This window comes from Anaerococcus sp. AH8042_DFU013_CI05, assembly GCF_047936775.1.
Classification (GTDB): domain Bacteria; phylum Bacillota; class Clostridia; order Tissierellales; family Peptoniphilaceae; genus Anaerococcus.
Genome location: NZ_CP175954.1, coordinates 1,223,358 through 1,281,028, shown reverse-complemented (window position 1 = coordinate 1,281,028; position 57,671 = coordinate 1,223,358). Strand labels below are relative to the sequence as shown.

Here is a 57,671-nt window from a genome sequence, read left to right as displayed (position 1 = left end):
ATTGACCATACAAATTTAAAAGCTGATGCGACAAAAGCTGATATTAAAAAACTAGTAGATGAAGCAATAGAACACGATTTTTTTAGTGTATGTGTCAACTCATCTTTTGTAAAATTTATCAAAGAATACAATGACCAAGTAAAAATTGCGACAGTAGTAGGTTTTCCGTTAGGAGCAATGTCTACACGTGCAAAGGCCTATGAAACAAAATGTGCTATCGAAGATGGGGCAAGTGAAATAGATATGGTTATTGAAATTGGTCGTTTAAAAGAAGGCAATTACGACTATGTCCTAGAAGATATAAAGGCTGTAAAAGAAGCTTGTGGGGATAATGTTTTAAAAGTTATTATTGAAACATGCTTATTAAATGAAGAAGAAATTGTAAAAGCTTGTGAACTATCAGTAGAAGCTGGTGCAGAATTTGTAAAAACATCAACTGGATTTTCAACAGCTGGTGCAAAAGCATCTGATATTGCCCTAATGAGAAAAACAGTTGGACCAGACATTGGAGTAAAAGCATCTGGTGGCATTCATACAAAAGAAGAAGCACTGGAAATGGTAGAAAATGGTGCAACAAGAATAGGTGCAAGCAAATCAATTGATATTTGTAAATAGGAATTACTATGGCAAATGAAGTTATGATGCAATCTTTCGAGTGGGATACTTGGGGAGATGGCAGTTTTTATAAAAATTTAAGTAAAAATGCTAAAAAATTAAAAGAAAATGGAATAGATGCCCTATGGCTACCACCAATGACAAAAGGTGGATCAGATATGGATGTAGGCTATGGAGCCTATGACCTTTGGGATTTGGGTGAGTTTGACCAAAAGGGAACCGTTCGTACAAAATACGGAACCAAAGAAGAACTTCACCAAGCAATTGATTCCCTTCATAAAGCAGGTATAAAATGCTATGCCGATGTAGTTTTAAATCATAAGGGTAATGGAGATGAAAAAGAAAAATTCCAAGCGGTGATGGTTGATCAAAATAATCGAACAAATGATGTTTCTGATCCATATGACATTGAAGCTTGGACACATTTTACATTTCCAGGACGAGCTGGCAAATATTCTGAAATGCAATGGCACTGGTATCACTTTACTGGAGTTGACTATGATGATTTATCAGGTACATCAGCTGTTTATAGGATAGTTGGAGATGGCAAATACTGGGATGACGATGTTTCAAATGAAAAAGGTAATTTTGACTATTTGATGAACAATGACATCGACCACGATCATCCAGAAGTGCGCGAAGAATTATTTAAATGGGCTGATTGGTTTATTGATGAAACAAAAGTAGATGGCTTCCGATACGATGCCCTAAAACATATCTCTGAAGAATTTATCCGTGATTTATCCTGCCACATTACAGATGAACGCGGAATTGATAACTTTTATTTATTTGGCGAGTTTTGGCAATACTCTAAAGAATCTATGGAAGAATATTTAGAATCCACATCCTATCAAGTAGATTTATTTGATGTGCCATTACATTTTCATATGGAAGAAGCCAGCAAGTCTATGGGCAATTACGATATGAGAAAAATATTTGATAATACTATCGTAAAAGATTTTCCAGAACAAGCTGTAACTTTTGTAGACAACCACGACAGTCAACCAGGCCAAGGCTTAGAATCTTGGGTAGAAGATTGGTTTAAAGAAATTGCCTACGCACTAATATTATTTAGAAAAGATGGATATCCTTGTATCTTTGCAGGTGATTACTATGGTCTATGTGGGCCGGTAAAAACCGATCCATTAGAAGAAATGATAAATAATATGCTAAGTGTTCGCAAAAACTACAATTACGGTGACCAAGATGATTATTTTGATGATCCTTCAGTAATTGGTTGGGTAAGACGTGGAGATGATGAACACAAACCACTTGCAGTCCTAATCTCTATCAAGGATATGGCAGAAAAACAAATGCATGTGGGAGAATCTGAGGCGGGGGCAACTTACGTAGATCTTTCTGGAAAAAATGAAGATGTAACAATCGATGAAGAGGGAAACGGAGTATTCACAGTTGGTCCAGGTCAAGTAACATATTGGGCAAACAAAGAAACATTATGAAATATTACGCAGTAAAAAAAGGCAGAAATCCTGGGATATACACATCCTGGGATTCTTGTTTAGAAGAAGTAAAAGGATATAGCGGCGCAATTTACAAATCATTTAAGACCCTAGAAGATGCAAATGAATTTATGACAGGGATTAAGGAAGAATTAGAAATTGGAGAAAATGCTGCAATAGCCTATGTTGATGGTTCCTACAACCAGAAATTAAAAGTATATGGGGCAGGAGTGGTGTATATCTCAGAAGGTGATGAGATAGAACTAATGAAATCATTTGATGATGACTATCACATCCACAGAAATGTAGCTGGAGAAGTAAAAGCAAGCGAGCTTGCTATATCAAAGGCTATAAAAGATAAAAAAAAGCAAATAGTAATCTACCATGACTACCAAGGCATAGCATCATGGGCCACAGGAGATTGGAAAACAAATAATGCTTTGACAAAGTCATATAAAAAATTTATAGATGATGCTAAAAAAATCATTGAAATTGACTTTGTAAAAGTAAAGGGTCACTCCAATGATAAATATAATGATAGGGCAGATGGGCTTGCTAAACAGGCATGCGGTATAGAATAAATGATGGAGGGACATTTGTCTCCTCCATCATTTATATTTTTACAGTAAATAATAAAAATAATATATTAGTTTATAACTTATAAATATGTACTTAATTTATTTCTTACTTACAAATTTGTTAAATTTTCAGATTGATTGTTTATCTTAACTTAAGACTTTTACTAAAATAATAGATACGATTATAAAAGTGTAAAAATCAAGTGTGCTGATATTCCTGCCACAATTCCTCCAATTGTGTGAGATAAAATTGCTGGACCTGTTAATTCTTTTGCACCAATAGCATCCATCATTGCAACGTGAGTTGATAGATATCCTGACCAGCACATACAAATAGAAGTAAAAACTGCTAAATCGTTTGCAGTTGCAAGATTGTCTGCTACTAAGTTTTTTACAAGCCCCATTGATGCTCCGGCAGATCCTAAAGCAGTTATTGGTACGGCAATAGATTCTGAATGAGAGAATCCAAATAAAGGATTTAGGATAAATGATAACTTATCACCAATCCATGGCAAAACAGGAACTCCTTCATTGGCAGCACCCGTATAAACGCCATTTGGACCAACTGAATTTGTCAGTAGCATTATTATAGTACAAATTCCTATTACACCAGGGATAATAGAAAGTCCCATATCTACTCCAGTTTTCCCACCATCTAATAAAGCTTCAATAAATCTACGTCCGAAAGATCCATCTCTTACTACTCTTGTATTTTTTGGGATATCTTTTAAACTTTCTACTTCTACCATTTCTTCTGTATTATATACTTTTTTAGTAAAGATTTGCATAATCCTAACACTAGCAATAGATCCAATAAAGGCTCCAAGGGTACCAATTAGGGCAGCTTTTCCAGCACCGTCAAGAGGCAGAGATCCTAAAGTTGTAGTAACTATAAGCCCCATACCAAATGATGTGCCCAGATTGGTTAAAGAAGGCAGCTGGTATTTTTTAAATAAGGCCTTAAAGTTATCTTCATGCGCTAGTGGAAGGATAGATGGGTTATCAGATAAATAACAATTTATAATTCCTAGAGATGCCGCTCCAGGTAGATTATAAATAGGTTTCATGATTTTAGATAAGATTAAATCGACCAAAGATATGAAACCAAATTCTGAAAATATTGCTGACAGAGCACCTGTCAAAACTGATATAGCCATTATGAACAGGCAAGTGTTAATTAACAAGTCATAGGCTCCGTTCATCATAGTAGATATCATATTAGAAACGCCCATTACCCTACCAATTGAAGCAAAGATACCAAAAAATATTAAGGCAAACAGCCAGTTTTCTGCTCCAATTTTCTTTACATATTTCTTATTCATGTTATTCTCCTTAAAATCTATAAGTTGAATAAACTACTATATTTTAATTATAGGAAAATAAAAAAATATTGTCAAATAATAATTGAAAAACTTTATAATGTTAGTATAATAGTAGACGTATTTTTATAAAAATTTAAGGGGGGGGTTATGTTAAACGATATTGCTATTATCTTTATATTGGGCATTTTTATGGCGCTGATTTTTGAAAAAATAGGGCTTGCTCCAATTATTGGCATGCTTATAGCAGGTATTATTATTAGTCCCAATCAAATGAATTTAGTAAGTGAGGATATTATAAATCTTTCTTCTGACCTTAGGCAAATTGCCCTTGTCACAATCTTAACTCGAGCGGGTCTTGCTTTAAGTTTTGAAAAACTAAAGAAAGTTGGCCGACCAGCTATTTTACTTAGTTTTTTGCCTGCTTCTATTGAAATGCTTGCTATTATTTTCTGTGCTCAGAGATTTTTTTCAATTGATGTAATTGATGCTGGAATTATGGCAGCAGTCCTAGCTGCAGTTAGCCCTGCCATTGTCGTACCTCGTATGATAAAATTAATCGATGAAGCTTATGGGGTAGATAAAAATATTCCTGAAATGATTTTAGCTGGGGCTAGTGTGGATGATGTTTTTGTGATTGTATTTTTCTCATCGTTTTTATCCTTAAAAACTGGTGGACACTTATCAGCTATGAGTTTTTTGAATGTACCAATTTCTATTATTACTGGTATAATTTTTGGAATTATATATGGGAGAATTCTTTCTGCTTTATTTAAACAAATAAATATAAATGAGATCTATAAGACAATGATTTTTATAGGTATTTCATTTTTGGCATTAGACCTTCAAAAACTAATCGAATCTTATATTGGATTTTCTGCTCTTATTGCTATAATGACTGCGGGAATGACGATCAATAAGCAAAATCCAAAATTAGCTGAAGAATTATTATTTTCTTACAATCGTTTATGGAAAGTATTTGAATTATTTTTATTTGTCCTAGTAGGTATATCTGTAGACTTAGCCTATGTAAAAGAAGCTGGATTTTTAGCGGTTATTTTAATTTTTATTGGACTCATTTTTAGAATGCTAGGGGTAAATTTAGCACTTATTAGAACAAAGTTAAATAAAAAAGAAAGACTTTTTACATCTTTAGCATATCTGCCAAAGGCGACTGTCCAAGCAGCTATAGGTCCAGTTGCCCTACAAATGGGACTTGCATCTGGAAATTTAATCCTATCCGTATCTGTAATTGCAATTTTAATTACAGCTCCCTTAGGAGCTATTTTGACCGATAAATCATATAAAAAGTTATTAAAAAAGAGTTAGCTATTGCTAACTCTTAATTATTTTCGATTTCTACTCTTTTTATTTCTTCAGCTAATTTTTCGTAATAATCTTTTGCTACTTCTAGCTCAAATAGGCTTGAGTCATCAAAATATGCTTGCATTTCATCGATTAGTTTAGTTAGTTTTTCGTCTTCACCGTATTGGTCTTTTAAGATTGATGCTCTTTCTACTAGGGCATTTATTCTGTGAATTAAGCCCATCATTTTGCCTTCGCGATCATTTTCTGTTAATAGTTCTCTTAAAGTCCACTTTATATTATTTTCAGTTTCTCCAGCCTTATGTTGTATAGCTAGACCGGCTTGTCTCATTTCGTCTAAGAAACTAAATAATTGATCGCGTTCAAAATTTTCAAATAGGATAAAAGGAAAATCAAGGCTTGGATCCTCCTCAAGCTTTTCATCTCTTTTTTCGTAGCCTTCATGTCCTACTAGATATCCTACGTATTGGTCAATATCTTCTTTTTCTGCACGGACAATTTGAATCTTGTTTTTTATTGCAAGTATTTCAAATTTTTCTAGGTCATAATCTTCTTTAATATTATATAATAAAACTTTTGCCATAATTCCTCACTTTTTAAATCACTATACTAAATATTTACTTGATAAACAAACTTATAATTTGGGTATAAATGTTAAAAATAGATAGCGAAATATTCGTATACGGAGGGACTATGGCAATTAAGACAACAAATCTTTATCAAAGAGAAGATTATAAATTAAAATTAAAACAAGTTGAAGCATTACTAAGACAAGCTAAGGATGTTGAGAGTTTATTATCTAGAGCAGAAAGCAAAATAAATGGCAAATATGACTTTTCATCACACCAAGTTTTAAGAGGAAACTTTTTAGGTAATTTGCTAAGAGGCAATAAAGTTAGTGCGGTAAATAACAATATAGATCGTGCCCAACAAGCCCTATTAGATTTTCATGCAAATTTATTGTTATTTGATGAAAAATTAGCAAATAAAATTTCTTTACCTAGCAAAATGAGTGAATTTTCTTCTGCTAATGGCAAGGCAAGTGATATTGCAATTAGAACAAATATGCGTTTAAAAGAATTTGATATTACAAAAGCAAAACGTAGTATGCAAGCTATTGTTAGAAGACTTGAAAGCGAAAGAAAAAAGGCTTTTTACGAAATATCCAAAGAAAAAGAATTATTTGAATACGCAAAAGATAAAAATAAAGGCGCATTATAGAAAAAAACTGCAAGATTTCTTGCAGTTTTTATTTATATATTTCTAGATTATTGGCCAAAAGTTTTTCTATGGCATAGCCCACACCAGATTGTAAATTGTTTTTGGTTATATAATCAGCATGGATTTTAAGTTCAGGGACCGCATTTGCCATAGCAACAGCAAAACCTGCTTGCTCCAACATTGGAATATCATTTTTTTCATTTCCAATGCTCATTATTTCATCTTGATTGATGTCAAGGTCCTGGGCCATTACAGAAATTGCATAACCCTTATTAGTATTTTTGTTCATAACCTCAATTAAAAAAGGAGCGGTTTTTACTGCATAATAGTTATCCACTAATTCCTGGGGCATATTTTTATATAGTCTATCCATTTCGGATTTTTTGCCCATGATTAAAATTCTGCCAAAAGTTTTATCATCGGCAAAGTCATCATATTGGATAACTTGTAGAGGAAGTTTTGAAATCTTTGCATCTATTTTGGTATAGATATTTGGTTTAGTATGGCGAGTATAGAAGCTCTCGTGATCCATGGCCGATATCTGTACATTAAAATCTTTTAAAAGATCATCAATTATTTTTAAATCGATAGGATTTTGAAAGGTACCAGATAGAGGTTTATGGGTATAATTATCAAAAATATAAGACCCATTTTGGCAAACGGAAAAATTACCCTGCTGATTTAAATTTAATCTTTCAACTAAAGGCTTCATTCCAGAATAAGGCCTACCTGATGCCAAAGCTATATGTACACCGGCTTTTTTGGCTTTTTCAATGGCTAAAATATTTGCTTTTGTTAGTCTTTTTAGTGGAGTGACCAAAGTCCCGTCCACATCTATGGTAATAAGTTTTATCATAAAATTATTATATTATATTATTTAATTTAGTAAATGTTAAAAGTTAGATTTAAATAAAAAATAGTAATTTATAATTGTAAACTAAAATTTACATATGAATACTATTTCCTAAAAATTATATATACTTAAAAATAGCTAAATATTCGCATATTATAAGTTATTTTTATTTTTTTGCAATAAATGTTTGACAACGATTTGCAAAGGATTTATAATGTACATAGAGATACAAAAGAAAAAGAAAATTGCGATTTGTATCTAAACTTTTTGCAAATATAATAGGAGGAAATTATTATGATTATTGGAGTACCTACAGAGATTAAAAATAACGAAAACCGTGTTTCTGCAACACCAGGTGCAGTATCTGAGTTCGTTAAAAATAATCACGAAGTTTATGTACAAAAAGGCGCAGGACTAGGTTCTGGTATTACTGATGAAGAATACATAGAAGCTGGTGCGACAATCCTAGAAACAGCTGAAGAAGTTTGGGATAAAGCTGAAATGATCTACAAAGTTAAAGAACCAATCGAAAGCGAATACAAATATTTCAAAGAAGGTCAAATCATCTACACATACCTTCACTTATCAGCTGACCCAGAATTAACAAAACACTTAGTAGATAAAAAAGTAACAGGTGTTGCATTTGAAACAGTTCAACAAGGACGTTTACTTCCATTATTAAGACCAATGAGTGAAGTAGCTGGTAGAATGGCTGTTCAAGAAGGTGCAAAATTCCTATTAAAAACAAATGGTGGTAAAGGTAAATTATTAAACGGTGTTCCTGGAGTAGCTCCAGCATACGTAGTAATTATCGGTGCAGGTAACGTAGGATCTGCTGCTACACAAATTGCAGTTGGTATGGGAGCAAGAGTTAAAGTTCTTGATGTAAATATCGATGCACTTGCAAGACTTGAAGATGTATACGGATCAAAAATTGAAACAGAATACTCAAACCCATTAAACATCGAAAAAGCAGTTAAAGATGCTGACTTAGTAGTATCTACAGTACTAATCCCAGGACGTAAAGCTCCACAATTAGTAAAAGAATACATGGTTGAAGAAATGGAACCAGGTTCAGTAATCGTTGACGTTGCTATCGACCAAGGTGGTTCAACAGACCTTACAAAAGGTAGACCAACAACACACGATGACCCAGTATTTGTTGAACACGATGTAATCCACTACTCAGTAGCAAACATGCCAGGAGCAGCAGCACTTACATCAACATATGCTTTATCAAATGCTACAACAAAATATGGTGTACAAATCGCAAACTTAGGTACTCTTGAAGCAGCTAAAAAATTCCCAGAACTAATCCCAGGAATCAATACACACGATGGATACGTAACACTTGAAGGTGTAGCAGAGGACCTTGGTTACGAATACAAAGATCTTGGACTTAAATAAGAAATAAATTTAACTAGAAAAAATTAGCATTTAAAAAGACACGCATTAGTCGTGTCTTTTGTGCTAATTAGATATAAATAAAATATTCACAAAATATTATTGGAGGAAATATGAAAACGTTTATCGACATGGTCGGTTCACTAAGTGACTTTTTATGGGGTGTCCCTATGATTATAGTTATGTTACTTGGTGGATCATACTTAATTTATAGAACTCGAGCCTGGGTTTTTAGAAACTTTGGATATATATTTGAAAACACATTTGGTAAATTATTTAAAAAATCAGAAGCAACTGAAGCCGGTGAGAAATCGATTTCACCAGTTCAAGCTGTATCTACCGCACTTGCTGGTACAATTGGAGCTGGAAATATTGTAGGTGTGGCAACAGCCATCAAACTTGGTGGGCCAGGAGCTATTTTCTGGTTATGGATAGCTGCTTTAGTAAACATGACTACAAAATTTGCCGAAATCACACTTGCAGTTGCAACACGTGAGAAAAATGAAAAAGGTGAATTTTCAGGTGGGCCTATGTACTATCTAGAAAATGGTCTTAATAAAAGATGGCTAGCAATTATGTTCTCAATTTTTGGGGCGATAGCTATACTTGGAACGGGTTCTCTTGTTCAGTCAAACGCAATGGCAAACTCAATTCATACGATGACAGGTATAGATCTTAGGTTTATAGGTGTAGGAATTATGATTCTTATGGTAATAATTATTATCGGAGGTATCAAAAGAATTGGAGCCTTTGCAGAAAAAATTGTACCATTAATGAGTATCTTATATCTTGGTGCAACAATAGTTATATTAGTAATATATAGAAACGAATTACTTCCAACCCTTGGATACATAGTAAAAGATGCCTTTCAACCAACCGCAGCTGTGGGTGGATTTGCAGGTGCAACTGTACTACTAACTATCCGTCATGGACTTGCAAGAGGTATTTTTTCAAATGAAGCAGGACTAGGTTCTGCACCAATGGCACACGCCGCTGCACATACTGATCATCCTGTTCGTCAAGGAATGTGGGGGGCTATTGAAGTATTTGTATCATCAGTATTAATTTGTACCATGACTGCTCTTGTAATTATTTGCTCAGGCTTGTGGACAGATGGCAATATTGATGCAAACAAACTTACAGCAGCAGCCTTTGAAAAAGCCCTACCAGTCGGTGGAGAAATAATCGTAAGCCTTGGCCTTATGTTATTTGCTTTTACTACACTAGTTTCTTGGTATTATTATGGAGATAAATGTATTTCCTATATCAGTGAATCAAAAGTAGTACGTGGTATCTATAGGGCTGTATATATTATTTTCTCAGTAGTAGGCTCTTTAGGCGGACTTAAATTTGTTTGGTCAATTTCAGATGTGGCTAATGCTCTGATGGTAATACCAAACTTTATCGGTTTGATATTACTTTCAAAGCAATTAGTATGGCTTGTACGCGACTTTAATAAAAACTATAAAGACTCAGGTAAACTTGGTAATTACAATTGGACCTTTGACAATCACTGGGGAGCAGTTTTTGAAAAGCGTAAGAAAAGAGATACCCAAGTATTTGAACTATACGATTATGATAACTAGGGTATAATCTCCCTATGGAGCTTAATAAAAAGAGATATAGGGATTTAGATACTTACTATAAAATCATATACAATAAAAAAATTATTAAACTCCCACTCGATGGCGGATTTACCTGTCCCAATCGTGATGGGAGTTTGTCATTTAAAGGCTGCATCTATTGCTCAGATGATGGTGCAGGCGAATGGACTTACAATTCAGCCGGAGATATTAAAAATCAAATAGCATTTCAAAAAAAGAAACTATCAAAGCCCGGCCGAGAAGAAGCCTACATAGCATATTTTCAAAATTTTACCAATACCTATGGTAATGTAGAAAAGATGCGTCAGATGTTTTTTGCAGCAATAAATGAACCAGACATAGTGGGACTATCCATTGCAACCAGAGCAGATTGTCTACCTAATGAAGTTTTAAATTTGCTAGATGAATTAAATCAAATTACAGACCTTACAGTAGAACTTGGAATGCAAAGTGTAAATGAAAAAACTTTAGAATTTATAAATCGTGGATATGACCACAAAACATTTGATCAGGGGGTAGATAAATTAAACAAATTAGGCATAAAATACATTGCTCATATCATAGTAGGACTTCCAAATGAATACGAAAATGACTATATAAATAATATTTTATATATAAACAAAAAAAACTTTTGGGGAGTCAAAATTCACAATTTGTATATAGAAAATGACAGCTACTTAAAATACTATTATGAAAAAAACAAAATAAAATATACAATGAGTAAGGATGATTATGCAAATACAGTCGTAAAAATGCTTAGGTATCTAAATCCTAACACAGTAATAAATAGGCTAACGGGAGATGGAATTAATGATAATATTGCCTATCCAGGCTGGTCAAAAAACAAAGCAGCAGTGCTATCGACTATAGATAAGATCATGAAAAACAATATATATAGGCAGGGGGACTTATTTAGTTAAAACTAGATAAGTTTCTTTTTTTTTATTTAATAATTAGGTACACCTAAAATAATACTTTACAAATTGAAAATAAAGTATTATAATACACATAAAATAATTTAAGGAGGACATAATGTTCAAAAAAATATTATTATTTATGATTGCATTGCTAAGCTTTACAGCATGTAGTGCTAACAAAGAAGTAAGTGAAACTGAAAATGTCAGTAAAAATGAAGTAGAAAGTAAGGATGATAATAAGAAAAATATCACAGCTACAACTACTTTTATTGCTGATATGGTAAATGAACTAATAGCTGATAAGGCAAATGTAGATACGATAATCCCAGCGGGAGAAGACCCACATGTTTATGTGGCTAAGCCAGAAGATTATAACAAAATTACAGATGCTGATCTAGTTTTATATCATGGTTTACATTTTGAAGGAAAAATGGTGGATGCTCTTGAAAGTGCAGGATATGCAGTAGCGTCAACTTTTGATAAAAATAAATTAGGTGAAATGGAAGAAGATGAGGGGACAGTAACAGATCCACATTTTTGGTTTGATATTGATCTATACAAAGAAGCATTTACAAATACTGCAAATAAATTAAAAGAACTTTATGAATCGGATGATAAAATGCTTAAATTAATCGATGAGAATTATGACAGATATATCAAAGAACTTGATAGCTTAGATAAGTATATTGCAGAAAGACTCAATGAATTACCAGATGGAGATAAATATTTAGTCACTCCTCATGATGCTTTCAATTACTTTTCAAGAAGATATAATATATCAGTTATTGCCCCTCAAGGAGTAACAACTGAATCAGAAGTTTCAAACAAGGACTTGGAAGATACTGCACAATTTATAGCTGATAAAAAAATAAAAGCAATTTTTGCTGAATCTACTACCAATCCAGAAAGAATGGAAAAACTAGCAGATATTGTCAAATCAAAAGGATTTGAAACAAAGATTGTACAAGGAGACGGTAAAGAATTATTCTCTGACTCATTAGCTGAAAAAGGACAAAATGGAGATAATTTTATTGATATGTATAAGCACAATGTAGATTTGATTGTTGATAATCTAAAGTAGGAAATGATGAGAAATGCGATAGAAGTTAAGGATTTAAGTGTATCTTACGGAAAAAACAAAGTATTAGATAATGTGTTCTTAGATATTCCCCTACAATCTAGGACTGCAATAATCGGAGCTAATGGTGCTGGGAAATCCACTTTTATAAAAGCAATATTAGGCTTAATAAAAAAAGAAAAAGGTGATGTCAAGATTTTAGGCAATCACATAAAAAGCACAAAGCAAAATGTAGCCTATGTTCCACAAAAAGATTCAGTAAATTGGGACTTTCCAATAAGTGTTTATGATGTAGTTATGATGGGGAGATATCCCCACATGAAATCATTCGCAAAAGCTGATAAAAAAGATCATGATTGTGTAAGTGATGCTTTGAATGAAATGGGAATCTTAGACTTAAAAAATAGACAAATTTCAAATCTATCAGGTGGTCAAAAACAAAGGGTGTTTTTGGCCAGAGCCTTAGCTCAAGATGCTGCTATCTATATCCTTGATGAACCCCTAACGGGAGTAGATGTAAAAACTGAAGATATTATAGCTGATGAATTTAAAAAAATGCAAGAGATGGGAAAGACTGTCCTTGCAGTCCACCATAATATATATACACTAGAAAAGTACTTTGATAATTTGGTGGTTTTAAACAAAGATATAAAATATTCTGGCAGCCTTTACATTGATAATATAAAAGATGAAATTGATAAGGGATTTAGGAGTTAGATATGATTGATCTATTTAAGCTATACTCCTTTCAAATAGTTGTCGTAGGAATCACACTTCTAGCTTTAGCATCATCTCTTATTGGAACTATTAATATTTACAAGAATCAATCACTAATAGGGGATGCCCTAGGTCATTCTACTTTACCAGGTATCATAATAGCCTTTATGCTAACTTACAAAAAAGATCCTATTACTCTCCTTTTTGGATCTGTAATAAGTGCAGCAATAAGTTATTTTTTGATAGATTACTCAAATAAAAATTCGAAAGTAGGTGCGGATGCTAATATGGCGATTTACTTATCTGGTTTCTTTGGATTGGGTTTGCTTTTAAAATCCTATATCCAAGCTAACCCTACCTTTGCCAATGCAAGTAAGGCGGGACTGGATAAATATATTTTTGGTCAGGCTGCATATCTAAGGGAGGCTGATATTTTTTTGATATTGTTAGCCTTTCTATTATGCTTAGGAATAATGATAATTTTCTATAGGGACATAAAGTGTTATTTGTTTGATAGACAATTTGCAAATCAAATCGGGATTAATACGAAATTCCTAGATTATCTACTATTGTTTTTGACTATCTTAGTAATTGGAGTTGGAATTAAAGCTGTAGGAGTAATTCTAATTAGTTCACTATTAATTATTCCTATAGTTACAGCAAAAAAAATCAGCAATAGCTTCTTAAAAGTTATCGGATTGTCAGCATTATTTTCAATAATAACATCCGTTTTGGGTAGCATGGTATCCACCACATACAAGGGTTTTTCTACAGGTCCATCAATAATAATTTTTCAAGGGCTAATTTTTGTTATAGTAACAATAGGGAAAACTTTATTAAAAGGAGCTGATACAAAATGATAATATCTCTATTACTATTAATATTAACATCCATATCTTGCTCTTTATTAGGCGTTTTCCTAGTGCTTAGAAGAGTATCAATGCTCACAGATGCGATTAGCCATACAGTATTACTAGGTATAGTTTTGGCTTTTTTTATAATACCAGACTTGTCATCTCCAATCCTGATATTAGGTGCATCGGCTATGGGATTTCTCACAGTATTTCTAGTTGAAATTCTAGGTTCAAAAGGCTTGAGTAAATATGATGAAGCAATTGGCGTAGTATTTCCAATACTATTTTCTGCTGCGATTATTTTGATAAGCATATTCTTTAGAAATGTTCATTTGGATTCAGATATGGTTTTAGATGGAGAAGTATTATTTGCATCCTTAGTAAAGATAGATATATTAGGATTTAAGTTAACACAGGCGATTTTTTATCAAGTAATTTTACTTGTAGTTATATTAATTTTTATAATATCCCAATTTAAAAAATTACAAATTTCAACTTTTGATTCAGAATTTGCATATTTGATTGGCGTGCCTACTACACTTATATTTTATATGTTGATGGCATTTACATCATTATCTGCAGTGACATCCTTTACTAGTGTTGGGGCTATACTTGTCATCTCCTTTTTTATAGGACCAAGCTCAACTGCTCTTTTATTTAGTAAAACATTAAAGCAAACTCTAATATTCAGCAGCCTTATTGGAAGCATAAACGCAGCAATAGGATTTTATTTAGCATTAAGTTTAAATGTATCTATAGCAGGTACTGTAGCTGCTGTGAATATGTTAGTCTATCTAGTCCTACTAAGCATAAAGAAGTATACTATTGTTAACAAACTTAACAAGAAAGTTAATGCTAGTAAGGACATGGTAGTAAATGAGAACTTTAAATCCACAAAAAGACGAATATCTAATAACAATATTTAAATTAATGGGAGAATCTGAGAAGGTTACTAATAAATCAATTAGCACACATTTAGACCTGGCTCCTTCTTCTGTAACTGAAATGCTAAAAAAATTGAAAAAAGAAGGCCTGGTAAGCGATGACAAAGATAATATGCTTACAAAAAAGGGTCTAAAATACACAAAAAAATTACTCTCCAAGCATCGACTATGGGAATATTTTTTGGAAAAAGAACTGAAATTTTCACGGAAAGAGGTTCACCCAATAGCTAGTAGTTTGCAATCAGTAACAAATGAAAATCTTCTAAATAAATTAAATACGTATTTAGGATATCCTGATTATTGTCCTCACGGATCAATAATTTATATAAATAATGAAGAAACTTCAAAAGATTTTATAAAAATGAGCCAAGCAACTCCTGGCAAGGTATATATAATTAGAAGAATTAGAGATGATAATGAATTATTAACCTATTGCGAAGCTATGAAAATGGATATAGGTGATAAAATAAAATTTATAGGTTTTGATAGCTTTGATGATACAGCTATTATAAGCTTTGACAAAGAAGAAAAAAGAATTTCTCCAAAAGCTTGTAAAGATATATATTTAAAAGAAATAGAATAACTGCTGTTTATTTTAAAGTATAATTTTATTATATAAATACAAGGGGGACTTATGGAAAGAAAATTAGACGATAAATATTTTGTAAACACTTTTGATCAAGAAAGCGGAATCTATAGCAAAAAAGAAAACACACTTTTGCTAGTAATAGATGAACAACCAAGATTAATGAAGGCTCTAGAAAATGGAGAAGAGGTAATATTAAATACCCTTACCTTAATAGAAGCCTTTAAAAAATATGAAATGCCAATCATTGCAACCGAACAATATCCAAAAGGTCTTGGCAATACAGATGAAAGAATACTAGAAAAAATAGACCAAGATAATATTTTTGAAAAAACTATATTTGATGCAGCAATAGCAGAAGTTTTAAAATTTATAAAGCAAAATGATATTAAAAAAGTAGTAATAACAGGAGCAGAAGCCCACATTTGTGTATACCAAACCACAAGAAGCCTTTTAAATTTAGGCATAAACGTGTTCTTACCAAAAGACGCCCTAGCAAGCTTTAAAGAAAGCCAAAAAGAAGAAGCATTAAAAACACTAAGAGAAATGGGAGCAGTAAGAACAGAAACAGAAACAATCCTATTTGACCTAGCCCGTGATTCTAAAGATCCTAATTTTAAATTTATTTCAGGACTTGTTAAGGAGATGAGGGTAAGGAGTTAAAAAAGAGACACAGCTCTCTTTTTTTTATTGTTTAAGGAAACGTTTTCTGAAATGTACTTAAAATCATTTATAGGTTCAAAATTCGCTCCAAAATCCAACGTTATTTATGATACTATATTTATGAAAACATTTTAAGGAGGAGGTAAATGCAAGAAGGTATTCAAAATATTGAAAGTTTACAAATCATAAATCTTTTATGTAATATTTTAAATACTGAAGAATATGATCAATCAGATTATCAAATAGCAAAGTTTTTGATCAATCATTTATATGATCTTGAAAATTATAGTATTTATGAAATTGCAGAAGAAATTTCCGTATCAAGGTCAACTATCAGAAGATTTTGCATAAGAATGGGATATGAAAATTTTGCTGATTTAAAACAAACTTTAATGGAAGATTATAATCTTGGAATTTTAAGAAATCTTGATTACAAAGAATTAAATGAAGATGATTATAATAATCTTGCAAACGATTTATCGATATTAGCTAAATCTTTTTCTTATAAAAAATTTAAGTCTCACTTAGAAACTGCAGCATATTTGATTAAAAATTCTAAGAAATGTACGATTTTATCAACAGGCATGCAATTAGCATTTTTACAAGGATATCAAGTCTCCATGGCAACGATAGGAAAAGTTATTTGCTTAATGGACATCAATGAACGAAATGAGGAGTATCTTTCAAGGCACAATGAAGATGACTTAATATTTGTAATATCATGGACTGGTAAATTCCTAAATCTGATGCAAAATCAAATAAATTTTTCTAACAGCAAATATTGCTTGGTAACTTTCGAAGACACAAATGTAAACGAAAAAGAATTTTATAAGATATTTAGAATACCCAAAATAGAGGGTCTAAGTGGCAAGGATATATTTAGACTTAGAATAAGTTATGAAGCTGATATATCAATTAGGTATGTCATGCCTTTTATTTGTAACTTAGTAAGCGATATCTATTTTGAAATTAGCAGAAAGGAATTATTAAATGAAATTGATAGTTAATGCAGATGATTTTGGCTATAGTCCAGGTGTAAATGCTGGAATTGTAGATGCGTATAAAAATGGAATAGTATCATCAACTACCATGATGGCAAATATGTATGGATTTGAGGATGCTCTTAAACTTCATAAAGAATATCCTGGGCTTGGAGTTGGAGCACATTTAGTTTTGACAAGTGGAAAACCTTTAACTAATCTTCCGAAAGAATTTTTGGATGATAATAGTGAATTTTTAAGAAGACCTATTTATTTAGACGATCAAAATGAATCTATAGAGAGAGCTTGGCTGGAGGGTGAACTTATATATAAAGAATGGAAAGCGCAGCTAGATAAAATACTTGATGCTGGTTTTAATGTAGATCACATAGATAGCCACCATCACATGCACACCCATGAACAAACAAGAGCTGCTGCTAAAAAAATTAGTGAAGAATATAAATTGCCGGTTAGGAGTAGTTATTTAGACGAAAAATATTTTAATTCACCTGATTTTGTAAAACTTGATGGTGATGGACTACTATCAAACAAAAATACAGATAAACAAAAATTTGTAGAACTTTTTGATCATATTACAAGTTTCGAAACTGTAGAGCTTATGGTTCATCCCGCTTATGTAGATTTTTATTTGATGGATAACTCGTCTTTTAATACAGCGAGGGTTTATGAACATATGTGGTTGACAAGTGATTATATTAAAGGGCTTGTAAAAGAAAGAAACATTGAACTTGTAACATATAAACAATTCAAATGAGGAGATAAATATGAATAGATTTTTTCAGAGATTAGGTAAGGCAATGCTTCTAGCAGTTATAGTAATGCCGATTGCTGGTATATTACTTAGAATTGCATCAGAAGATTTATTAAACATTCCTATATTAGGCGCAGCAGGTAATGCTGTTTTTGGTAACTTGGATATTTTATTTGCAATTGGTGTTGCAATGGGATTTGTAAGTGCAAAAGATCGTGGTAAACCTGCCATGCTTGCAGTAGTTGCTATATTAACACTAAAAGAGGGATTAAAAGTAATGAATCCTGATATTAATATGGGTATATTTGGGGGAATTATTTCTGGTTTAGTATCAGCATATTGTTTTGATAAATTTAAAGAAGTAAAACTGCCATCAGCTTTATTCTTCTTTGCTGGCGAAAACTTCCCATTTTTGGTAGTCTTACTTGTACAAACTTTACTAGCCTTGATATTTGGTTTTATATGGCCAGTTTTCCAAAATGGGATAGATAGTTTTGCTCAAATGTTAGGTAGTATGGGAGCTATAGGAGTTGGCTTATTCGTATTCTTTAATAGATTGCTTCTTCCAACAGGGCTTCATCATGTTCTTAACACATATATTTATTTTGAAATGGGATCATTTACCAATGCAGCGGGAGAACAGGTTAAAGGTGAAATCGGTAGATATATTGCACAAGACCCAACTGCTGGATATTTCTTGGCACCATTTTTTGTAATTATGATGTTTGCTATACCTGCAATTTCTCTTGCAATTTACAAAGCAAGTTTCAAAGACCAAAGAGAAAATGCAAAGGGCCTTATCTCCAGTAGTGCTTTTACCTCATTTTTAACAGGTATTACAGAACCTGTTGAGTTTATGTTTATGTTTGCTTCACCAACTCTATATTTAATCCATGCAATTTTAGCGGGGATAGTTGGTGTAATATCTTATTTAATGAATATAAGAATAGGATTTGCAGCAGGCTCTGGATTTATAGATTATATATTGAACTTAGGCATATCAACAAATGGTTTAAAAGTACTTTTGCTTGGTATCATTACTTTTGTAGTTTATTATTTTGTATTCTATACTTTTATAACCAAAAAAGATGTTAAGCTTATTGGAAGAAATGAAAATAAGGTTGATTACTCAGAGCAAAATGTAGAAAAAGAATCAAAAGCTAGCTTAAAAACAAGCAATTATGGATATCTAGCAAAAACTTTATTAAAATCAGTTGGTGGCAAAGAAAATATTAAAGATTGTTATAATTGTATTACTAGATTAAGACTTGAAGTAAATGACTCATCACTTATTAATGAAGAGCAAATAAAAGCAACAAGTGTTGCAGGAGTTTACAGGCCATCACCAAATAATATTCAAATTATTATCGGACCAGAGGTAGAAAAAGTTTATAACGAGTTTGAAAAATTATTATAGGAGGAAATAATGGATAAAGTAAAAGTAACAATCGCTGGATCAGGAAGTGGATATACACCTGGAATAATCCTTTCATTATTAAATCATAAAGAATTAGATGTATCAGAAATTAGACTTTATGATATCGATAAAGAAAAAAATAGTGATATGGAAACCATAATAAAATTCCTAATAAAAAAAGGCGATTATGGTGTTAAATTAGTAAGAACTGAAAATCCAAAAGAAGGATTTAAAGGGGTAGATTTTATATTTTCTCAAATAAGAGTTGGTGGAATTAAAATGAGAGAATTAGATGAGAAAATCCCATTAAAACATGGTCTGGTTGGTCAGGAAACTTGTGGACTAGGTGGATTTGCTTATGCAATGAGATCTATGAAAGGTTTCTCCGAGATGGTAGATCTTATTCAAAAATTTAATAAAGAAGCCTGGATCTTAAACTATACTAATCCAGAAACAATAATTTCGGAAGTAGTTAGAAGAAAATACCCAGATGCAAAAATAATAAATGCATGTGATATGACAATTGCTATTGAAGAAATAATTGCACAAAGTTTTGGTTATAATAGACAAGATTGGATACCAACTTATTATGGGCTAAATCACTTTGGTTGGTATGAATCTATTTATGATAAAGCTCTAAAAAGAGATGTTATGCCAGAAATAATTGATAAAATTATAAACGAAGGTCTAAATACAGAGGGTGAAGATCCAAGCTGGGCAAGCACATGGAAGTCATATCAAAGCCTTATAAAAACTTTTCCAGATAGGCTTGCGAATAATTATTTACTTTATTATCTTTTCTCGGAACAAATGGTAGAAAAAGAAGACCCTAATTATACAAGAGCAAACCAAATTATGGATGGCCGCATTACAAAAATAAAAGATATTGTAAGAGAAATTAATGAAAATCCAAATTTAGAATCAATTGATTATGAGGGCAACCATCATGGTCAATATATTGTTGATATTGCAGCATCAATTTTACATGATAAAAATGACAGATTTATGCTTATAAAACCAAATAAAGGAGCAATTCCAAATCTAAGAAATGATGCATCAGTAGAAGTTCCATGCTATGTTGGAGCAAATGGTGCTGAGCCAATTTCGCTTAGAAATGATATACCAGATTTTCATAAAGGTTTGATGGAAGCGCAGGTGGCATCAGAAAAATTATTGGTAGATGCTTTTTTTGAAAATTCTTATTATAAGGCTTTACAAGCATTTACATTGAATCAAACTGTACCAAATGCAGTAGTAGCAAAAAAAGTTTTAGATGAACTTATTGAAGGTAATGGTGATTATTGGCCAGAATTACACTAAAAAAAGAGCCTTAGGGCTCTTTTTTATTATGATAAAACTTCTGGCCGTGATTTATTTAAAACATTCTTAGTTGAGCCAAAAGCCATCTTTGCAGCTTTATAAATGCCCATACTTAACAAATCATCTGAATTTACTTCTACACTTATAATTTGTGGATTTACGTTTGATTTTTTAATCATATCTACGAACCCTGAAGTATTATTTTGTCCGTGATTTGGAAGTAGTTTGTCATGCATAGATTCAGTTCTAAGGTAATCTTCTGCATAATATCTTTTATAGGAATCATTAAGTTGAATAGAAATTATTTTTTCTGATATTTCTTTTGGTAGTATTCCATCATAATTATGGTCAGATTTTACCCAATGCTAATTATCTAAAATTAAATAAGCATTATCCATTCCTGATTTTTTTATTATTTCATATCCATCTAAATAATCGTATATGCCACTATAGGGCATGGGCTCTAAAGCGATTTTTAAATCTCCTGCTCTTAAGCAGAGGCTTTTTAGTTTCTCTGATATATAATCTAGAGGGTATTCTTCTAGTAAAAATATATTAATATGATCTACATCAAAAAGTCTGCACATATGATAGCAAATTTGTTCTTTGTACTTCATCTCATAGGGCATATCATCATCAGCCCATTGGGTTATGCTTTCTACTTCTGTTACTTTTATTTGATATTTATCTAAAATTTCTAATAAATCCGCATCCCTTAATCTTGAATGGATGGCATCTATATAATTTTCAGCCCTTAATCCAATTCCATCAAATCCTGCTTGGCTTGCAGCTTTTACCCTTTGCTCAAATGTACATTCGTCTCCCAAGGTCCATGAGCTTAAAGTTAATGGTATATGTTTTGACATTTGTTTTTTTCCTTTATTTATAAAAAATAAATTTTACTATTGCTCCGCTCTTACTATCTTTTTGATAATTACCCAAATTTAGTCTTCCCTTATTAGATTTTAAAATCTCATCAACCATTACCAAACCCATGCCGTGCTTTATTTTATCGGTTTTGGTGGTTAGATTTTTTTGTGGGATCTTATCGAGGATTTCTTTTTTAAAACCTGGGCCTTGATCTTTTACTGTTATTTGGTAATAATTTTTTTGGTTTTCAAATGTTAGATAAATGTTACTATTTTTGGGACTGTGTTCTGTGGAATTTACTATTATATTTTGTATAGCTACTGCTATTTGTTCTCTATCTAGCTTTATCGTTGAAGGTTCTGATTTTGTTACTATTAGATTTATATTTGCGTTTTTACATATTGATTTTGCAATGTTTATCCAATAATTAATTGCGTTTTCATCTACTTTTTGTGGATTATTTGCTATGTTTCTTGAAAAATTATTTAGTTTTTCGATATAAATATTTAAGCGATCTATACCGGTTTCTATATCATTTATATATTCTAATTGATCAGGATTGCCTTCTTCTTTTAAAAGTTCCGTGTTTCCTTTTATTAGGGTAATAGGTGTGCGGATATCGTGGGTTATTGATTCTATTAGATTTTTTTGTTTTTGTTCTATCTGCCATTGGTCATGTAAGGATTTTTTTAAATCTAAGGCCATAGCATCTAAGGAATCTAATACTCCAGCAATCTCTGTATATTTGGAATCTTCTGATTTAAAATCTAGATTCATGTTTTTAATTTGCAGATTGGTTTTGGAAATTTTTTCTATTTCATTTTTTATTATTTTTATGGATTTTCTAACTAAAATGATGAATCCTAGAAGCCAGATTATAAATGCTAGAGAAATATAAAGAAGTTCTATATTATTTATTTTATGATATGCCTTTTCTGATGCTAAGATAGGGGATATTTGGTAGGATAAAATCAATGTTTCACTATCTTTGGTCAGTTTTTTAAAATATTTGTTATTAAAAGGCAAGTTTGAATTTGCTAATCCCGTTTTTTCTGCTTGGTCTACATAGTCTTTATATTTATTGTCAATAGTATTTGCTACTATTTCTCCATTTTTTAGATATTTATAATCAAAATAAAAGGGGATGCTTTTAGGACTAAAATCATTCTTTTCAAAACTTTCTTCAACTTTTGAGATGTTCATTTCTGCGTAATTTGCAGGATAAATATATCCTCTTCTTATTAATAAAGTAATGCTAATTAGAAAAAAGAGAAATACAAAAAAAGTATAAATTATCTCGAAAATTGCATATTTTGTTATAAGCCTACCTAAAGATTTTCTATTTCCCATTTATATCCTACTCCCCAAATAGTTTTTATAGGGTTTACCTTGTATTTTCCAAATTTATTTCTAATTAGTTTTATGCGTTCGGTTATTGAAGTTTGACTATCACCATCAGCATCATAGCCATAGACAGAGGTATAAATATTTTCTTTCGTAAAAACTTGGCCTTTATTTTTTATAAGTAACTGACATATATCATACTCACTTTTTGTTAGATGTATTTCATCTTCGTAGCAGTAAAATTTTTTTGCTAGTAAATCACAAGAAACAGGAAAATCTAGCAGGCGATTATGTTTTTCTCTTTTTTCTCGTCTTATATGCGCTCCTACCCTTGCTCGCAATTCTTTTATTGAAAATGGCTTTGTAATATAGTCATCTGCACCAAGGGCAAATCCTTCTAGTTTATCATTTTCAAAGTCCTTGGCTGTTAACAAGATGATTGGAACATCAATCATACCCCTATATTTTTCTAAAAACTCAAAACCATCCATATTTGGCATCATTATATCTAGGATAAGTAAGTTAAAATTTGTAAAAATATTTGGATTAATGGTCGATGCATCGTTACAAACTTCAATTTCATAGTCTTTTTTTAAGGTGTTCTTTATCAGATTTGTAAGATCTTTATCATCATCGATAAGTAAGATTTTCATTTAATCCTCCATTTTTGCGTACACATCCCATTTATTAAACCAGTTTGTGACAATGATTAGAAAAATAATGCTAATAATTATCCCAAGGCCAATAAATTTTAGGAAAACTTTTAAGGATACAGCACCTTGGGCCAACAAATATATTAATTTTATAGGCCACACAAAGGGCGAAAATTTCCAAATTAAAGCTCCTAGACCGGTTGTACCAAGTAAAATTGCTGCAAGGGTAAAAAAAATCCCGATCATAATAGATCCGCTTTGTCCATATTTTAGATTTAAATATTGGTAGATTGGAATAAGGGGGATGATTGTAAAAAATACTAGGGCCATTAATATCAAAAATTCACCTAAATTTATAGATTTGTTTTTAAATGCAATCCAAAACCCTAGAAAAATAACACTTGCTATTAAAATAATTAAAGCATACAATAACGCAATTAGCAAAAATTTTGCTACAAATGATTTTTTACGACTTATACCGAATTTTACATCATTGGTATAAAAACTTGCATTTTTATCTGCTTCATAAAGCATGGGTACAAAAAAACTTAAGGAAAAAGTGGCTAAGATAGCAAAAATTTCAAAAAAGGCATATATTTCTACACCTTTAAAGCTATTTGGGCCCATTGTATAAAGGGAAAATCCTAGGGCATATAATATTGGTGCAAGCAATAAAACCCACCTTATGGGCTGCCTTTTTGTTCTTAGCCAGTTAGATTTAATTATATTAAGCATTTTCCTTTTCCTTTCTATTTATAGATAAAACCATAAACAAAACATAAACACCAAGGCTTAGTACAATTCCTAGAGTGATTACACTTTTATCCCATAGGAGTGAATTGGTGTCTAAAAATGTTCCGTTTGGGTGAACTCCGATGATTGGTGCTAGCATCCTCAAACTATAAGACCAAGGATAAAATTTCCACAAATCTTTAACAGCTGGGTTTGGGGAGATGATTGATAAAATAAAGTTTAGAATTAGCAATACAAAAGCTTTGCTAGATAAACTCATTATAAAAAATGAAAATCCTACTAGAGGCATGACCCCTATAAATAAAACCACTCCTGCCTTTATAAGCATAGCAAGGCTTATATTTTCTTTTAAAATAAAATTAGCAACTAAATAAATTATAAGGATTGATACCATTACTATTGCAAAAACTTCTGTAAGTACTAGCAGAGATTTTGCTACTTTTATCTTTTTCCTATCCAAGCCCAAACTTTTTTGTAAATTTAATTGACTTTGTTTTTCTTTTGCCAATATATTTATAACAAGCAGGCTAATTACTATTGGTAATATAAGTAAGGGAAACCAATTAAAGGCAGTTGCTAGTAAAAAGCTTTTGCCCTCAGGACTTTTTCCCATAAGAACATTCATTAATAAATTAAATACTATAAAAATTATGGGTGTTAGTAAAAGTATTTTTGCATTTGCAGACCTTTTTTCTTTTAATATTTCAGCTTTTAAAATATTTGCCATATTAAAAACCTTCTTTCTTGATAATATCCATAAATAAATTCTCTAAGTAATCGCTTCCCTTATTATTTTCACCTTCATAGGCTAATTTTCCGTTTACAAGGATACCAACTTTATCGGCAACTTGGTCAATTTCACTTAAAATGTGGCTAGAAATAAGAACTGTTATGCCCTCATTTGTAAAAGATTTTATAAGTTCTCTAAGCTCTGCTATGCCCACTGGATCAAGGCCATTAGTTGGCTCATCTAAAATTAATAATTTTGGATTATTTATAAGAGCCATAGCTATTCCCAGTCTTTGTTTCATGCCTAGAGAAAATTCGCGGGCCAATTTATTTCCTGTGTTTGTAAGACCAGCTATTTTTAAGACTTTATTTATCCTTTCTTCTTCTATATTTAAAAGGGTAGTAAGTACTTTTAAATTTTCATAGGCTGTTAGATTTGGATAAATAGCTGGAGTTTCAATAATTGAGCCTATTTGAGATAAATCATTTTGACTTATTTCATGACCTCTAAAAATAATTTCGCCGTAGCTTGGCTTTATTATTTGGGTTATAAGTTTCAAAAAAGTTGATTTGCCGGCTCCATTTGGCCCCAAAAGACCATAAACTTTTCCTTCTTCAATATTTATTGAGACTTTGTCTAAGGCCTTAAAATCTTTATATTCTTTGGTTAAGTTTCTTGTTTCAATTATGTTTTTCATAATATGCCTCCCTTTATATTTGCTATTATAAAAGCAAAAAATAACTAAATTATAACCAAATCTATCCCGACTTTTTTACTTGTATTTAATTTCAAATATGGGGTAAAATATAAGTGTTAATCAAATAAGAAATAGAGTTAATTTATAGATTAATTTTTAATATAGATTAGAATAAGAAAGGCGTATTATGAATTTACATATGGGACTTGATGTAGGGTCTACTACTGTAAAAATTGTCATCACAGATGAGAATTTTAATACCATTCACCAAGTATATAGAAGACACAAATCTGATGTCAAAGAAACTGTAAAGAATGTTTTAACTGAGGCTTATGACCAGTTTAAGGATGATTATATAACTATAAATGTAACTGGATCTGGTGGGATGTTCCTAGAAAAATATATGGGCATCAATTTTGTCCAAGAGGTTATTGCAGAAACCGCTGCAATTAGGAAATTTATTCCAGAAACGGATGTGGTTATTGAGCTAGGCGGGGAAGATTCTAAGATTACATACTTATCAGGGTCGGTTGAACAAAGAATGAATTCTATTTGTGCAGGCGGTACTGGTGCGTTTATTGACCAAATGGCAGCACTTTTGGATACTGATGCCTCTGGTTTAAATGATTTAAGCCAAAATTATAAGAAAATCTACCCAATTGCCAGCCGTTGTGGTGTTTTTGCAAAAACTGACATCCAAGCCTTGATGAACCAAGGAGCAAGTCGTGAAGATATTGCAATTTCAGTTTTTCAATCAGTTGTTAACCAAACTATTTCAAATCTTGCCTGCGGGAGACCTATCCGAGGCAATGTTACATTTTTAGGTGGACCACTGCACTTCTTGCCAGCACTTCGCAATAGATTTGTCGAAACCTTAGGCCAAGATGGCAATACTTTCACAACCCCTGAAGATGCCCAACTTTACGTAGCAAAGGGTGCAGCTATCCTTTCAGCTGAGAATGACGATTATGTACTTTACAGTACTTTGATAAAAGAATTAGAAAAAGACGCTCCTGAAGACATGGAAATGACAAAAAAACTCGAACCTCTATTTACAAGCGAAGAAGAGTACGAGAACTTTGTCAAAGACCATAAAACAGATGAAGTAATTTACCAAGATATATCTACATATGAGGGACCTATATATGTCGGCATCGATGCTGGATCTACCACAAGCAAAATGGTGTGGATTACAGAAGATGCACACATTATCCATGAAGATTACAGGATGAACCTAGGTCGTCCTCTTGAAGTTGTTATAAATATGTTAAAAGATGCATATGCTAAGAAAAATCCTAAGGCCTACATAGCCTCATCTGGTATTTGCGGTTATGGGGAAGATTTTATAAAAAATGCCCTTCATGTTGACAATGGAGAAGTAGAAACCATTGCCCACTACCGTGCAGCTAAGTTTTTCAATCCAGATGTTGACTTTATTCTAGACATTGGTGGCCAAGATATGAAAGCCATGCATATCAGAGATGGCATTATTGACTCTATTCAGCTAAATGAAGCTTGCTCTTCAGGATGCGGGTCATTTTTATCAACCTTTGCAGCAAGTGTAGGTATGTCTGCAGCAGAATTCCAAGAAAAAGCACTATTTTCAAAAGAACCAGCAGATCTTGGTAGCCGCTGTACAGTTTTTATGAATTCAAAGGTAAAACAAGCCCAAAAAGAAGGATCTGAAGTAGCTGACATTGCAGCAGGTCTTTGCTATTCTGTAATTAAAAATGCTATCCAAAAGGTAATCAAAGTCCGTGATCCAAAATCTCTTGGAGACAATATAGTTGTCCAAGGAGGAACCTTCTACGGTGATGCAATTTTAAGAGCCTTTGAAAATATCACAGGCAGAAAAACAACCAGACCAGAAATTGCAGGACTTATGGGTGCTATGGGTATGGCCCTAATTTCTCGCGATAATTCTACTGGTCAATCAAGCTTATCTGATATTTCAGAACTAGAAAACTTTACTTATGAGCAAAAAAATGCAAGATGTGGTTTGTGCACCAACAACTGTGCTTTAATCATCAATGTTTTCCCAGATGGTACTCGTTATGTAACAGGCAATAGGTGTGAACGCGGTGCCGGAGTTAAAAAAGAAGAAACAATGGCAGATTTAAATATGTACAAGTTTAAAAATGACCTGCTATTTAATAGAAAAACTTTGGGAGATGCCGCTCGTATGGGCAAGGTTGGCTTGCCACGTGTATTAAATATGTACGAAGACTATCCATTCTGGCATAAATTCTTTACATCATTAGGATTTGACGTTGTTTTATCAGGCAAATCAGACAGAGAAATGTATGAAAAAGGAATTTCTTCTATTTCATCAGAAACTGCCTGTTATCCAGCAAAACTTGCCCACGGCCATATCGAAGACTTGGCAGCAAGAGATGATTTGGATTTGATTTTCTATCCAGCAATTTTTTACGAATACAAGCAATTTGACAAGGCCCAAAACCACATGAATTGCCCAGTTGTATCAGGATATCCCGATGTAATTAAAAATAATGTGGAGTCCTTAGCTGGCAAAAAATATATGAATCCATATCTTTCGCTAGAAAGTGAAAAAATAATTACAGATAGACTCATTGAAGAATTTGAAGGCTATGAGCACAATGGCAAGAAACTAAGTAAAAAAGAAATTAAAAACGCAACAGCTGCCGCTTGGAAGGAACTTCAAAATTACCACGATCAAATAAGAATCAGAGGCAAGGAAATTATTGATTATGTAAATAAAAATAATCTAAATGCAATTGTCCTTGCAGGTAGACCATATCATATTGACTCAGAAGTTAACCACGGAATTCCAGAACTTATCGAGTCTATGCATATACCAGTTATTTCTGAAGATGCAGTTGCCTACAATATCGAAGATGTAGACACAAAAGTCCGCGTCCTTGACCAATGGTCATACCACGCAAGACTTTACCGAGCAGCAGAATATGTAGCAGAAAATCCAAACCTACAATTAATCCAACTAAACTCCTTTGGATGTGGACTTGATGCGGTAACAACAGACCAAGTCCAAGATTTACTTGAAGCTTACGGCAAAATTTACACACTTCTTAAAATAGATGAAGTTTCAAATCTTGGTGCAATAAAAATTAGAATCAGATCTTTACTCCAAGCCCTAAATCAAAAGAAAATGGAGGGTATCGAGTTTAAAAAAGATTTGGATCGCCTAGATTATGAAACCCCAGAATTTACTAAGCAAATGGTAGAAGAAGGATACACAATTCTTGCTCCACAAATGGCAAGAGAACATTTTAGAATCTTAAGTCCAGTTTTCCATCACTTTGGCATGAATATTGAGTTTTTAGATACTGTAAATGACAAAGTCCTTGACCAAGGATTAAAATACGTAAATAATGACTCATGCTACCCATCAATTACAGTTGTGGGACAATTTATGGAAGCTGTTAATTCTGGTAGATATGATACAGATAAACTTGCAATTGTAATGACACAAACAGGTGGCGCCTGTCGTGCAAGTAACTATGTTGGATACATTAGAAAAGGTCTTCGTGATGCTGGATATCCAAATATTCCAGTAATTGCAATTTCTGCCCAAGGTATCGAAACAAACTCAGGCCTTGATTTAAGAAAACCATCCACAATTCCGTTTTTAAAAAGAGGAATCAAGGCAATAATTTTTGGTGACCTTATAAATCGAGTTGCAAATGCTACAAGACCTTATGAAGTGGAAAAGGGTGCAACTGATAAATTAAAAGAGGAATGGATTAACCGCCTAGAATCTAGCGCTCCAACCATGAATGATAGAGAATACAAAAAAGCTGTTAAAGAAATCGTAGAAGATTTTGATAATTTACTAGTAAAAGACATCAAAATTCCAAAAGCGGGGATTGTTGGAGAAATCCTAGTGAAATTCTTGCCAGAGGCAAATAATAACTTACAAAAAGTCCTTGAAGCAGAGGGAGCGGAAGTAATACTTCCAGACCTAACAGACTTTTTTATGTATTGCATGAAAAACTCAGAATTAAAAGCTGATCTGTACGGAAAAAGCAAAATGAGTGCCACAGTTGGTAAAATTGGTATAAGCATTGTCGAACAATATAGAAAACCAGTAAGAAAAGCTCTCCGTGAGTCAAAAAGATTTAATGAACCAGAATATATCGACCAAATTGCAGAATATGCAAAAGATGTGACAAGTCTTGGAAACCAAGCTGGTGAAGGTTGGCTACTAGCTGGAGAAATGGTAGAACTAATCCACGCTGATGCACCAAATATTGTCTGCATCCAGCCATTTGGTTGTCTTCCAAATCACATAACAGGAAAAGGTGTTATGAAAAAAATTAGAGAAGAATATCCACAAGCTAATATAGTAGCAATTGATTATGACCCAGGAGCAAGCGAGGTAAACCAAATTAACCGTGTAAAACTAATGATGAGCCAGGCTCGCGATGCCCTAAAACAAAAAGAATTACAAAAAATAGAAAATTAGGAGGAATATGTTAAACGAAAAATTTTATGAAGTTATAAGCCATGAGGGCAGCGTATCCATCACTTCTTGGACAAGTAAAGGAGCCCATGTAACTTGTACATGGAATACTTATCTACAAGTTATTGAAGATAATAAAATACTAATCCCAGCAGCAGGAATGACTTCAACAGAAAATGATGTTAAAGAAAATAATGAAGTTATCCTAACAATGGCAGCAAGAGAAGTAGAAGGATTTAACGGATATCAAGGAACAGGCTTTAGAATTACTGGAAGTGCAGAGTTTTTAGATGAAGGTGAATACTTTGATAAAGTACATGATAAATATCCTTTTGCCAACAGAGTCTTAGTAGTAGATGTAAAAGAAGCTAAACAACTATTATAAATTGAATAAATATATAAACTTTAGGGTGCAAGGTAAATTTCTTGCACCCTTTTTATGATAATGTAGAAATAAAATTTATAAAAATACATATCGATTTAAATTTTACATTTATAAACTTACAATTAATATATTTAGTCCCTAAAGTTTAAAATTTAAAACTTATCTTTTGATGGTATAATATTTTTTAATAAGAGAAGAGGTTTTATGAAAGCAAAAAGATTTTTTTTAAGCTTATTGGTTATACTTGTGGGCTTTTTTGGGACAAAATTTATCCTAGATAAGTTAGTAGAAAACCAAAAGGATTTAGCTTACAAAGACATACCAAATTACAATGATGACGCAGTGAAGACAGCCGACGGAGAATATTTAATACTCTTAGTTGGTGTAGACAAAAATGGAGATGATGACAAAAATACAGATTTTACCCGTACAGATACCATTATGCTTTTAAAGGCAGATACAAAAACGGGGAAAATGGATCTAATGAGTATTCCTCGTGATAGCAGGATAAAAATCCGTGACAAATTTGATAAGGTCAACCATGCCCATGCCTTTGGCGGTATAGAGCTAACCATGCAAACGTTAAGAAGTTTCTTGGGACTAGACATTGATTATTACGTGCAAATAAATTATCAAGCGCTGATAAATATAGTGGATGCTTTAGGTGGAGTAGATTATGAAGTTCCTGAAGGTATTAGTATCGATAAAGGAAAAGTTCAAATAAAACCAGGTTTAAACCATTTAGATGGCAACGAAGTGATGTGGTATTTAAGAACTAGAAATATCTACAACAATGGTGACATCGGTAGGGTAAATACCCAACAAGGATTTGTAAAAGCTATGGTAGATGAAATTGTCAAAAAATCAAAAAATATGAATATAATGACATTTATTTCAAACTATCTACAATATGTAAAAACAAATCTGCCAATGACGGCTATTATGGATTTAGCGGGAAATATAAATAATTTCTCATCCGATAAGATGGACACTCACATAGTACCAGGTATGGAGCAAACCATCGATGGTACCAGCTACTACATTCCTGATTTTGAAAAAACTTGGAAAATAGTTGATGAGGTTTTCCCAAACTTTAAGCTAAAAAATTGGGAAAAAGAAGATTCTGGCTATCAGGAATACGAACACTATGACGAAATCAAAGATGAGTCCACTGATAGGGGACTTCATGATGAGAATAAGCAAGAAGAAACAAAAACAGAAGAAGCACCACTACCAAAAACAAAAACAATTGAAGAAAAATCAGTAAACAATGGACAAAATCAAGGACAAACACAAACTCAAAGTCAAAATAATGAGCAAGATAGTTACACTGAAACCATAACTACTACAACGACCACTACAAACCAAGATATGTTAGATGAATCGCTAAATGCAGAACCAAGAGAGGAAAATGCGGATGAATAGTCAAAGACGTGAAAGAAAAGATGCTCATATCGAAAATTATTTAAAAAGTAAATCACGAGAATCCACTCTTTTAGAAAATGTCTATATAGAACACAACGCAGTTTCAGATGTTTCCCTTAATGAAATTGATACTAGCATTGAATTTATGGGCAGAAAAATTGCTATGCCCCTAATGGTAGATGCAATGACTGGTGGGGGATCTGCATCAGTAAATATAAATGAGGACCTATCATCCATTTGCGAATCGCTAAGTATACCAATGGCTGTAGGTAGCGAATCAATTGCCATAGCTGATGAAGAATCCCGTGATTCCTTTGAACTTGTAAAGTACAAGGAAAATTTATTTAGGATTGGAAATCTTGGATTTGAACGTGAGTACGAAGATTTTGTATTTGCAAGAGATCTAATCGATGCTAACGCCATGCAAGTCCACCTAAATCTTGCCCAAGAGCTTGTTATGAAAGAGGGAGATAATTCATACCACTCATCCCTTGATTTGATTGAAAAACTAATTAAAGAATTCTCATATCCAATAATTGTAAAAGAAACTGGATCTGGTATTTCAAAATCAGTTGCCCAAAAATTAGTAAATGTAGGTGTAAAATACATCGACGTTGCCGGCAAGGGCGGTACAAATTTTATAGAAATTGAGGATTTAAGAGACTTTGAAGTTGATTACTCCGATCTTTATGACTGGGGGATACCAACAGCAAAATCTATTATAGATGTAAGAAGTGTAGCAGATGATAGCTTTATAATCGCATCAGGTGGGATAAAAACTGCTATGGATATTGTAAAGTCAATAATAATTGGAGCTGATATGGCAGCAATGAGTGGAGAAGTGTTAAGCTACCTATTGCATGGTGGTTATGAGGCTTGCGAAAGCTTCCTAAAAGAAATAAATCTAAAAATAAAAATAATTATGGCCCTTCTTGGAGTAAGAAACATTGATGAGCTTAAAAAAGTTGATTACAAGCTAACAGGAGAGCTAAAAGAACTTATAGAAGGCTAGTTGTTACTAGCCTTTTTTGGTTTAAAATATTGATTTTTTAGCAATTTTATTAGATAATTGTCATAAGAAAAAAGAAAGGCGGAAAGTATGCTTGCAAATGATCTTATAATTGCCCTAAGTTTTGTACTGGCAGTTATTTTTGTGATTTCAATACTTTTCACAGAAAAAAAGGTTTTTTTTGGCATATTAGCATTGCTACTTTTTGGGTTTTTCTATTACCAAAACACCATATATAATGTAGCAGATAATATGACGATTTTAACCTTTATAATGGGAATCACTCTGCTTGCCCTAGAAATATTTATACCAAGTTTCGGGGTGATTGGCATAGTGGGTATCATTTTGACCATTTATTCTGTGATGGATAGTTTTGCCGATAGTCAAACAGGTATATTAATACTTGTTGTAAGCGCCCTTGCAATAGTTCTTACCGTAACTATTTATGTAAAATTAGGATTTGATAGAAATCTATTTGATAGATTTATCCTAACAAATACTAATTCATCCCTAAGGGGATATAATAGCAAAAATGATTACAGAAGTTTGATTGGCAAAATTGGAGTTACAAAAACTATTCTAAGGCCAACAGGTAGAATAGAGATAGAAGGGACTGCTTATGATGCAAAATCTAACAGTGATTTCATAGGTAAAGACAAAGATGTAGAAGTAGTTGCCATAAAAGATGGCCACATAATTGTAAAGGAGAAAGTATGGAATTCTTAGCACCAGCAATAATTATAATTGTACTTATAGTATTTTTCACAATGGTTCCAATAGGACTATGGATAACAGCAAGATTTTCTGGAGTAAATATTTCAATGGCATCCCTAGTTGCCATGCGTTTTAGAAGACTTAATCCACATGTAATTGTAAATGCCCTTATCAAATCTCACCAAGCAGGCATTCCAATTAGAACAGAAGACTTAGAAAGCCATTATCTTGCAGGAGGTAATATCAACCAAGTTGTTGATGCCCTAATCGCAGCAGAAAGAGCAAATATTGACTTGCCTTTTGAGCAAGCAGCAGCAATCGATCTTGCTGGACGTAATGTATTTGAAGCTGTACAAGTTTCTGTAACACCAAAAGTAATCAACACACCAGTTATTGCAGCAGTTGCAAAAAATGGTATTGAAGTAAAAGTAATTGCAAAAGTAACAGTAAGAGCAAATATAGATAGACTTGTAGGTGGAGCTGGCGAAGAAACAATTATCGCAAGAGTTGGGGAAGGTATTGTAACTACAGTAGGGTCTGCAAATTCCCACGCCCAAGTTTTAGAAAATCCAGATAATATTTCCCAAACAGTTTTAATGAAGGGACTTGATTCAGGAACAGCTTATGAGATTTTATCAATAGATATAGCTGATGTGGATGTAGGACGTAACGTTGGGGCAGAATTACAACGTGACCAAGCAGAAGCTGACAAAAATATTGCTCAAGCTAAAGCTGAAGAACGCCGTGCTCAAGCTATCGCTCTAGAACAAGAAAATAAAGCAAAAGTAGTAGAAGCAGAAGCGAGAATACCAGAAGCCATTGCTGATGCATTTGAAAGTGGAAACTTAGGAATCATGGACTATTATAATATGAAAAATATCAACGCAGATACAAAAATGCGCGAAAGCTTATCAGATGTAGATGCGGGTGATTTTGATGTCTAATAATAAGAAGAAAAAAACATCTTATGAATCCTTTGATTCTTGGATAAAGTCGGCAAAAAATTCTATAAATGAACTTATAGAAGAAGCTGAAAGAGAAGTCGAGGAAGAAGAGAGAAAGAAAAAACAAAGCTATCAATCTGGCAAAAAACCAACAGTGTTTAGAAAATTTTCTGACAATAAAGATGTAAAAGAGCTTTTTCCTAAAAAAGAATCAAATAATAAAAAAAGTGGGATGAATAAAAGATCTTATGAGGGAAATGTAAACTCAAAAGGTAGCATAAGTGGAAAATCCATGATGGGTTCTGAAGGAGATCCAGTAAATCCAGATTTAAGAAAAAGATTAGAAAAAAAAAGAGCTAAAGAACTTAGAGAAAAAAAACAGCAAAAATTATATAAAAAAGACATCCACTATAAGAGAAAAAGTGTAAAAGACGCAGAAAAACACGAAAAAATAGATTCTTACAAAAAAACTCTTAAAAACAAAGAGAATTTCAGAAAAGCAATCATTATGTCAGAAATACTGGCCCCTCCTTTGGCTAAGAGAAAAAAATTCTAAAAAAGGTATAATAAATACACACAAAAACAATCGGAGGGATTGATATTAATAGAACTATAGCAATTGAAAATCCAAATAATGTAAGAATTTTATTTGGTAATTTTGATAAAAATAGAAAATATATAGAAGAACGTTTCAATACCAAAATAAAACTTAAAGAAGATGGCCTAGAAGTAAGTGGTGAGGGTATAAACACAGAATTTGCCAAAGAACTTATTATAGAGCTATTAAATGAAGTTGATAAAAATGGTAGCCTGGAATTTCAAAAAATAAAATATTATGCAGATATGCTAGAGCGTGAAAACAAGGATGTAATCAAACAAGCCCTTGATGATTCAATTATCACAACTGCGACAGGAAAACCAATCAAACCAAAAACACTAGGCCAACAAGCCTATATTGAAAAAATAAAAAATAATGATGTGGTTTTTGGTATAGGTCCTGCTGGTACTGGTAAAACATATCTGGCTGTTGCTATGGCAGTAAGAAGCTTTAAGCAAGGCGAAGTAAATAGGATTATCCTTACTCGTCCAGCAGTAGAAGCTGGAGAAAGTCTAGGATTTTTACCAGGTGACTTACAAGATAAAGTGGATCCATATTTGCGCCCACTATATGACGGACTTTTTGAAATACTAGGATTTGAAACTTACCAAGGTTTGGTAGAAAAAGGAATGATTGAAGTTGCCCCTCTTGCTTACATGAGAGGACGTACTCTAGATAATGCTTTTGTAATCCTTGATGAGGCACAAAATACAACAAGTGAGCAGATGAAAATGTTTTTAACCCGTTTAGGTTACGGTTCAAAGGCAATCATCACTGGAGATAAAACCCAAGTTGATTTGCCTCGTGGCAAAAACAGTGGGCTTAGAACTGCTGAACGTATCCTAAAAGATGTCAAAGGCATTGGTTTTCAAAACTTCTCATCAGTAGATGTAGTTAGACATCCTCTTGTTCAAAGAATTATCGATGCTTACGATAAGGAAGATGCCAAAAATCAAGCACAAAGAGAAGAAAAACAAGCAAAAACAGACAAAGAAAAAGAACTTTAAGGATAGTGTATGAATCTCATAATTGCAAATGAAACTAATGAAAAAATTGACATGGATGAAAAGCTAAAAAGTGTTGTAAAAACAGTCCTAGAAACAGAGGGACTGCCATTAGAATACGAAGTTTCCATTACTTTTGTAGATATAGATGAGATTCACAAATTAAATAAAGAATTTAGGAATGTAGATAGGCCAACTGATGTCCTATCTTTTCCTATGGATGAGGACTTTTCTATTGAGGGTGTAGATACTATGCTTGGAGATATTGTAATTTCTATGGATGTGGCAAAGGAACAAGCAAAAGATTTTGGCCATTCACTAGATCGTGAAATTATGTATCTTACAGCCCACTCAATGCTACATTTATTAGGCTATGACCACATGGAAGATGAGGAAAAATCTGAAATGCGTGCTCGTGAAAAGGAAGTTATGAAAAAACTGGGAGTCTTTAAAAATGACTGAAAAAAATGAAAGAGAGACTCTTAAAGAAGAAATCAAAAAAGAAGTCCTCGAAGACTGGAGAAAAGAACAAGAACGCAAGGAAGCAGCCCGCCAAAAGTTAAATGATCGCAACTTTGAAAAAGAAGAACTCTCTCACGGACAAAAATTTTTAAAAGGATTTGATTACGCCTATGAGGGTTTGGTTTGGGCTATAAATCACGAAAAAAATATGAAATTTCACTTGCTTGCCCTGGCGATTTTATTAGTTGCATCTTTATTTTTTAATCTTTCTAGAATAGAGATGATAACTTTAGTGTTTGCGGTTAGCTTTGTATTAGGATTTGAATTATTAAATACAGCCTTAGAGCAAGCAGTAAATTTAGCCAGTGGTGGCAAATATTCTCCCTTTGCAAAGGCCAGCAAAGACATAGCTGCAGCTGCAGTTTTTATTTCAGCACTTAATGCGCTTTTTGTGGCCTATCTAATATTTTTTGATAAATTTATAGATTTTTATAATTCAGTAATTGTTAGGATTACTAGACAACCGTCACATTTAGCGGTTATTACACTTTCTTTAGCAATTGTAGTTACAATTTTCTTAAAAGGTGTATTCTATGAAGGTCACGGGACGGCTTTTAAGGGCGGATTTGTAAGTGGTCATACATCGCTAGGATTTTGCATTGCAACTATTGGTATTATGCAAAGTACAAATCCTCTTGTAAAACTTTTATTTTTAGGACTTGCAATTATTATTGCAGAAAGTAGGTATGAGGCAAATATTCACTCCATACCGGAAATTGTTAGAGGAGCCATCCTTGGAGCATCCATGGCCATGGCTATATTTGGGATATTTTCATGAAGGAAATACAAAATTTAATTGATATTGCAATAGCAAATAAGAAAAATTCATACTCGCCTTATTCAAACTTTAGGGTATCCTCAGTTGTAAAAACAAAGTCAGGAGCCATTTATAAGGGAGTAAATATAGAAAATGCTGCCTATTCTCCATGCCTTTGTGCAGAAAGATCAGCAATGAGCACTGCCATTAGCGAGGGAGAAATGGACTTTGCATATATAGTGATAACCGGCGATAGTCAAGATACATTCCCTTGTGGAGTGTGCAGGCAGTTTATAAAAGAATTTGCTGATGATGAAACTAAAATAGTGATAGCAAATAGTGTGGATGATTACAAGATATTCACCATAGATGATCTTTTGCCACACAGTTTTTCAAGTAAGGATTTAGAAAATAAATGAAATCAGGATTTATATCGGTAGTTGGCAGGGCAAATGTTGGAAAATCAACTCTTATGGAAAAGATTTTAAGAGAAAAGATATCTATTATTTCAAACAAACCCCAAACAACCAGAGATAAAATACAAATAATATATAATGATGAGGATAGCCAGATAATTTTTATCGATACACCAGGCATCCAAACTCCACAAAATAAGCTTCAAGAAAAACTTTTTGAATTTAGTGAGGAGTCATTAAAAGAGTCTGATATTGTCACCTTTATAGTGGACAATTCCCTAGAAATAGGCAGACTTGATAGAGAAATAATTGAAATGCTAAAACGCATCCATGTTCCTAAAATTTTACTTATTAACAAAACAGATTTGCTAAGCGAAGATGAATTTGAACAAATAAAAAATAAATTTGAGGATACGGAAATGTTTGAGCATATTATTGGTATTTCTGCCCTGGAAAATAAAAATATTGATCAATATATAGAAACCATAAAAGAAATGCTAGATGAGGGCCCAGCCTACTATGACAGGGATATGATCACTGATAAGTCAGAAAGATTTATCGTTTCAGAAATTATCCGTGAAAAGGCTCTAAATAATCTAAACGAAGAAGTCCCACACGGCATTGCTGTAAGAATTGATAATTTTAAACAAAGAGAAAATAAAAATCTTATCGATATCGATGCAACTATCATTGTTGAAAAAAATTCTCATAAGGAAATTGTTATCGGCAAGGGTGGATCTATGGTTAAGCAAATTGGCATAGAGGCCCGCAAAGAAATCGAAGTTTTCTTAGACAGCAAGGTCAATTTAAAACTTTGGGTCAAGGTCGAAAAAGACTGGCGCAAAAAAGAAAAATTGGTGGATAGGTTTGGCTACAAATGATCTTTCTGATGTGACAGGCTTTGTCCTAAGAGAATTCCCCTACAAGGAAACTAGCAAAATCTTAGAAGTTTTTAGCAAAGATTTTGGAAGAGTATCAATAATTGCAAAGGGTACTATGAACAAAAAATCTAAAACCCTGGCAGTTACTCAAAGATTTGTAAAAGCTTCCTACAACCTATATAAATCTGGCAAAGAATTTTATGGGATAAAGGAAGCAAGTCTTATAAAATCTTATTCAAAGTCAAATAAAAATTTTGATGTAATTTTATATAAATCAGCTATTTGTGATTTGCTTTTAAGAACTTATGATCAAATCCAGATCGATATTGTCTATAAACTTATTGAAAATACTTTTGAAGCCTTTGAAAATGCAGGAAGTAATCAAATAAACATTTTTTTGGCATTTTTATTAAAATATATTTCATTTTCAGGTTTTAAACCAAATTTGAGTACTTGCGGTGTTTGCGGTAAAAAAGTTATTAGTAGTGAAGTTTTTTTCTCAGAAAGCCAATCGTCATTGATTTGTGAAGATGATAAGTATATTATCCGTGATAAGATTTTTCTAGATAAAGAGGAATTTGCCTATCTTAAAGGACTTTTGTACACGAAATCAGAAGATTTAGAAAAACTAAATCCACCCGAAAATCATAATAAAATTACAAGATTAATTATTAACTACACCCTTGATAAGCTAGAAATTAGCAAATTTTCTTCCATAGATTGGGTGCTAAAAAACGCTAATGAAAGGAATTAGTATGTATTTTGAAGATTTAATACTAACTTTAGAAGAATACTGGAAAGAGCAGGGATGCTCTGTAATGTTTTCTTATGATACAGAAAAAGGTGCTGGAACTATGAACCCTCGCACTTTTTTAAGAGCTCTTGGACCAGAACCTTGGTCAGTAGTTTATGTGGAGCCATCAAGAAGACCAGCAGATGGTCGTTATGGAGAAAATCCAAACAGGCTATACCAACACCACCAATTACAAGTTTTACTAAAACCAAGCCCAGATAATATCCAAGATATTTATCTAAAATGCCTTGAAAGAATTGGTATCAATCCAAAAGAACATGATATTCGTTTTGTAGAAGACAACTGGGAATCACCAACCCTTGGTGCTTGGGGACTTGGTTGGGAAGTTTGGCTTGATGGGATGGAAATCACACAATTTACTTATTTCCAACAAGTAGGTGGTATCAACTGTGAGATTGAAAGTGGAGAGATCACAATCGGTCTTGAAAGAATTTGTATGTACCTTCAAGATGTAGACAATGTTTATGATATCAAATGGTCAGAAAATTTAACCTACGGTGATGTATTTAAACTTGCAGAGTACGAAAACTCCAAATACTCTTTCGAAGATGCAGATAATGAAGTTTTGATGAACTTATTTGATATTTACGAAAAAGAAGCAAACAGACTAATTGATCTTGATTTAGTTTATCCAGCCTATGACAATGTACTAAAAACAAGCCATACCTTTAACACTCTTGATGCCAAAGGGGCCATTTCTGTTTCAGAACGTAGCCACTACATAAAAAGAGTGCGTGATGTAAGCTCAAAAGTAGCTGAAAAATATATTGCAAAAAGAGAAGAGCAAGGATTTCCTCTTCTAAGAAAGGATAATGATGAGTAGATACTTATTAGAAATCGGTGTAGAAGAGATACCTTCAGATTATATAGAATCGACCAAAAAACAACTTAAAGAAAAATTTCAAAAATTAATTGATGATAACAAATTAACAGTAGATGAAATCAGAGTGGAATCAACACCAAGAAGATTTGCAATCTTTTTAGAAAATATAAATTCAAATCAATCAGATGTAACAATTTGTGTCAAAGGACCAAGTGCTGCTATTGCCTATGATGAAGATGGCAATCCAAACAAGCCACTTTTAGGATTTTTAAGAGGACAAGGTGCAGAACTTTCTGATGTAGTTATCAAAGATTATAATGGATCTGACTATGTTTATATAGAAAAAAAAGAAGAAAGCAAATCACTTGTACAAGTTTTAAAAGAAAATGTATATGATTTAGTAAAATCTATCAATTTCAAACGCTCCATGCGTTGGGGTGGTAAATCTATCCGCTGGGCAAGACCTATTAGATACTTTGTTTCTATCTTAGATGACAAAATCTTAGATTTTGATGCAGAAGGCATTACAGTTTCAAATGTGACCCGTGGTCATAGGACCCTAGGCAATGATAAAGTTGTTATAAATTCCATAGATGAATACGAAAATCTTTTAAAAGAAAATTTTGTAATCCTGCCATACAAAGACCGTCGCGATATCATTATCCGTGGATTAAATAAAATAAATATGGAAAAGGGTGGGGAGTATATGCACGATGAGGATTTACTTGATGAAGTAATAAATATCGTTGAGTATCCAACAGTGCTTGCTGGAGATATTGATACAAAATATTTGGAATTACCAAAAGAAGTTATCATTACTCCAATGAAAGACCACCAAAGATATTTCCCAGTTTTGGATGATAACGGCAACTTATTGCCATACTTTCTTTTAGTTAGAAATGGTGATGATAATCACGGTGAGAATGTAGTTTTAGGTAACAAAAAAGTATTAGTAGCAAGACTTGAAGATGCAAAATTCTTCTATGAAATAGATAGTGCAAAAGACCTAGAAGAGTATGTAGAAGATTTAAAATCACTTACATTCTTTGAAGGTCTTGGATCTATGTATCAAAAAACACAAAGACTTGTGGACTTAAGTGAGAGATATCAACAAGAATTAAAACTTGGTGAAGATATCAAGGAAGACTTAAAGCGTGCAGCATATCTTTCAAAAGCAGACCTTGTAACAAAAATGGTTATAGAATTTACCGAGCTTCAAGGTACCATGGGTAAAATCTATGCCCTAAATTCTGGCGAAAACGAAAGAGTAGCAAATGCTATAGAAGAACAGTACTTGCCAAGATCAGCTGGTGGAGCTCTACCAAAAACTATTACAGGTATAGTTTTATCAATTGCTGATAAAATCGATACAATTGTTGGACTTTATGCTATTGAAAAATATGTAACAGGAAGCCAAGACCCATTTGGATTACGTCGTTCTGCCCTAGGACTTATCAATATAATCTTGCAAAATAACATTGATGTTGATCTTAAGGATTTGATAAATGATGCTCTAATAGTTTATACAGAAGAAAATGGATTGCCATTTGATTATGACATTACAATGGAAAAAACTATTGAATTTATCAAAGATAGACTAAGAAATATGCTAATCGACGATGGATTTAGATATGATATTGTAAACTCAGTAATAAATGGAGATGATACAAATGTACTAAGAATCTATCATAGAGCTCAAGCTGTAAGCGAATTTTTAGCAGATGATGAAGAAGCTTTATCCTACTTTAATAGGATTAATAACCTAGCAAAAGAAGATATATCAGTTGACATTAACAAAGATTTATTTGAAAATGATCTTGAAAAAAGCTTTTATGATGAGATTAGAAATCTAGCAAATAGGGTCTTCCAATCAAGTGAAGACTACAAAAGTGAGCTAAAAAGTGTGGCTCTAACTGCAAATGTGGGTAATGAATACTTGGACAATACTATGATAAATGTTGAAGACGAGGTGGTAAAAAATAATAGACTTACCATGCTAAATGCCCTATCAAAAAGAATCAACAAAGTATTTGATGTCAGTCAAATAGTTAAATAGAGGAAAATTATGGATGATGCATTAACTATATTTATAATCAGCGACTCAACTGGAGAAACTGCCGAGACCTATTTAAAGTCAGTTACTACCCAGTTTCCTGATCTAAGCACTAGAGTCATAAGAAGACCAGATGTTAAAACAAAAGAAGAAATAGATGAAATTTTTAAGCAAATTCCTAAGTATTCGATAATTGTGCCAACAATGGCTGATAAAAACTTGGCAAATTACATTTGTGATTTGGCCAGAGAAAAGAATATAGAAGTGCTGGCAATCCTAGAAGAAGGCATTAGAGCCTTTGAAAAAGTCACAGGTCAAAAGGCAGTTAGGCAAGTAGGGCTTACAAGAGCCCTTTCTAAAGACTATTTTTCTATGATAGAGGCCATAGAATTTGCCATCCAATATGATGATGGCAAAGATCCTAGAGGATTTTTAAAATCTGATATAGTCTTGCTTGGAGTAAGTAGAACTAGCAAAACTCCAACAACTATGATTCTTGCAACCAAAAATTATAAGGTAAGCAATTTGCCTTTAGTGCCAGAATCAAGACTACCAAAAGAGATTTTTGATGTGGATTCCGATAGGCTAATTGGTCTAATAATAGATCCAGAAAAGCTTGTAAATATAAGAGAAGACCGCTCAAAAGAACTAGGTTTTGAAGGAGAATCAAAATATTCAAAACAAAACCGTATAAATGATGAGCTAGATTATGCAAAAGAAGTATTTAAAGACCTAGATTGCAAGGTTATAGATGTGACAAACAATACCATTGAGCAAACCGCAACACAGATAGTAGAATATTACAAATCCAAATTTGAAGATAAAAAGTAAAAGGGAGAGAAGATGAGTTTAAACAAAATTTTTGTACTAAATTTTGGTGGCCAAACCGACCAACTTATCGTAAGACGCGTGCGTGAACTAGGCGTTTACGCAGAGCTTCATCCATGCGATGTTAACTTGGACACACTTGATTTAGAGGGACTAGCAGGAATTATCCTAACAGGCGGCCCACAATCAGTAAATGATGAAAATTCTTTAAGAACAGACAGCAAATTATTTGACCTAGGAGTACCAATTTTAGGTATTTGCTATGGTTTACAATACATCAACCAATATTATGGTGGTCAAATCGAAACACCAAAAAACGGTGAGTACGGTAAAACACCACTATTAGTAGATAACAAAAGCGAAATATTTAAAAATGTACCACAAGAATCCACAATTTGGATGAACCACAGAGATAGGGTAAGCAAAATTGCTGATGGATTTAAGAAAACTGCATGGACACTTAACTGCCCAGTAGCAGGTATGGAAAACAAAGAAAAAAATATCTACGCAGTACAATTTCACCCAGAAGTAGTTCACTCAGAATACGGTAAAGAAATGCTAGAAAGTTTTGTAATAGACATCTGCCATGCAGAAAAAACATGGAAAATGGATGACTTTGCAGAAAGAATCATAGCAGACATCAAAGAAAAATATGCTGGAGAAAAGATGATTTGCGCACTTTCTGGTGGAGTAGACTCATCTGTAGCAGCAACCATTGTTTCAAAAGCAATAGGTGATGATCTTCAATGTATATTTGTAGACCACGGTCTCCTACGTAAAAACGAAGCAGATGAAGTTATGGAAACTTACAAAAACTTAGGACTAAATGTCAAAAAAGTAGACGCAAGTGCAGAATTTTTAGAAAAACTAAAAGGCGTAGATGATCCAGAAACAAAAAGAAAAATCATTGGTAACCACTTTATAGAAGTATTCGAACGCGAAGCCAAAGAATTTGGCGAAGCAAAATACCTAGTCCAAGGAACAATCTACCCAGACGTAATTGAATCAGGAAAAGATAAGGCAAGTGTAATCAAATCCCACCACAATGTAGGTGGTTTGCCAGAAGATATGCTTTTTGAAGGCCTAGTAGAACCATTGCGTGATTTATTTAAAGATGAAGTAAGAGAACTAGGAGAAGCAATCGGTGTACCACACGATATGGTATGGCGTCAACCATTCCCAGGACCAGGACTTGCAATCAGAGTGATCGGAGAAATCACAGAAGAAAGACTAGAAATAGTAAGAGAAACAGATGCAATCCTAAGAGAAGAAGTAAAAAACCACGGCCTAAACGAAGACATCTGGCAATATTTCACAATATGGACTCCAATAAAAACAGTAGGAGTAAAAGGCGATGCCAGAGTATACGAAAATGTAGTAGCAATCAGAGCAGTAGAAACAACTGACGCAATGAGCGTAGAAGCAGCAGAACTACCATTCGAACTACTACAAACCCTATCAAGCAGAATGATAAACGAAGTATCTGGAGTTGGTAGAGTAGTGTATGATATAACATCTAAACCACCTGGGACTATCGAATGGGAGTAATCCCATTCTTGTGGGTGGAAAATGCGAAGCATTTTTCATCTTTGAGATAAGCTAATGTGCAAAGCACGTTAGCGAATTCAGAGAACTAAGCGAAGAAACTCAAAAAAGAGTTTCTGAGAGGATTATATGTGGGATTAAAATTGGAACATTTGTAAAAAAGACTAAATTGAATAATAGTTCCAAGTGGTTTACATTTGGACAAAAGATTAGACCGTAGCTTTCTAGCTGCGGTCTTTTTGCGTACATATACTTATTTTGAAAATATAGATCTTATATATAATTATGTAGGTTGTTATAAATTAGATTGTTTATTAAGTAAAAAAATAGTGAAAATATATAAATACCATAACAGGATATTTGAGGAGACATTTAGATTATATAGTAAATAAGTAAATTATGCGACAATAAAATGTCGGTTTGAATAAGATTTATCAAAAAGAAAATAAGTACTTTGCAAAAATGTTGAGACACTGTTTTGGTTTATAGATACGTGGGAATTTTATATAGTGTATAGGGCTTGACTTGTCCGTTGGGGACCGTATTCTCCTTTAATCAAAGGAGGTAGATAGCCATGTTAAGAAGTGAAATTCAAAAAGAAATGGGGCTAACTAGGAAGGCAATAGAGTATTATGAGGATAAAGGACTTATCCATCCTCAGAAATCTGAGAATGGTTATAGAGACTATAGTACTAAGGATTTAGAAATTCTGAAAAAGATATTTATATTTAGAAAATTGGGAATGAGTATCTCAGATATTTATCAGTGTATATCGTCAGGTGGTGATAGTCTGTCTTCTGCTTTAAGGGAAAAACAACATCAATTGGACCTTGATGAAAAAAGGAAAGTAATACTAGAAATGATTGTTAAAGGAAAAAGCGATGAACTAATCAATGAGAAAGTTTCACTACTTGAGATGAAAGAAACTATCTATGAAAAACTAGAAATTGCTTTTCCAGGATATTTTGGACAAATGTTATTTGCTGCCTATCAACCGTTTTTAAATGAACCATTAGAAAATGATGGTAAGAATTCGTTTTTCAAATATATAGATTATCTTGATAGACTTCCTTCGTTTGAATTAACTGAAGAAGAGAAAAAATATATTTAGAAGATTAGCTCACCCTTTGATATGAAAATCTTAAAAGATGTAAATCAGGCTAAACTCGATGCTATTGAGAATCCAGAAAAGTGGATGCAAGATAATGAAGATGTAATTTCTCAATATGAAAAATATAAAAATAGTAAAGAGTATCAAAATAGCATGATGAAACAGATCCAGGAAAAGCTTAAAAACTTTATGAAGGAAAATCAATATTATGAAATAGCAATTCCACTTATTAGAAAATTTAGCAAGAGCTATGATAATTACTATAAGAAATTGCTAAAGGCAAATGAACAGTATCTAAATAATAAATATCAATAATCATAGGTAAGCACTTACTTGTACTTAGTAGGTGCTTTTTTTATGCCCAAATGTAAAGAGTTTCGGGGTTAAGAGAAATAGTTTAATTATATCAAAGACGGTTAGAAATTAGAAAAAAGAACCTAGTATTTTGAACGGTTTAAGATGTACCGTACATTTTAAAAGAAGAATGGGAGTAAAATTACCAGCATATAAAATAAAAACATTATTAATAAACATAAGAAATTAAGACCACTTACATTTTAATAAAAGTGCTCTTAATTTAATTATATAAGATATTCATTTCATATTTTATATTTTTCTTTTATGTATTGAGCAATATTATCAGAATCTGGGTATATAAATTTTCTATTTATACCTATATTATCTAGTTCATGAAGTATTTGTTTTTTATTACTTATTACAATCTCATATTCATAATCAATCTTCTGTACCACCTGCTTAATCCCATTAATATTTAAAGTGGAGCTTTGTTTAGACGAAGGTAAGTTTTTTTTCAGTACATAATTGATATAGAAATAAACCCTCTTGATTTTTCCGTCTATCAAATTTTATAGAAGATTTGTAAACTATTTTTGGGAATACGGGAAAGTTATAATCACGTATTTCATAAGCTATTATAAAGAGTATAATTAAAGGCTTATAATCTAATTTATTTATCCTATCAAGATAAGGGTTACCTTTATTAATATCGGTACATATAGTGATTTCTCTGACAAATTTTAGATAAAATTTCTCAAGTTCATTTCTGTCACTCGATTTATAATATTTATCTAACAGATTCATCAATTCTATTATTTTTTCTTCATTTTTATGTATATTATAATCTTCGTGTATAACTGTGTTCTTAAAGCCTTTTTCATGAGCTTCTAAGATATATTTACATAATTTTAATTTCGAATAAATATTATTACTACTTATATAAGCCTTATTGAGTGACGCTTGAGCTAAGAAGTCAATCACAATATTTTTAAAAAAAGTTGAATTTGGGATTTTTAAAATTTTTCCTCCAGTTTCTTGAAAATGGCTTCCTATATCCTTAAATTCACTATTTATAGAGACTATATCACTTTCTTTATTATACATTTTAGAAGTTAGTGGATCGGCTATACCTAGATCATTATTTATAGCATATATTATTCCATTAGAATCTATATCTTTTTCACAAGCGAAATATAGTGCTACTATTGGATTTTCAGTTATATCTAATAGTTCTGTTGGCAATCCATGATGTTGACAATAAGCTATAAAACTTTCTCTACTATCACTGTATAACATGTATCCAACTTCTCTAAAGTAATCTTTCCTTGCATATTGTAGCTTGCTTCTAAATTGTGTTTTTCTATAGCCGCTAGCTAATAAAGGCTTTTTGTACTTCGCGCCCTCTCCTCTAAAGAAAAATTTATTTCCATTTGATATTATTTCTTGAAGAACTTCCATAAAACTAATTAAGCCTGTTATTTCAAATTTTTTCATGTTATAATTATACCTTTTAATAATCTTTATAATACCTTATAGAATTGTTAGATAATGCATATTTTGTTTATATATTTTGATAATACAAACTAGTGTGTGCTTAAGTTAAGTAAAAATAATGTTCTAGAATTAATAATAAAGGCGTATGGATATACTTATAATCAAACCTATGAATTAAAGATTAGGACTTTATTATAAAAAACATTAAAAGCAGAAGTGATATAACAACAAATATTTGAACAATAATATAATATTAGATATTCTTCCTGGTTTGAATAATGTATATTAATTTATTTAGAATTCTAGATCAAAATAAAAATAAACAAGATTATTATTATTCTGATGAAATTTTAAAATGGTGAAACTCTGATGTAGAATTGTTTGAAAAAGAAAATATTATTCCATGAATGATTGAACAAATAATAATGATAGGTGATTATGATAACCGTAAATTGTTATTATAACTATGGATTTTAGTAAAAATATATTATGATTAGAGTAAGAGGTATAATTTAGAAATTATATCAGGAAATAAATCAACAGTAATTAAAATAAGAGTAATAGTGGGCACACTAATGAAAGGATAATAATGATAATAAAAGATATTGAGTATCCTGAATTATTGGTAGAAGCAATAAAAAATGATAAACTTGTGATTTTTTGTGGAGCGGGTATATCGATGAGTGAACCTACCAAACTACCTAGTTTTAATGAGCTTTCGGACAAAATAGCTGAACTGACTAATCAAGAAAAAAGAAATGATGAATCCGATGAGCAATACTTAGGAAGAGTTGAAAATTTAGGTCATGAGGCACGCACTTTAGTTTGTAATATACTTACTGGATCTGAACTTCAGCCTAATACAAATCATGAAGAATTGATTGATTTTTTTAAAAAAGACATTCGTATTGTAACAACGAATTATGATATTATGTTTTAAAGTGTGTTAGAAAAAAAGGATAGAAAAGCAAAAATATATTCATATCCTGCACTTCCTTATGGTGATCAATTTAGTGGAATTATTCATTTGCACGGTGACGTTAATTGTCCTTCAAATATAGTACTTTCAGATTCTGATTTTGGAAAATCTTATATGTATTATGGAAATGTAACATCATTTTTAAGAAGTCTATTTGAGTCAGAATTTACTGTACTTTTTATTGGCTATAGTTATAGTGATATTGTAATGAAGTATTTCACAAGGTCTTTACCAGACTTATCTGGTAAAAAAGATATATTTTTACAAGTAAAGACCAAGCTAGTAATTATAAATTACTGGGATTGACCCCTATAATTCATGAAAAAAACAATTATAAACAAATATATGATTCTTTACTTAGAATATCAAATTTAGTAACCAGAGATGGTAATAGCTGGAGCTTAAGAATTAAAGATATTTCGGAAGAAGTGCCTAATAAAATAAATGATGAGTTTGATTTTGAAATTAGAGAAATATTAAATAATATACATTACTCAAACCAATTTTTTGCAAAAATAAAGGGCAAGGAATGGCTTTCCAAAGAAATAGTTGTCAATGAAACTGGTTTGTTTATAAAGTTTTGCTACGATAAAAATTTTATATTGAACTATAAACTACAGATAGAAATTATAAAAATAATGTTTAATCAAAATACTAAACTTGAAAAAATAGAAAAATTAGTTAATTTAATCGATTTTAATAACTTAGAATTTATGAGTGTAAAGCACTTATTAGATATTTGCTATTTAAATATGCCCAAATTAGATTTTGTTGCAAGTAAAATTTATTCTTCGAGTTTATCATTCATATTAAATAAAAAAACAATTATCTCCGAAGAGAAAATAGATATAGATTTTAAATTCGATAACTATGAAAGTGAATGCTTGTGGAATAAGTACAAATTGTTTAGTAATAAATATTATATAAATATATTAAATAGTATCTCAAATCAACTTTATAACTTGAAAAGATATAAAACAATGGGATTTAATATCGAGGAATTTGATTTTATTTCTTTCTATCCAAGATTTGAAGAGTATATAAGCAATCTTCAACAATTTATTGTTATTTTCAAAGAGCTTTTATTATGTATGGATAATAAGGATAAAGAATATTAGTGTAAATCATATATTTCATCAGATATTCCTATATTGGTAAGATCTGCTTTATTAATTTTAAGGCACATTCCTAAGCTTACGGGTAAAGAGAAGCTAGAGTTATTAAAATCTAATAACATTAAAATCCTTGATATAAACTTTAAGGAAGAGTTATTTTGGTTATATACAGATATTTTTCCTTCATTAGATGATAACGATAAAAGAATATTTTTAGATGAAATAATGAATGAAGAAAAACTTGATGAAACTATAAAAAAATCTGGGCTCTCTCCTTTGATAGATAATTTGGAAGATGGTTTACATACAATAATTAAAGATGCTGGCTCAAACCTATCTGGAGGAGAGAGGCAAAGAATTGAAATCGCAAGGGCTCTTTATAAGGACAATCCGATTATCCTAATAAATGAAGTGACATCTGCCCTTGACCTTAAGATGGCACTTGATATCGAAGAAATTTTTGCAAGACTCGATAAGACAGTAGTTTCAATTTCCCACAGGAGGGATATTGATTATAGCAAATATCATGGAAAGATTATCGAAATAAAAGATAAAAAACCGATGAAGTTTTTGTAAATAAAATATAAAATAACCACCACAGGCAAATAAATTATCAAGTCAAAATCTGTGGTGGTTATAATTTTATTGGCTATTATTATGTCGTCCTATTGGAACAATCATAGGACTTTTGCTAACTGGGTCAGTTATTATTTTAGCTTCCATATTATATATATCTTTAATTAGTTTGTCATTTAATATATTTTCTGGTTTTCCTTCTGCTATAAGCTTGCCATTTTTTATTGCAAATAAATAATCGGCGTACCTACAAGAAAGATTAATATCGTGGAGCACCATGACAATTGTCGTAGAGTATTTTATATTGAGATCCGTTAGGATATCCAATACTTCGACTTGGTAGGCTATATCGAGATAAGTAGTTGGTTCATCCAAAAGTAGGATATCTGTATCTTGGGCAAGAGCCATAGCTATCCACACTCTTTGCCTCTGGCCGCCTGAAAGCTCATCTACAAACCTATCCGCCAAGTCGGTAATATTTGTCATCTCCATAGCTCTATTTATTACAGACAAATCTTCATTACTTAATGGTTTAAATGATTTTCTATATGGAAATCTACCCCTAGCTATGAGGTCAGCTACAGTGATTGATTCTGGAAGAATAGGAGATTGGGGTAAAAGCCCTAAATCTTTGGCGAGGTCTTTTAATTTGTAATCTTTTATGTTCTTATCATCTAAAGTAACTCTGCCATTTTGTATTTCAATAAGGTTGGCTATAGTTTTGAGAAGGGTAGATTTGCCACACCCATTAGATCCAATAATTACCGAAATTTTGCCTTTAGGAATAGACAAGTTAATATCTTTTAGGATTATTCTATTGTTATAGCCACTGGATAAGTTTATGGCTTTTAGTTCTTTCATATAGCACTCCTTTTGTTCATTTTTATTATAAGGTATAGGAGATATGGGGCTCCAATCAGTCCTGTTACTACACCTACAGGATACCTTGCAGGTAAGAAATTAGTACTTAGCAAATCTGAAGCAAGCACTAGGCATATCCCTACAAGTCCTGTAAGAATAGGGTCTTTCTTTTTACCTAGTCCTAGGGCAATAGGTCCTGATATAAAAGAAATGCACGCAATGGGACCGGTAACTGATGTTGAAAATGCAGTTAGACTCACACTCAATAGGATTAAAATCATCCTAGATAAGTCAGGGTTAATTCCTAAACATTGACTATAGCTATCTCCTAATTCTAAAATTTCAAGTCTTTTTTTGTAAGTAAGAATCATTATACTAATAATAAAACTTGTAATTACCATAAAAGAAAGGTCATTTAGCTTGGCATAGGATAGAGATCCATTAAGCCATCTCATAACTTCTCCAAGATCATATTTACTAGACTTAAGTAAAACGAAAGAAATCATTGCCCTAAGCATCGCCTGGAAACCAATCCCAATTAGAACTAGTTTGCTTGTAAAAAAGCCGTCTTTTTTTGATAAAAAGTATATTGCCAAAGCAACAGATATTCCAGCAATGGTAGAAATTAGACCAGTGGTATATTTATTAGTTTTTAAAAAAGCTATGCAAATAACAGCAGCAAGAGATGAGCCACTAGTGACGCCTATTATGTCTGGACTGGCAAGAGGATTCCTTAGCATGGTTTGAAAGACAAAACCTGCTAGCGCAAAGGAAAAACCGGCGCTAATTCCTGCTACAAGTCTTGGAATTCTTAATTCAAAAATAACAAAAGAAGCGAGATTATTAGTTTTATCTAAGCATATATTTATAAGTTGAGAAAAAGAATAGGTTTTATCTCCAAGACTTAGAATAAGGAAACTAGCCACAAGGATTAAGATTAAAAACAATAATCTTAGTAAACGGATTCTTCTATTTCTTTTTCTAATTCCCTGAAGAAGATTTTCCACCAAATCCCCCTTTCTTTTTTAGACAAACATATATTAGGATGGGACCACCAATAATAGCGGTGATAATTCCTACTTCAATTTCACTTGGTCTTGCAATTATCCTTGCTAGTATGTCACAGTATAATAGCAGCATAGAACCTGATATAGCTGATATGGGTATAGTGAAACTTAGGTTTGAACCAAACAATATCCTAACAAAATGTGGCACAATAAGCCCTACAAAGGAAATAGGGCCACCGATAGCAGTGCAGGATGCACACAAGATTACAGAGGCCAAGGAGCCTAAAAACCTACATAAGCCAACCCTTGCACCAAGTGACTTTGCAAGTTCATCTCCAAGTGATATGGCATTTAAACTAGGGCTTATTGCAAAGGCAATCAGATGTCCTATTGCTATAAATGGCAAGAGAATAAGTACTGACTTCATAGTTGCAGGACCAAGACTACCTACCTGCCAAAATCTAAATTGATCCATGATATTGTTGTTGGGCAGGAGAAGAAAACTAACAAGTGAAGATAGGGCAAGGCTTGTGGCAGTTCCTGAAAGAGCAAGTTTGACAGGAGTTAAGGCACTTTTTCCTGAGGATGCTATGGCATACACTAGACCAAAGGCCAAAAATCCACCAACTATAGCTGAACTAATATAAGCAATGGATGATGAAATACCAAAAAAACATAGACCTACTACAACTGCAAGACTTGCCCCAGTATTTATTCCCAGGATAGATGGGTCAGCTATTGGATTTCTACTAATAGTTTGCATTAGAGCTCCACTTACAGCAAGAGATGAACCAGCTAATATTGCAAAAATTGTTCTTGGGATTCTTTTTCTGATGACTGACACACCGAAATCATCAGCCTTATAATGTATATTAAAAGCAGATAGCAGCTCTTGAAAGCTGCTATCTCTGCTACCTAAGCTTAGTGATAAAAATATTCCCACTATTAAGCATAAGCTTATCAAAAAGATAAATCCAATATTTATTTTTTTACTTTGCATTTTTGCACGCATTGCCTAGTAAATCAAGATAATCATTTATTGCGTAAGCTATGGACAAAGGTGTTGGTATACATGATGCTGCAAGAGGGGTATTGTCAGGAATCACAGCTACAGCTCCATTTTTAACAGCCTTTAGTTTACCAAATAAGGGATCATCTTGGAGAGTTTTAAGGGTTGTGTCATCCCCATATGTTATTAAAATATCTGCATCATCAATTTTATTTGCTTCTTCACTGGATAACTCAGCAGTAAAACTATCATCTTTTTCAAATTCTTTAAGAGAAGATGGAAATTCTAAACCTAGGTCTAAAAGGTAAGCTACCCTAGGGTCTTTTGATGTAAAAATCCAAAATTTTGATGGGTCGGCTTGGTTAACCATAATAAATACTGCTTTTTTGCCCTTGATTTCTGGATGTTTTTCGACATTTTCGTTGATTAGTTTTTCAGTTTCGCCAATTAGCTCCTCGCCTTCTCTTTCCATACCCATAGCTTTAGAATCAATTTTTACCATATCTCTCCAAAGAGTTTGCCAAGGTTTATCAGGATAGGCTGCTACTGGAGCTATCTTTGAAAGAGTCTTATAGTCATCTTCTGTAATTCCAGAATAACCAGCAAGGATTACATCTGGTTTTGCATTTGAAATAGCTTCAAAATTTAGTCCATCAAGGTCATCGAAAATTTCTGGACTTCCATTAAGGTCTTTAATTTGTTTTTCTGCCCAAGGGAGAATATCCTTTCCCTTTTCTACTCCGTAATTTTCCTTAGAAAATCCAACAGGAACAATACCTAGGCTTAAAGGAACATCTTGATTTCCCCAACCGATGGTAGCTATTCTTTGAGGTCTTTTCTCTATTTTTGTTTCACCAAAAGCGTGTTTTAATACAATTTCAATAGGTTGACTATCGCTAGAATCGCTTTTATCGTCTTCCTTTTTAGCATCTTTATCATCTTGACTAGATGTTTGTTCAAATTTGTTTTCTGATTTTGTATCATCTTTATCATTAGCAGCTTGGTTTCCGCAAGCACTTAGGCTGAGAGATAATACTAGTGATATCAGAATAAATAATTTATTTCTCATTGATAATGATTTCCTTTCTCAATTATTTCGATTCCATTTTATCATTTTTACTTTTTATGTCAATAATTTTTTAATTTTAATTTTTTAATGTTAAAAGGTAAGTTTATATAAAGAAAAATGTTAGAAAAAATATTAAAAATAACATATAATGTAGTAATATTTAAAATTTGTTTTAAGTCTGATCTAATATTATAGAAAAGAGTATATATGGCACTTAATATAAATTGGTATTCTGGTCATATGAAAAAGACCAAGGAGGAGATTGAAAAAAACCTAAAGCTGGTTGATATAGTTTTAGAGATTATAGATGCGAGGATTCCAGAATCTTCGAGAAATCCGATGCTTGATGATATTTTAGCAGACAAGCCTAGGATGATTATCATGAATAAGTCAGACCTGGCAGACCCATTAGAAAATCAAAAGTGAATTAACAAGTTTAAAAACGAAGGGATTGTGGCCCTGCCAATGAATTCTAAGGAGCGAATCAACGTTGGCAAAATCTATGATATAGCTAGGGAAATTCTTTCTGATAAGTTTAAAAAACACGAGGAAAAGGACATTAACAATCCCCTTATTAGGATGATGATTGTGGGCGAGGATGATTTGATGTGGGATAGCCTTGCTATGGAAAATAAAATAAAGGAACAAAACCCTAAGGCAAAGATCTATTCTTATAAAGGAGCAGGGCATATATTTGCAGGCAATGGTATTTTAGATTTAGGAAAAATTAGAGTTGCGACAGGGTGAACAGCTGAAAGCAATGAAAAAGCAAAAAGTGAATCAAGAAAAACTATTGATGCTTTCTTAAAAGAAAACCATAAATAGAAAATTACTTGGGTATTTAAGGACGGTAGAAATTTAAAATCTATCGTCTTTTTTTGCTCTAAAAAGAAGGTAGGAAATGCAAGTAAATGATTTTAAGAATATACAAGAAGCTATAAAGTATGAAGTTTTGCAAGATGAAAATGAATATTTACAACTCTTAAAGGTTATAGGAAATAATCAGAAATATGATTTTTCTAGCCAACTAAGTATATTTAACAAGGAACCTGAAGCTAGAGCTTGTGCAACCTTTGATATGTGGAAGAAATATTTTGGAAGAGTTGTTATGAGGGGTCAAAAGGGAATTCCAATTTTAGTTGGAAGTGATGTAAACAAAAAAGTTTCATACATTTTCGATATTAGTCAAACCACATCAATGGATAGGAATATCAATGAGGTTAGCTTATGGCAGTTTGATCACGAAAATCATAACGAGGCTTTAAAAGAAATAATAAGAGATTATTCATTTGAAGATAGTGATTCACTCAATGAAAATATATTTTCTTTGAGTCGAATTTATGGAGATGAATATATTAACTTGGCTCTTGCTGATTTGAGAATAGATATAGAGGATAGACTTAGTTTTGAAAAGTTTATGAGAGACTCAATATCCTATACAGTAGCTAATAGGTTTATACAGTCTATCCTATGGATATGGAAAATTAAAAAAATAAATTTTCTAGGATTAATACAATTTCTTTAGAACAGATAGGTCTTGTAATATCAAGGGTTAGCGAAGATATTATAGATAGCACAATAGAAAAATCTAAGGAAATGGATCGTGCTAGGCTGCTGACAGAAAGGGCCGATGCCGACTATAATAAAGATATAGAAAATATAAATGAAGATAGAGGAGGTCAAGATGATTATTTGTTTGTAAAAAATAGATATCTGAAGTTCTTATATCATACACCTTTCATTAAATATATTTACTAACGCAAATCATAGAAAAGAGGAAATATGGTAAAAGTTGTTGTATTACTAATGTTAATTGTTCCAAGCTTTTATAACTTCATAGTCCAAAGAAAAAATAAAATTAGGGTAAAGAAGAATTCAAATCTATGGTTTATCTTAGCGATTTTTGCCTTTATTACGAGCATTTTCTGGTATAGGTTAGATAGGAGCCTTATGGGTTTTCTGATTCTGCTATCTGCAATCTTGCTTGCATACACTATAGAATTTTTACCAGGTATTGGCGAAGATGGTATCATTGTTTTAATGGGGTCTACTCCTATCTTAAAATTCATTAGCTTTAATCAGATAAAAGATGTAAGCTTTGTAGAAAATTATAATGACATTAAAATTAGCATAAATGCATTTGGAAATAAATATAAGCAAGTTTATGAATTGAAAGATAGGGATGAAATAATAAAAATCTTAGATAAAAATAGATTGATAAAAAGAGATATAGATGTTAGATAACAAGGGCTTTGACCTATGGGCGGATGATTACGACAAAAGCGTTGGCATATCAGACGATGACAATTCCTATCCTTTTGCAGGCTACAAGGAGATTTTAAATAAGATTTACAATGAGGTCCTCTCCATAGAAGCTAAAAATCTTTTGGATATTGGATTTGGTACTAGCCGACTTTATGAAAAAGGCATAGAGATATATGGCAAGATTTTTCAAAAGAGATGGTTGTTATTGCAAAAGAGAAAATGCCCGATGCGACTTTATATTTCAAGGATTTTTCAGAAGGGTTGGATGAAGAGCTTCTTGCAAATAAATATGATGCAATATTTGCAACATATTCCCTCCTCAAATAACACAAGCCGCATATAAGCTAAAAGAAAGTTATCATGGTGGAGTTAGCCAATTGCCAATTAGCTTAAACGAAGGCATTAATTATTTTCAGACTTAAGGCTTAAAGATTATAAAAAAGAAAATATTACAAATAATAATGAAGAGATTATAAGATTTGAGGACATAGCTCTAGCCTATGATTCTATAAAGGGAGATCCTAAAATAATCTTTGAAAGCTTAAATCTTTCTATAAAAAGAGGGGACAAGATAGCCTTGATAGGGTCAAATGGAGCTGGAAAGTCCACTCTAATGAAACTTCTAGTTGGACTAGTTAAAACTAGGGTGGGGAAAATTTCATTTAATAATAAAAATATTAATGAAATTGATGAAGAAGAAATAGCCAGGTATATTTCTCTGGTTTATCAAAATCCAGAAGAGATGTTTATTCAAGATAGCATTTACGAAGATATTGCCTTTGCTATGAAAGAGAGAGAAATAGCTGACTATGAGGAAAAGACTTCTGATTTAATTGACCGCTTCAGACTTTCTGACTTAAAGGATAGGGATGGCAGATTATTATCAGGTGGGCAGATGAGAAGGGCCAGTGTAGCTATAGGTATAGCCTTAAAACCTCAAGTTTTACTTTTGGATGAACCGACAGCTAACTTAGATATGGCTACTCGTACTGAAATAATAAAGGTATTGGAAGATATAAAGGCAGAAACTGAG

At 32.4% G+C, this 57,671-nt stretch carries 58 protein-coding genes and 3 pseudogenes (2 of these 61 cut by a window edge); 45 read left to right on the top strand and 16 right to left on the bottom strand.

Annotated elements, in window-relative coordinates:
* The 3 genes in view from deoC to ACKRLN_RS06585 are tightly spaced (at most 8 nt apart) and all read left to right on the top strand, a layout consistent with a single transcriptional unit that may run on beyond the window.
* Positions 1–615 carry the 3' portion of a deoxyribose-phosphate aldolase gene (deoC, locus tag ACKRLN_RS06595; RefSeq protein WP_416334661.1) on the top strand. It extends 18 nt beyond the left edge of the window, so 615 of the gene's 633 nt are visible here — the last part of the coding sequence; its start codon lies off the left edge, out of view; the stop codon is at positions 613–615.
* An 8-nt stretch (positions 616–623) separates the two neighbouring features.
* Positions 624–2,075, top strand: coding sequence for an alpha-amylase (locus ACKRLN_RS06590; RefSeq protein ID WP_416334660.1), 1,452 nt, complete (start codon positions 624–626; stop codon positions 2,073–2,075).
* Positions 2,072–2,656, top strand: a complete 585-nt coding sequence (locus ACKRLN_RS06585; protein ID WP_203126159.1) for a viroplasmin family protein — start codon at positions 2,072–2,074, stop codon at positions 2,654–2,656. The genes ACKRLN_RS06590 and ACKRLN_RS06585 overlap by 4 nt, the downstream gene beginning before the upstream one ends.
* 179 nt (positions 2,657–2,835) lie before the next feature.
* On the opposite strand, the gene ACKRLN_RS06580 is transcribed toward ACKRLN_RS06585, so the two are convergent.
* Positions 2,836–3,975 (bottom strand): hypothetical protein, encoded by a 1,140-nt coding sequence (locus ACKRLN_RS06580; RefSeq protein ID WP_203126160.1) that lies wholly within the window; start codon positions 3,973–3,975, stop codon positions 2,836–2,838.
* A gap of 147 nt (positions 3,976–4,122) precedes the next feature.
* Between ACKRLN_RS06580 and ACKRLN_RS06575 the strand changes: the two genes are divergently transcribed.
* Complete coding sequence (locus ACKRLN_RS06575; RefSeq protein WP_203126161.1) at positions 4,123–5,301, top strand: cation:proton antiporter; 1,179 nt, start codon at positions 4,123–4,125, stop codon at positions 5,299–5,301.
* A gap of 13 nt (positions 5,302–5,314) precedes the next feature.
* On the opposite strand, the gene ACKRLN_RS06570 is transcribed toward ACKRLN_RS06575, so the two are convergent.
* Positions 5,315–5,881, bottom strand: a complete 567-nt coding sequence (locus tag ACKRLN_RS06570; RefSeq protein ID WP_203126162.1) for a DUF3783 domain-containing protein — start codon at positions 5,879–5,881, stop codon at positions 5,315–5,317.
* 110 nt (positions 5,882–5,991) lie between these two features.
* Here ACKRLN_RS06570 and ACKRLN_RS06565 point away from each other — a divergent pair, with 110 nt between their 5' ends.
* The gene (locus ACKRLN_RS06565) at positions 5,992–6,519 is read left to right on the top strand and encodes a hypothetical protein (RefSeq protein WP_416334659.1); all 528 of its coding nucleotides are present in this window, start codon (positions 5,992–5,994) and stop codon (positions 6,517–6,519) included.
* A 28-nt stretch (positions 6,520–6,547) separates the two neighbouring features.
* Here ACKRLN_RS06565 and ACKRLN_RS06560 read toward each other — a convergent pair whose 3' ends face one another.
* The gene (locus ACKRLN_RS06560; RefSeq protein WP_416334658.1) at positions 6,548–7,375 is read right to left on the bottom strand and encodes a Cof-type HAD-IIB family hydrolase; all 828 of its coding nucleotides are present in this window, start codon (positions 7,373–7,375) and stop codon (positions 6,548–6,550) included.
* A 291-nt stretch (positions 7,376–7,666) separates the two neighbouring features.
* Here ACKRLN_RS06560 and ald point away from each other — a divergent pair, with 291 nt between their 5' ends.
* The 13 genes from ald (at position 7,667) to ACKRLN_RS06495 (ending at position 20,628) form a co-directional block, all read left to right on the top strand.
* The gene (gene ald, locus ACKRLN_RS06555; protein WP_203126166.1) at positions 7,667–8,779 is read left to right on the top strand and encodes an alanine dehydrogenase; all 1,113 of its coding nucleotides are present in this window, start codon (positions 7,667–7,669) and stop codon (positions 8,777–8,779) included.
* A gap of 110 nt (positions 8,780–8,889) precedes the next feature.
* Positions 8,890–10,362: an alanine/glycine:cation symporter family protein gene (locus ACKRLN_RS06550; RefSeq protein ID WP_203126169.1), complete on the top strand. Its 1,473-nt coding sequence runs from the start codon at positions 8,890–8,892 to the stop codon at positions 10,360–10,362.
* A gap of 14 nt (positions 10,363–10,376) precedes the next feature.
* Positions 10,377–11,300 (top strand): TIGR01212 family radical SAM protein, encoded by a 924-nt coding sequence (locus ACKRLN_RS06545; RefSeq protein WP_203126171.1) that lies wholly within the window; start codon positions 10,377–10,379, stop codon positions 11,298–11,300.
* Positions 11,301–11,412: 112 nt separating this feature from the next.
* Positions 11,413–12,378: a metal ABC transporter solute-binding protein, Zn/Mn family gene (locus ACKRLN_RS06540; protein WP_203126178.1), complete on the top strand. Its 966-nt coding sequence runs from the start codon at positions 11,413–11,415 to the stop codon at positions 12,376–12,378.
* A 6-nt stretch (positions 12,379–12,384) separates the two neighbouring features.
* Positions 12,385–13,092, top strand: coding sequence for a metal ABC transporter ATP-binding protein (locus ACKRLN_RS06535; RefSeq protein ID WP_203126179.1), 708 nt, complete (start codon positions 12,385–12,387; stop codon positions 13,090–13,092).
* 2 nt (positions 13,093–13,094) lie between these two features.
* Positions 13,095–13,952: a metal ABC transporter permease gene (locus tag ACKRLN_RS06530; protein WP_238390442.1), complete on the top strand. Its 858-nt coding sequence runs from the start codon at positions 13,095–13,097 to the stop codon at positions 13,950–13,952.
* Complete coding sequence (locus ACKRLN_RS06525) at positions 13,949–14,872, top strand: metal ABC transporter permease (RefSeq protein WP_203126180.1); 924 nt, start codon at positions 13,949–13,951, stop codon at positions 14,870–14,872. Before ACKRLN_RS06530 ends, ACKRLN_RS06525 begins: the two co-directional genes overlap by 4 nt.
* Positions 14,823–15,473, top strand: coding sequence for a metal-dependent transcriptional regulator (locus tag ACKRLN_RS06520; protein WP_203126181.1), 651 nt, complete (start codon positions 14,823–14,825; stop codon positions 15,471–15,473). Before ACKRLN_RS06525 ends, ACKRLN_RS06520 begins: the two co-directional genes overlap by 50 nt.
* A gap of 51 nt (positions 15,474–15,524) precedes the next feature.
* On the top strand, positions 15,525–16,139 hold the full coding sequence (locus ACKRLN_RS06515) for an isochorismatase family protein (protein WP_295884071.1): 615 nt from the start codon (positions 15,525–15,527) through the stop codon (positions 16,137–16,139).
* 146 nt (positions 16,140–16,285) lie between these two features.
* Positions 16,286–17,146, top strand: a complete 861-nt coding sequence (locus ACKRLN_RS06510; protein ID WP_295884068.1) for a MurR/RpiR family transcriptional regulator — start codon at positions 16,286–16,288, stop codon at positions 17,144–17,146.
* Complete coding sequence (locus ACKRLN_RS06505; protein WP_416334657.1) at positions 17,130–17,894, top strand: carbohydrate deacetylase; 765 nt, start codon at positions 17,130–17,132, stop codon at positions 17,892–17,894. The genes ACKRLN_RS06510 and ACKRLN_RS06505 overlap by 17 nt, the downstream gene beginning before the upstream one ends.
* 10 nt (positions 17,895–17,904) lie before the next feature.
* Positions 17,905–19,308: a PTS transporter subunit EIIC gene (locus tag ACKRLN_RS06500; protein WP_416334656.1), complete on the top strand. Its 1,404-nt coding sequence runs from the start codon at positions 17,905–17,907 to the stop codon at positions 19,306–19,308.
* A gap of 9 nt (positions 19,309–19,317) precedes the next feature.
* On the top strand, positions 19,318–20,628 hold the full coding sequence (locus tag ACKRLN_RS06495; protein WP_416334655.1) for a maltose-6'-phosphate glucosidase: 1,311 nt from the start codon (positions 19,318–19,320) through the stop codon (positions 20,626–20,628).
* 26 nt (positions 20,629–20,654) lie between these two features.
* Here ACKRLN_RS06495 and ACKRLN_RS06490 read toward each other — a convergent pair whose 3' ends face one another.
* The 7 genes from ACKRLN_RS06490 to ACKRLN_RS06460 all read right to left on the bottom strand — a co-directional run bounded on the left by ACKRLN_RS06490 (position 20,655) and on the right by ACKRLN_RS06460 (position 25,675).
* Complete coding sequence (locus ACKRLN_RS06490) at positions 20,655–20,807, bottom strand: hypothetical protein (protein ID WP_416334654.1); 153 nt, start codon at positions 20,805–20,807, stop codon at positions 20,655–20,657.
* Between the two features lie 186 nt (positions 20,808–20,993).
* Positions 20,994–21,494, bottom strand: a complete 501-nt coding sequence (locus tag ACKRLN_RS06485; RefSeq protein WP_416334653.1) for a sugar phosphate isomerase/epimerase family protein — start codon at positions 21,492–21,494, stop codon at positions 20,994–20,996.
* Positions 21,495–21,507: 13 nt separating this feature from the next.
* Positions 21,508–22,701 carry a sensor histidine kinase gene (locus tag ACKRLN_RS06480; protein WP_416334652.1) on the bottom strand — a complete coding sequence of 398 codons (1,194 nt, stop codon included), beginning with the start codon at positions 22,699–22,701 and terminating at the stop codon, positions 21,508–21,510.
* A gap of 125 nt (positions 22,702–22,826) precedes the next feature.
* The gene (locus tag ACKRLN_RS06475) at positions 22,827–23,495 is read right to left on the bottom strand and encodes a response regulator transcription factor (RefSeq protein ID WP_416334651.1); all 669 of its coding nucleotides are present in this window, start codon (positions 23,493–23,495) and stop codon (positions 22,827–22,829) included.
* On the bottom strand, positions 23,496–24,230 hold the full coding sequence (locus ACKRLN_RS06470) for a lantibiotic ABC transporter permease (RefSeq protein WP_416334650.1): 735 nt from the start codon (positions 24,228–24,230) through the stop codon (positions 23,496–23,498).
* Complete coding sequence (locus ACKRLN_RS06465; protein ID WP_416334649.1) at positions 24,223–24,975, bottom strand: ABC transporter permease; 753 nt, start codon at positions 24,973–24,975, stop codon at positions 24,223–24,225. The genes ACKRLN_RS06470 and ACKRLN_RS06465 overlap by 8 nt, the downstream gene beginning before the upstream one ends.
* 1 nt (position 24,976) lies before the next feature.
* A complete protein-coding gene (locus ACKRLN_RS06460; protein WP_416334648.1) occupies positions 24,977–25,675 on the bottom strand; it encodes a lantibiotic protection ABC transporter ATP-binding subunit in 699 nt (232 codons plus the stop codon).
* Positions 25,676–25,862: 187 nt separating this feature from the next.
* Between ACKRLN_RS06460 and ACKRLN_RS06455 the strand changes: the two genes are divergently transcribed.
* The 18 genes and pseudogenes from ACKRLN_RS06455 to ACKRLN_RS06370 all read left to right on the top strand — a co-directional run bounded on the left by ACKRLN_RS06455 (position 25,863) and on the right by ACKRLN_RS06370 (position 46,281).
* On the top strand, positions 25,863–30,140 hold the full coding sequence (locus ACKRLN_RS06455) for an acyl-CoA dehydratase activase-related protein (protein ID WP_416334647.1): 4,278 nt from the start codon (positions 25,863–25,865) through the stop codon (positions 30,138–30,140).
* 7 nt (positions 30,141–30,147) lie between these two features.
* A complete protein-coding gene (locus ACKRLN_RS06450; protein WP_416334646.1) occupies positions 30,148–30,522 on the top strand; it encodes a pyridoxamine 5'-phosphate oxidase family protein in 375 nt (124 codons plus the stop codon).
* Positions 30,523–30,726: 204 nt separating this feature from the next.
* Positions 30,727–31,947: an LCP family protein gene (locus tag ACKRLN_RS06445; RefSeq protein WP_416334645.1), complete on the top strand. Its 1,221-nt coding sequence runs from the start codon at positions 30,727–30,729 to the stop codon at positions 31,945–31,947.
* The gene (gene fni / locus ACKRLN_RS06440) at positions 31,940–32,959 is read left to right on the top strand and encodes a type 2 isopentenyl-diphosphate Delta-isomerase (RefSeq protein ID WP_416334644.1); all 1,020 of its coding nucleotides are present in this window, start codon (positions 31,940–31,942) and stop codon (positions 32,957–32,959) included. Before ACKRLN_RS06445 ends, fni begins: the two co-directional genes overlap by 8 nt.
* Positions 32,960–33,046: 87 nt before the next feature.
* Entirely contained in the window at positions 33,047–33,682 is a 636-nt protein-coding gene (locus ACKRLN_RS06435) for an NfeD family protein (protein WP_203126210.1), read from the top strand.
* Positions 33,670–34,614, top strand: coding sequence for a flotillin-like protein FloA (gene floA / locus ACKRLN_RS06430; protein WP_203126212.1), 945 nt, complete (start codon positions 33,670–33,672; stop codon positions 34,612–34,614). The genes ACKRLN_RS06435 and floA overlap by 13 nt, the downstream gene beginning before the upstream one ends.
* Positions 34,607–35,170, top strand: a complete 564-nt coding sequence (locus ACKRLN_RS06425) for a hypothetical protein (RefSeq protein ID WP_416334643.1) — start codon at positions 34,607–34,609, stop codon at positions 35,168–35,170. Before floA ends, ACKRLN_RS06425 begins: the two co-directional genes overlap by 8 nt.
* A gap of 86 nt (positions 35,171–35,256) precedes the next feature.
* Positions 35,257–36,219 (top strand): PhoH family protein, encoded by a 963-nt coding sequence (locus ACKRLN_RS06420; RefSeq protein WP_416335387.1) that lies wholly within the window; start codon positions 35,257–35,259, stop codon positions 36,217–36,219.
* Between the two features lie 9 nt (positions 36,220–36,228).
* The gene (gene ybeY / locus ACKRLN_RS06415; RefSeq protein WP_203126216.1) at positions 36,229–36,678 is read left to right on the top strand and encodes an rRNA maturation RNase YbeY; all 450 of its coding nucleotides are present in this window, start codon (positions 36,229–36,231) and stop codon (positions 36,676–36,678) included.
* The gene (locus tag ACKRLN_RS06410; RefSeq protein ID WP_295882662.1) at positions 36,671–37,516 is read left to right on the top strand and encodes a diacylglycerol kinase; all 846 of its coding nucleotides are present in this window, start codon (positions 36,671–36,673) and stop codon (positions 37,514–37,516) included. The genes ybeY and ACKRLN_RS06410 overlap by 8 nt, the downstream gene beginning before the upstream one ends.
* Entirely contained in the window at positions 37,513–37,914 is a 402-nt protein-coding gene (gene cdd / locus ACKRLN_RS06405) for a cytidine deaminase (RefSeq protein ID WP_416334642.1), read from the top strand. Before ACKRLN_RS06410 ends, cdd begins: the two co-directional genes overlap by 4 nt.
* A complete protein-coding gene (gene era, locus ACKRLN_RS06400) occupies positions 37,911–38,792 on the top strand; it encodes a GTPase Era (protein ID WP_416334641.1) in 882 nt (293 codons plus the stop codon). Before cdd ends, era begins: the two co-directional genes overlap by 4 nt.
* Positions 38,779–39,546 carry a DNA repair protein RecO gene (gene recO / locus ACKRLN_RS06395; RefSeq protein ID WP_416334640.1) on the top strand — a complete coding sequence of 256 codons (768 nt, stop codon included), beginning with the start codon at positions 38,779–38,781 and terminating at the stop codon, positions 39,544–39,546. Before era ends, recO begins: the two co-directional genes overlap by 14 nt.
* Before the next feature lies 1 nt (position 39,547).
* Positions 39,548–40,429, top strand: coding sequence for a glycine--tRNA ligase subunit alpha (glyQ, locus tag ACKRLN_RS06390; protein ID WP_203126222.1), 882 nt, complete (start codon positions 39,548–39,550; stop codon positions 40,427–40,429).
* Positions 40,422–42,485, top strand: a complete 2,064-nt coding sequence (gene glyS, locus ACKRLN_RS06385; RefSeq protein WP_416334639.1) for a glycine--tRNA ligase subunit beta — start codon at positions 40,422–40,424, stop codon at positions 42,483–42,485. The genes glyQ and glyS overlap by 8 nt, the downstream gene beginning before the upstream one ends.
* Before the next feature lie 9 nt (positions 42,486–42,494).
* Entirely contained in the window at positions 42,495–43,313 is an 819-nt protein-coding gene (locus ACKRLN_RS06380) for a pyruvate, water dikinase regulatory protein (RefSeq protein WP_296140567.1), read from the top strand.
* 12 nt (positions 43,314–43,325) lie between these two features.
* Entirely contained in the window at positions 43,326–44,858 is a 1,533-nt protein-coding gene (guaA, locus tag ACKRLN_RS06375) for a glutamine-hydrolyzing GMP synthase (RefSeq protein WP_416334638.1), read from the top strand.
* A gap of 571 nt (positions 44,859–45,429) precedes the next feature.
* Positions 45,430–46,281: pseudogene (locus ACKRLN_RS06370) on the top strand (MerR family transcriptional regulator).
* Positions 46,282–46,565: 284 nt separating this feature from the next.
* On the opposite strand, the gene ACKRLN_RS06365 reads toward ACKRLN_RS06370, so the two are convergent.
* Complete coding sequence (locus tag ACKRLN_RS06365) at positions 46,566–46,718, bottom strand: hypothetical protein (protein ID WP_296140557.1); 153 nt, start codon at positions 46,716–46,718, stop codon at positions 46,566–46,568.
* A gap of 37 nt (positions 46,719–46,755) precedes the next feature.
* Positions 46,756–47,757, bottom strand: a complete 1,002-nt coding sequence (locus tag ACKRLN_RS06360; protein ID WP_296140554.1) for an FRG domain-containing protein — start codon at positions 47,755–47,757, stop codon at positions 46,756–46,758.
* A 589-nt stretch (positions 47,758–48,346) separates the two neighbouring features.
* On the opposite strand from ACKRLN_RS06360, the gene ACKRLN_RS06355 reads away from it, so the two are divergent.
* The 4 genes from ACKRLN_RS06355 to ACKRLN_RS06340 are packed head-to-tail and all read left to right on the top strand — an operon-like array spanning position 48,347 to position 50,427.
* Positions 48,347–48,697, top strand: a complete 351-nt coding sequence (locus ACKRLN_RS06355; protein ID WP_296140551.1) for a hypothetical protein — start codon at positions 48,347–48,349, stop codon at positions 48,695–48,697.
* A gap of 3 nt (positions 48,698–48,700) precedes the next feature.
* A complete protein-coding gene (locus tag ACKRLN_RS06350) occupies positions 48,701–49,042 on the top strand; it encodes an SIR2 family protein (protein ID WP_296140548.1) in 342 nt (113 codons plus the stop codon).
* Positions 49,039–49,854 carry a hypothetical protein gene (locus ACKRLN_RS06345; RefSeq protein WP_296140545.1) on the top strand — a complete coding sequence of 272 codons (816 nt, stop codon included), beginning with the start codon at positions 49,039–49,041 and terminating at the stop codon, positions 49,852–49,854. Before ACKRLN_RS06350 ends, ACKRLN_RS06345 begins: the two co-directional genes overlap by 4 nt.
* Before the next feature lie 33 nt (positions 49,855–49,887).
* The gene (locus ACKRLN_RS06340) at positions 49,888–50,427 is read left to right on the top strand and encodes an ATP-binding cassette domain-containing protein (RefSeq protein ID WP_416334637.1); all 540 of its coding nucleotides are present in this window, start codon (positions 49,888–49,890) and stop codon (positions 50,425–50,427) included.
* Positions 50,428–50,493: 66 nt separating this feature from the next.
* On the opposite strand, the gene ACKRLN_RS06335 is transcribed toward ACKRLN_RS06340, so the two are convergent.
* The 4 genes from ACKRLN_RS06335 to ACKRLN_RS06320 are packed head-to-tail and all read right to left on the bottom strand — an operon-like array spanning position 50,494 to position 54,373.
* Positions 50,494–51,288, bottom strand: a complete 795-nt coding sequence (locus tag ACKRLN_RS06335) for an ABC transporter ATP-binding protein (RefSeq protein WP_296140539.1) — start codon at positions 51,286–51,288, stop codon at positions 50,494–50,496.
* On the bottom strand, positions 51,285–52,295 hold the full coding sequence (locus ACKRLN_RS06330) for a FecCD family ABC transporter permease (protein WP_416334636.1): 1,011 nt from the start codon (positions 52,293–52,295) through the stop codon (positions 51,285–51,287). Before ACKRLN_RS06330 ends, ACKRLN_RS06335 begins: the two co-directional genes overlap by 4 nt.
* Positions 52,270–53,295 carry a FecCD family ABC transporter permease gene (locus tag ACKRLN_RS06325; RefSeq protein ID WP_296115258.1) on the bottom strand — a complete coding sequence of 342 codons (1,026 nt, stop codon included), beginning with the start codon at positions 53,293–53,295 and terminating at the stop codon, positions 52,270–52,272. The genes ACKRLN_RS06330 and ACKRLN_RS06325 overlap by 26 nt, the downstream gene beginning before the upstream one ends.
* Complete coding sequence (locus ACKRLN_RS06320; RefSeq protein WP_296140533.1) at positions 53,285–54,373, bottom strand: iron-siderophore ABC transporter substrate-binding protein; 1,089 nt, start codon at positions 54,371–54,373, stop codon at positions 53,285–53,287. The genes ACKRLN_RS06325 and ACKRLN_RS06320 overlap by 11 nt, the downstream gene beginning before the upstream one ends.
* Before the next feature lie 207 nt (positions 54,374–54,580).
* Between ACKRLN_RS06320 and ACKRLN_RS06315 the strand changes: the two are divergent.
* From ACKRLN_RS06315 to ACKRLN_RS06295, 5 genes and pseudogenes are all read left to right on the top strand, one after another.
* A pseudogene (locus tag ACKRLN_RS06315) lies at positions 54,581–54,967 on the top strand (ribosome biogenesis GTPase YlqF); the annotation flags it as partial.
* A 307-nt stretch (positions 54,968–55,274) separates the two neighbouring features.
* Positions 55,275–56,083 (top strand): annotated as a pseudogene (locus ACKRLN_RS06310) (DNA helicase); the annotation flags it as partial.
* 72 nt (positions 56,084–56,155) lie between these two features.
* Positions 56,156–56,617 carry a hypothetical protein gene (locus tag ACKRLN_RS06305; protein WP_296140524.1) on the top strand — a complete coding sequence of 154 codons (462 nt, stop codon included), beginning with the start codon at positions 56,156–56,158 and terminating at the stop codon, positions 56,615–56,617.
* Entirely contained in the window at positions 56,607–56,981 is a 375-nt protein-coding gene (locus ACKRLN_RS06300) for a hypothetical protein (protein WP_296140518.1), read from the top strand. The genes ACKRLN_RS06305 and ACKRLN_RS06300 overlap by 11 nt, the downstream gene beginning before the upstream one ends.
* Positions 56,982–57,086: 105 nt before the next feature.
* Positions 57,087–57,671 carry the 5' portion of an energy-coupling factor ABC transporter ATP-binding protein gene (locus ACKRLN_RS06295; protein WP_367270005.1) on the top strand. 255 nt of this gene lie beyond the right edge of the window, so the window shows 585 of its 840 coding nt (coding positions 1–585); its start codon is at positions 57,087–57,089; its stop codon lies beyond the right edge, outside the window.

Coding starts and splice junctions, on each gene's coding strand:
- ACKRLN_RS06410 (WP_295882662.1), top strand. CDS start 36,671: ATGACTGAAAAAAATGAAAGAGAGACTCTTAAAGAAGAAATCAAAAAA.
- ACKRLN_RS06445 (WP_416334645.1), top strand. CDS start 30,727: ATGAAAGCAAAAAGATTTTTTTTAAGCTTATTGGTTATACTTGTGGGC.
- ACKRLN_RS06540 (WP_203126178.1), top strand. CDS start 11,413: ATGTTCAAAAAAATATTATTATTTATGATTGCATTGCTAAGCTTTACA.
- guaA (WP_416334638.1), top strand. CDS start 43,326: ATGAGTTTAAACAAAATTTTTGTACTAAATTTTGGTGGCCAAACCGAC.
- ACKRLN_RS06450 (WP_416334646.1), top strand. CDS start 30,148: ATGTTAAACGAAAAATTTTATGAAGTTATAAGCCATGAGGGCAGCGTA.
- ACKRLN_RS06560 (WP_416334658.1), bottom strand. CDS start 7,375: ATGATAAAACTTATTACCATAGATGTGGACGGGACTTTGGTCACTCCA.
- era (WP_416334641.1), top strand. CDS start 37,911: ATGAAATCAGGATTTATATCGGTAGTTGGCAGGGCAAATGTTGGAAAA.
- ACKRLN_RS06320 (WP_296140533.1), bottom strand. CDS start 54,373: ATGAGAAATAAATTATTTATTCTGATATCACTAGTATTATCTCTCAGC.
- ACKRLN_RS06570 (WP_203126162.1), bottom strand. CDS start 5,881: ATGGCAAAAGTTTTATTATATAATATTAAAGAAGATTATGACCTAGAA.
- ACKRLN_RS06490 (WP_416334654.1), bottom strand. CDS start 20,807: ATGATTAAAAAATCAAACGTAAATCCACAAATTATAAGTGTAGAAGTA.
- ACKRLN_RS06535 (WP_203126179.1), top strand. CDS start 12,385: ATGAGAAATGCGATAGAAGTTAAGGATTTAAGTGTATCTTACGGAAAA.
- ACKRLN_RS06335 (WP_296140539.1), bottom strand. CDS start 51,288: ATGAAAGAACTAAAAGCCATAAACTTATCCAGTGGCTATAACAATAGA.
- ACKRLN_RS06465 (WP_416334649.1), bottom strand. CDS start 24,975: ATGGCAAATATTTTAAAAGCTGAAATATTAAAAGAAAAAAGGTCTGCA.
- ACKRLN_RS06580 (WP_203126160.1), bottom strand. CDS start 3,975: ATGAATAAGAAATATGTAAAGAAAATTGGAGCAGAAAACTGGCTGTTT.
- ACKRLN_RS06325 (WP_296115258.1), bottom strand. CDS start 53,295: ATGCAAAGTAAAAAAATAAATATTGGATTTATCTTTTTGATAAGCTTA.
- ACKRLN_RS06355 (WP_296140551.1), top strand. CDS start 48,347: ATGATAATAAAAGATATTGAGTATCCTGAATTATTGGTAGAAGCAATA.
- floA (WP_203126212.1), top strand. CDS start 33,670: ATGGAATTCTTAGCACCAGCAATAATTATAATTGTACTTATAGTATTT.
- ACKRLN_RS06360 (WP_296140554.1), bottom strand. CDS start 47,757: ATGAAAAAATTTGAAATAACAGGCTTAATTAGTTTTATGGAAGTTCTT.
- ACKRLN_RS06525 (WP_203126180.1), top strand. CDS start 13,949: ATGATAATATCTCTATTACTATTAATATTAACATCCATATCTTGCTCT.
- ACKRLN_RS06520 (WP_203126181.1), top strand. CDS start 14,823: ATGAGAACTTTAAATCCACAAAAAGACGAATATCTAATAACAATATTT.
- ACKRLN_RS06500 (WP_416334656.1), top strand. CDS start 17,905: ATGAATAGATTTTTTCAGAGATTAGGTAAGGCAATGCTTCTAGCAGTT.
- ACKRLN_RS06550 (WP_203126169.1), top strand. CDS start 8,890: ATGAAAACGTTTATCGACATGGTCGGTTCACTAAGTGACTTTTTATGG.
- glyQ (WP_203126222.1), top strand. CDS start 39,548: ATGTATTTTGAAGATTTAATACTAACTTTAGAAGAATACTGGAAAGAG.
- ACKRLN_RS06300 (WP_296140518.1), top strand. CDS start 56,607: ATGTTAGATAACAAGGGCTTTGACCTATGGGCGGATGATTACGACAAA.
- ACKRLN_RS06460 (WP_416334648.1), bottom strand. CDS start 25,675: ATGAAAAACATAATTGAAACAAGAAACTTAACCAAAGAATATAAAGAT.
- ald (WP_203126166.1), top strand. CDS start 7,667: ATGATTATTGGAGTACCTACAGAGATTAAAAATAACGAAAACCGTGTT.
- fni (WP_416334644.1), top strand. CDS start 31,940: ATGAATAGTCAAAGACGTGAAAGAAAAGATGCTCATATCGAAAATTAT.
- ACKRLN_RS06470 (WP_416334650.1), bottom strand. CDS start 24,230: ATGCTTAATATAATTAAATCTAACTGGCTAAGAACAAAAAGGCAGCCC.
- ACKRLN_RS06475 (WP_416334651.1), bottom strand. CDS start 23,495: ATGAAAATCTTACTTATCGATGATGATAAAGATCTTACAAATCTGATA.
- ACKRLN_RS06495 (WP_416334655.1), top strand. CDS start 19,318: ATGGATAAAGTAAAAGTAACAATCGCTGGATCAGGAAGTGGATATACA.
- ACKRLN_RS06565 (WP_416334659.1), top strand. CDS start 5,992: ATGGCAATTAAGACAACAAATCTTTATCAAAGAGAAGATTATAAATTA.
- ACKRLN_RS06380 (WP_296140567.1), top strand. CDS start 42,495: ATGGATGATGCATTAACTATATTTATAATCAGCGACTCAACTGGAGAA.
- ACKRLN_RS06510 (WP_295884068.1), top strand. CDS start 16,286: ATGCAAGAAGGTATTCAAAATATTGAAAGTTTACAAATCATAAATCTT.
- ACKRLN_RS06505 (WP_416334657.1), top strand. CDS start 17,130: ATGAAATTGATAGTTAATGCAGATGATTTTGGCTATAGTCCAGGTGTA.
- ACKRLN_RS06545 (WP_203126171.1), top strand. CDS start 10,377: ATGGAGCTTAATAAAAAGAGATATAGGGATTTAGATACTTACTATAAA.
- ACKRLN_RS06435 (WP_203126210.1), top strand. CDS start 33,047: ATGCTTGCAAATGATCTTATAATTGCCCTAAGTTTTGTACTGGCAGTT.
- ACKRLN_RS06305 (WP_296140524.1), top strand. CDS start 56,156: ATGGTAAAAGTTGTTGTATTACTAATGTTAATTGTTCCAAGCTTTTAT.
- ACKRLN_RS06455 (WP_416334647.1), top strand. CDS start 25,863: ATGAATTTACATATGGGACTTGATGTAGGGTCTACTACTGTAAAAATT.
- ACKRLN_RS06480 (WP_416334652.1), bottom strand. CDS start 22,701: ATGAACATCTCAAAAGTTGAAGAAAGTTTTGAAAAGAATGATTTTAGT.
- glyS (WP_416334639.1), top strand. CDS start 40,422: ATGAGTAGATACTTATTAGAAATCGGTGTAGAAGAGATACCTTCAGAT.
- cdd (WP_416334642.1), top strand. CDS start 37,513: ATGAAGGAAATACAAAATTTAATTGATATTGCAATAGCAAATAAGAAA.
- ybeY (WP_203126216.1), top strand. CDS start 36,229: ATGAATCTCATAATTGCAAATGAAACTAATGAAAAAATTGACATGGAT.
- ACKRLN_RS06575 (WP_203126161.1), top strand. CDS start 4,123: ATGTTAAACGATATTGCTATTATCTTTATATTGGGCATTTTTATGGCG.
- ACKRLN_RS06585 (WP_203126159.1), top strand. CDS start 2,072: ATGAAATATTACGCAGTAAAAAAAGGCAGAAATCCTGGGATATACACA.
- ACKRLN_RS06425 (WP_416334643.1), top strand. CDS start 34,607: ATGTCTAATAATAAGAAGAAAAAAACATCTTATGAATCCTTTGATTCT.
- ACKRLN_RS06485 (WP_416334653.1), bottom strand. CDS start 21,494: ATGTCAAAACATATACCATTAACTTTAAGCTCATGGACCTTGGGAGAC.
- ACKRLN_RS06530 (WP_238390442.1), top strand. CDS start 13,095: ATGATTGATCTATTTAAGCTATACTCCTTTCAAATAGTTGTCGTAGGA.
- ACKRLN_RS06515 (WP_295884071.1), top strand. CDS start 15,525: ATGGAAAGAAAATTAGACGATAAATATTTTGTAAACACTTTTGATCAA.
- ACKRLN_RS06590 (WP_416334660.1), top strand. CDS start 624: ATGGCAAATGAAGTTATGATGCAATCTTTCGAGTGGGATACTTGGGGA.